The organism is Amycolatopsis kentuckyensis, assembly GCF_041679295.1.
Lineage (GTDB): Bacteria > Actinomycetota > Actinomycetes > Mycobacteriales > Pseudonocardiaceae > Amycolatopsis > Amycolatopsis kentuckyensis_A.
Genome location: NZ_JBGDMD010000014.1, coordinates 1 through 56,668, shown reverse-complemented (window position 1 = coordinate 56,668; position 56,668 = coordinate 1). Strand labels below are relative to the sequence as shown.

Here is a 56,668-nt window from a genome sequence, read left to right as displayed (position 1 = left end):
GACTCGTTCATGACGTCACCGGCCCCCGGACCGGCCGCACCGATCCGACTTTGCCGGGACCCTGTCCTCCGATGAGGTGAATGAGTCATTCACGACACCAGGGACTCCGCAGCGACCGTCCCCGGCAGGTTGTCCACAGCATCGCTGTGATGTGGACAAGCGCACCGCGACACGCCTTTCCGGCCGGGTTTGTCGGTGGGCGCCGATAGACTGGACCGGGGTCAGCCCCCAGGGAGCGGCGGGGTTTTGCTTGTCCGGGCGGCCCGGCTTTGCTTGTCCCGGGCGGCCCGCACTTCCCGGATGGTGGGAGCTTGACCCAGCTTGTGGACTTCTCCCGAACCCCTGTGGCATGATGCGACCATGACCAGCTTCGCGATCATTATCGACGAGCGCGCCGGACGATAGCTCCACAAGAGCCCCCGGCGCGCAACCTCTCGCACCCATGCGGGAGGTTTTTTTGTTGCCACGAAACGATTGGGAGAAGACCGTGACCCGCCAGGAGCCCGCCGATACGCCGCTCGGCGATGCCTTCCACCTCTACGACACGACCCTGCGCGACGGTGCGCAGCGGGAGGGCATCTCCTACTCCGTCCAGGACAAGCTCGCCGTCGCGCGGCTGCTGGACGAGCTCGGCGTCGGGTTCATCGAAGGCGGCTGGCCCGGGGCTCTTCCCAAGGACACGGAGTTCTTCGCCCGCGCCGCGAAAGGCGAACTGAAGCTCGACCACGCCGCCCTCGTCGCCTTCGGGGCCACGCGCAAGGCCGGCACCACCGCGGACGCCGATCCGCAGGTCCGGGCCCTGCTCGCCAGCGAAGCCCCCGTCGTCACGCTCGTCGCGAAGTCCGATCTCCGCCACATCGAACGCGCCCTCCGCGTCGACGTCGACGAAGCGTGTGCCATGGTCAGGGACACCGTCGAATTCCTCGTCAAGGAAGGCCGGCGCGTTTTCCTCGACGCCGAGCACTTCTTCGACGGCTACGCGTTTTCCCCCGAGACCTCGCTCAAGGTCCTCGACGCCGCCGCCCACGCGGGTGCCGACGTGCTCGTGCTGTGCGACACCAACGGCGGCCAGCTCCCGCTGGGCCTCGCCGAGACCGTGCGGGCCATCAAGGAAAAAACCGGATTCCGCCTCGGGATCCACTGTCAGGACGACACTTCCTGCGCCGTGGCGAACTCCGTCGCCGCGGTGCAGGCCGGCGTGACGCACGTCCAGTGCACCGCCAACGGTTACGGGGAACGGGCCGGCAACGCCGACCTCTTCGCCGTGACAGGGAACCTCGTGACCAAGCTCGGCATGGACGTCCTCCCGACCGGAGGAGCGGCCGAGCTGACCCGGGTCTCCCATGCCCTTGCCGAAATCGCCAACCTCGCCCCCTACACCCACCAGGCATACGTAGGGGCGTCGGCCTTCGCCCACAAGGCGGGACTGCACGCGAGCGCGATCAAGGTGGATCCGTTGCTGTACAACCACATCGATCCGTCTTCCGTCGGCAACGACATGCGGGTACTGGTCACGGAGATGGCCGGCAGGGCCAGCCTCGAGCTCAAGGGACGTGAGCTCGGGGTCGACCTTGCCGGCCGGCCCGAAGCGCTGACGAGCGCCATCACCAAGGTCAAGCGCCTCGAATCCGAAGGCTGGTCCTTCGAAGCCGCCGACGCCTCCCTCGAGCTCCTGCTGCGCCAGGAGGCCGACGTGCCCGCCGAGGCGCCGTTCGAGCTCGAGTCCTACCGCGTGGTCCTCGACCACCGCGCCGACGCCGAGGTCGTGTCCGAAGCCACGGTCAAGGTGCACGTCGGCGGGCAGCGCGTCATCGCCACCGCCGAGGGCATCGGCCCGGTGCACGCCCTCGACGCCGCGCTCCGGAAAGCGCTGAGCCCGCACCTGTCCTGGTTGGACAGTGTGGAGCTCGCCGACTACAAGGTCCGCATCCTCCAGGGGCACCCGGGCACCGACGCGGTGACGCGCGTGCTGGTCGAGAGCACCGACGGCGAACGCGAGTGGACCACCGTCGGCGTGCACGGCAACATCGTCGAGGCCAGCTGGCTCGCCCTCTGCGACGCGCTCGTCCACAAGAGCACCACCGTGGCCCCGGTCACGGAAACAACGGACGTAGACTGACGCCGTGCGCCTAGCCCGTATTGCTCATCCCGGTGGTGTCGCGTTCGCTTCGGTCGAAGGGGACGGTGACGACGCCCAGGTCCTGGAAATCGCCGAGCACCCGTTCGGCAACCCCAACTTCACCGGCAAACGCTGGCCGCTGGCCGACGTCCGGCTGCTCGCGCCGATCCTGCCGTCCAAGGTGATCGCCGTCGGCCGCAACTACGCCAAGCACGCCGCCGAGTTCGGCAACGAGGTGCCCAGCGCCCCGATGCTGTTCCTCAAGCCGTCCACCACGGTCGTCGGCCCGAACGCCCCGATCCGGCGTCCGTCGGGCGTCGGCCGGGTCGACTTCGAGGGCGAGCTGGCCATCGTCATCGGCCAGCCGGTGAAGAACGTGCCCGCCGCGCGCGCCGCGAGCGCGATCCTCGGCTACACGATCGCCAACGACGTCAGCGCGCGCGACCTGCAGAAGTCCGACGGCCAGTGGGGCCGCGCCAAGGGCTTCGACACGTTCTGCCCGCTCGGCCCGTGGATCGAGACGTCGCTCGACGCGTCCGACCTCTCGCTCAAGGCCGAGGTCGACGGCGAGCTGAAGCAGGACGGCCGCACGTCGGACCTCGTCCACAAGATCCCCGAGCTGGTCGAGTTCGTCTCCGGCGTGATGACGCTGCTGCCCGGCGACGTCATCCTCACCGGCACCCCCGAGGGCGTCGGCCCGATCGAGGGCGGCCAGAGCGTCTCGATCACCATCGAAGGCATCGGCACCCTGACCAACCCCGTCGAGAACGTCTAGCCTCGCGAGACCGGCTCCATCGGCCGCCGGGCGAACGCCGGAGCGTGCTCCGGCCGCAGCCCGAGGCCGAGGAGCCGGGCCGGGAAGTACGACAGCCGCGGGAAGCGCGCGAACGCCTTGATCATCGGCAGCGGCGGGCCGTTGCGCTTGCCGCTCATCACGCCGCGCACGACGGTCCGGTGCATCAGGCGCTGCAGCCCCTGCACCAGCAGCGTCGGCGCCAGCCGCCGCGAGCGCACCTTCGCCAGCTCGGCCTGCGTGGGCCGGCCCCGGCGCAGCGGCTCGGCCAGCAGCGTCGCCGCCGCGACCGCGTCCTGCACCGCCAGGTTGATGCCGACGCCGCCGATCGGCGACATCGCGTGCGCCGCGTCGCCGATGCACAGCAGCCCCTCGACGTGCCACTTGCGCAGCAGGTTGAGCCGCACGTCGAGGAACTTGACGTCGTCCATCGTCTCGAGCTCGTGCACGCGGTCGTGGAACTCGGGGCAGATCTGCGTGACGTTCTCGCGGAACGCCTCGATGCCGTGGGCGCGCAGGTCTTCGCCCTTCGGCGCGAGGTAGGCGACCTGGTAGAAGTCCGGCCGGGGGAGCGGCACCGCGAACCGGCGGTCCCGCATCTTCGGCAGCAGCATGCCGCCTTCCTCGCCCTCGCCGCGCGAGAGCCGGAACCACCAGACGTCGAACGGGCAGTCGTACTCGCGCGGCACCAGGCCGGCTTCACGACGCGCGAGCGACCAGCGCCCGTCGGCCGCGATCACCAGGTCAGCGCGGATTTCGCCGGTCTCGCCCGACACGGTGCGGTAGGTGACGCCGGCGACCCGGCCGTGCTCGCGGACCAGGCCCGTGCACTCGGTCTCCATCCGCTGGACGAACGTCGGCTCCTTGCGGGCGCTTTCGGCGAGCAGGTCGAGGAAGTCCCACTGCGGCACCATCGCGATGTACGGGTGGGGGACCTTCAGCCGGGTGAAGTCGGCCAGCTTCATCAGCTCGCCGTCCTCCTGCGGGAACCCCGCCGAGCGCAGCTCGCTGTGCGGCAGCGCGTGGAACCTCTCGCCGAGACCCAGCTCGTCGAGCAGCGTGAGCGTCGACGGGTGGACCGTGTCCCCGCGGAAGTCGCGCAGGAAGTCCGCGTGCTTCTCCAGCACCGTCACCTCGACACCGGCCCGCGCCAGCAGGAGTCCCGTGACCATTCCGGCGGGCCCGCCACCGATGACGACGCAGCCCGTGCGCTCGGTCATCTCCACCATCTCCCCATCTATTCATCGCTTGTTGAATAAACCGAGGATGCACCCGGCCGGTCCCCGGCGTCAAGCGATGTGGCGACGGATACGCTGATCGGGCTATGAGTGAGACATCGGTGGTTCGCGCGCGCTTCTGTCCTTCGCCGACCGGCACCCCGCACGTCGGGCTGATCCGCACGGCGCTGTTCAACTGGGCCTTCGCCCGGCACAACCGGGGTCAACTGGTGTTCCGGATCGAAGACACCGACGCCGCGCGCGACTCGCAGGAGTCCTACGAGCAGCTCCTCGACGGGCTGCGCTGGCTCGGCATCGACTGGGACGAGGGCCCGGAGGCCGGCGGCGAGTACGGGCCGTACCGCCAGAGCGAGCGGCGCGCGATCTACGCCGACGTCGCCGCGAAGCTCCTCGAGGCGGGGGAACTGTACGAGGCGTTCTCGACCAACGAGGAGGTCGAGGCGCGGCGCAAGGCGGCCGGCCTGGACCCGAAGCTGGGCTACGACAACTTCGACCGCGACCTGACCGACGAGCAGATCGCCGCGTACCGCGCCGAGGGGCGCGCGCCGGTGCTGCGCCTGCGCATGCCGGACACCGACCTCGGCTGGACGGACCTGGTGCGCGGGGACATCACCTTCCCGGCGAACACGATCCCGGACCCGGTGCTGGTGCGCGCCAACGGCGAGCCGCTCTACACGCTGACCAACCCCGTCGACGACGCGCTGATGAAGATCACGCACGTGCTGCGCGGCGAGGACCTGCTGCCGTCGACGCCTCGCCAGCTGGCGCTCTACGCGGCGCTCGAGCGCGTCGGCGTCGCGGAGTTCACGCCGCGGTTCGGCCACCTGCCGTACGTCATGGGCGAGGGCAACAAGAAACTGTCCAAACGCGACCCTTCGTCGAATCTCTTCAACTACCGCGACCGCGGTTTCATCCGCGAGGGCCTGCTCAACTACCTGGCCCTGCTCGGCTGGTCGATCGCCGACGACCGCGACGTCTTCAGCGTCGAAGAGATGATCGCCGCCTTCGACGTCACCAAGGTCAGCGCCAACCCGGCGCGCTTCGACCTCAAGAAGGCCGAAGCGATCAACGGCACCCACGTGCGCGCACTGCCGGCGGCCGAGTTCGTTTCCCGCGTCACGCCGTACCTCGTCACCGCGGGTGTCCTTCCGGAATCGCCGAGCGAGCAGCAGCTGGCCCGGCTGGACGCGATCGCGCCGCTGGTGCAGGAACGCGTCACGGTGCTTTCGGACGCGGCGCCCATGGTGCGTTTCCTGTTCACCGACGAGGACGCTTTCGCGCCGGAAGAAGACGCTGCGGCGAAGAACCTCGGCGAGGCCGCGCGGCCGGTGCTCACCGCGGCGGTCGACGCACTCGAAGCGCTGCCGTCGTGGGAGACCGAGGCCATCGAGCAGGCGCTCAAAGACGCCCTTGTGGACGGTCTGGGTCTCAAGCCCCGCAAGGCTTTCGCGCCGGTTCGCGTCGCCGTGACCGGCCGGACGGTTTCGCCCCCGCTGTACGAATCGATGGAACTGCTCGGCCGCGACGTCTCACTGGGACGTCTTCGCCGTGCGTTGGTCGGATAACCGATAGAAGACGGTTCGCCAACTGGGAGTAGAAGCGGTGCGCCGGAACAGGGGATCGGCAATCACCTCTTTGGCAGCGTCGCGAACGCGGCGGTTGCCCTAGCCTCACTGGGTGGATTTCCCTGTGGCACCCCGGACCCCGTCGCGAACCGCCCGCACCGAGGCGGCGCCCGAGCCCTGGGCGCCGCCTCGGCTGCGTCTGGTGTGCTTGGACATCGACGACACGCTGATCGACTGCACGGCCGCGATCCGCCGCAGCCTCCACATCCTGACCGGCCGGGGCGACCTGTGGCCGTTGTGGGACTTGATCACCGAAGAGCACGTGGCGCTCGTCGTCGCCGGCGAAATCGACTACGCGACAATGCACCAGCGGCGGACCGACTGCTTCCTCGCCGAGATCGGCATCCTCGCCGACGCCGAGCAGGTGAGTTCGTTCGAGCGGCGCCGAAGAGAGCTGCTGGACCACTCGTGGCAGCTGTTCGCCGACGTCCTCGACTGCCTGGAGTGGCTGCGCGCGGCCGGCCTGATGCTGGCCGCCGTGACGAACGCCTCAGGGGGCCACCAGCGCAAGAAGATCGCCGACCTGGGGCTGGCGCCGTTCTTCGACCACGTCGCCATCGCCGGCGAGCTGGGCGTGGCGAAACCCGATCCGGTGATGTTCCACACGGTCTGCCTCGGCCTGGACTGCGCACCGGCCCAGGCGGTCCACGTCGGGGACAAACTGGACACCGACGCGATCGGCGCCCGCGACGCGGGTCTCGGAGCGATCTGGCTCGACCGCGACGGCATCGGCGAGCGGGTCCCGGAGGGCGTCCACCGCGTCGCGGGGCTGGCCGAGCTGCCTGAGCTGCTGGTTTCGGAGTACGCGACGATCGGTGTCCCCGCCCAGCGCGTGAGTGGGACCCCCGCTTTCACGGTGCGGAACGGCGTGCTCTAGTATTTCTCCTCGTGCGGTGCTGAACCGGCCAAGCCGGAACGGTACCTCACTGGGGTATGGTGTAATTGGCAGCACGACTGGTTCTGGTCCAGTTAGTCTAGGTTCGAGTCCTGGTACCCCAGCTGCGGAGAGTGACCCCCCTGCGGAGCGAGAAATCGCCTCTGGTAAGTTCTCTCCAGCAAGAAAAACAGAAAAGCCCCTGGGAGACCAGGGAAAGATCCTAAGCCCCCGTCGTCTAGCGGCCTAGGACGCCGGCCTCTCACGCCGGTAGCGTGGGTTCGAATCCCATCGGGGGTACCTCCGGAAGCCCGTCTGACTCAGGTCAGGCGGGCTTTTCGGTGTTCCGCGAGTCATCGCGTCGGAGATCCTTTCCGCAGTTCGCGCGGTCTTGGGCAGGGCCGCAAGGCTTGTCGAGTGGGGATGCCGCAATCCTGCAAGTGACCGGCTGACTGGTCAGGAACCGCTGTGTTTCTTGCCCTTACCTTGCCCTTTGTCCTTCACTTTGTCTTTGGCGGGCTCGTTCGGCACACCGGCGGAGCGCACGGTGCCGGAGGTCGCCGCGTCCGGTTGGTTCGCGGCCGCGAACGGCGGTGAGCCCGTTCCGTCGCCGTGCGGTGCGGCGGCCATGGTGGTCGAGGCCGGCGGCCTCACGGACGCCGAGGTCGCGGGCGTGGGGCCGGGTGAGAGCGCCTGTCCGGCGGCGGGCTCCCGGCCGGGGTCCGGGATCGGGGCATCCGGGCCGGTGATCAGCACCGCGGCCGTGACCGCGGCGGCGGCCGTGAGCCCGACGGCCGCGAACAGGGGGAATCGACGTTGCCTCGAAGCTGCGTTCGTGACCGCCGCGGTGGCCGGCTGCCGCAGCAGCCGCAGGACCTCACCGGCGGTCGGGCGCTGCCGCGGCTCGCGGGCGGTCATCCGCTCGAGGGTGCGGGCCAGCGAAGCGGGCAAGCCGTCGGGAACGCGGGGTACGCGGTTGAGCCGGGCGACGGCCGACTCGGCCAGCGTGCCGGGGTACGCCCGCTCGCCGGTCAGGCACTCCAGCAGGATCAACCCGAGGGCGTAGACGTCGGCTGGCGGGCCGGCTTGCTCACCGGTGACCTGCTCGGGCGCCAGGTAGGCGGCGGTGCCGGTGACCAGGCCGGTGCCGGTGACGTGCGTGGCGTCCAGCTCGTGCGCGATGCCGAAGTCGGTGATCAGCGGACCGTCCGCGCCGAGCAGGACGTTGGCGGGCTTGAGGTCGCGGTGCACGACACGGCGGGCGTGGACGTGGTCCAGCGCCTCGGCCAGTCCGGTCGCGAGGTCGTGCACCCGCTCGGCCGGCAGCGGCCCGGCCAGCAGGTGGTGGGCGAGGTTCTCCCCGTCGACGAGCTGCATCACCAGGTAGGGCCGGTCGCCGTCGGTGCCGCTGTCGAACAGCGCCACGACACCGGGGTGGTCGATGCTGGCCTGGATGGTCCGCTCCCGCACCCGCCGCAGCTGCTCGACGGGCACCGCGCCGCGTTCGTAGACCTTGATCGCGACGTCACGGCCCAGACGCCGGTCGAAGGCCCGGTAGACCCGCGCCGTGGCGCCGCTGCCGAGCAGACCGGCCACCTCGTAGCGCCCGGCGACCACGTCCGGGTCGTCTCGCCGCCACGGCGTCGCGTCGGCCACGTCCAGCGCGACGCGGGGTGAGGTCAGCCCGCCGTCGCTGCTCGGCTCACCGGGCATCGGCCACCCCGGCTCTTCCGAGGGAAAGCCGAAAGGCGCAGCGGAAGCGGCGCGGCGGGTCGATCGTCGGTGGGAGCAACTGTTGACCGCGCATCGGGAACGACCTCCGCAGGCAGTGCACGAACACCGGCCACGCGAAGCGCGGCCCAGGACTACGGCTGCTGGGCTGAACCGTGCGATGCGCGCTCACCCTACGTGCCGCGCCGGTGGTCTTTCGCCTGTTGTGCGGATCCCGACAGATCTGTTTGGCCGCACGCCGACTGGGCATCCTTGTTCGTATCGGCTGAAGGACGGCCTCGCCCCGCTGATCGCCGGCGGGAGCCGCGAGTCGGTCAGCGGTCGACGTTCCAGCTGGCGTTCGCCCGGCTGAGGAAGGAAGTCCGGCTGCCCGCGCCCAGCGCGGCGGCACGGGTCGGGTAGCAGTCCAGCACCGCCGCGAACCCCGTTGCCCGCAGGACGTTCTCGACCGTGTGGCTGCCGCCGGTCACGACCCGCAGCCGGGTGGCTCCGGCCGCGTCGTGGGTGAGCCGGATCGAGCGCGCTCCGGCGACCGCCATGAACGACAGCCCGGACAGGTCCAGGACGAGTACTTCGCGTTCTTCGGCCAGGACGCGCACCACGGCGCTGGACAGCTTGGGCGTCGTTCCGGCGTCCAGTTCCCCCGACAGCGCCAGGGCCACGATTCCCGTGCTCGTCTCCAGGCGCACGATCTCGAGGCGCTCCGGTTCGAACGACATGCCCACCGCGCCACCTCCCCGCAACCGCGGATGAGTACCCCATCGGGTGATGCGCGAAACGGTTCGTCACGGAACCGCCGTCCGGTCAAGCAGGTGGCCGGCGGCGACCGTGCCCGGCCGACCGTGGCAGGGCGCCGAGCCACTCCACCGCGCCGATCAGCTCCCGGTGCAAGGGGAGTACCTGCGTGAGCTGCAGGACCCGCACCGGGCGGGTCACGGCGCTGTGGCCGGCGACGATCGCGACGGGGACGCCGAGCAGACGGGCTTCGCCGGTGAAGTTCAGCAGCGCCCGCAACCCGGCGGCCGCGCAGAACGTGACACCGGACAGATCGACGAGGATCGCTCTGCACCCCGGGTGGAGCGTTTTACCGAGGCATTCTTCGAATGGCGCTGTCGTGGCGGCGTCCAGTTCTCCGGCCACGGTCACCATCGCGTGTTCGGCGGCTGTCGCGGTAACGCTCACCACGAGCCGTTTCGACGCGGTGACGTGGTTGCCACTGATGTCCATCAAGGGTCTCCTGGCGCCGGAGACGAGGCGAACCAGCGTCGTCGCGCAGCTCTGGCTTCGCCTCGCAAAGTTGCGAATTCGATGCAGCGGCTTTCGGTTTCGGCCGCAGTTCTCGACGTTATCGACTGGGCCGCGGACGGCACAAACTGTGCTGCTTCAATCAGCTCATCGAGCTATGCGGCGCGGTTTTCCGGTGGCATTCGGTGAGCCACGGAGAATCGCACCCGCGATCGCGTCAGCCCGGGGGCCGCGACGATCCGGAGGACCACCCCGCCGCACGAAACCGACGACCCCGGCTACCCGGGCGCAGCCTGTTGCGTGGCGGACGTATCGGGTGCCGAGCCCGGCAGTGATCCCGTGGACCACGGAGGAGACCCGCCGCGCCGGCTCAACCGGCCGTCAGCACGTCGGCGCCGGGCAGGCCGCCGGGGACGCGCATCGTCGCCCAGACGACCTTGCCGCCGCTCCACGATCGGGAGCAGCCCCACACACGGGAAAACTGGGCGACGAGCTTGAGCCCGAGGCCGGGGTCGGTCAGCGCCAGCTGCTCGTGCAGCACGGCCGGTCGCGGGTCGTCGTCGGCGACGGCGATCGTGCAGATGCCGCGCCGCAGGTCGACGCGGATCTCGGGGCGGGAGCCGGTGTGCTGCAGCGTGTTTTCCACCAGCTCGGTGACGATCATGCGCGCGTCGTCGAGGAGCTCGGTCGTGCCCCACGCCCGGCACACCTCGGTGACGAACTCCCGCGCGAGGGCGGAGGTCGTGTCGGTCCGGGGGAGCGCGCGGACCGCCCGGCGGCGGACGGGCGCGCTGAACCCGCGTTCGGCTTCGGCGAGGCCGGGGTGCACCGGCGCGTAGCGGGCGACCGGTGCTCGCCGGAGCAGCAGCTCGTGGCTCGGTCGGCGGGTGACGAGGGCGAACGGTATGCCGGGCCAGTCGCCCAGCCGCATGGCGACGAGCGCGAAGACGCTGAGCCCGGCGTCGTCGGCGACGGTGAGACCGGTGATGTCGGCGATCAAGCCGTCCGGCGCTTCGGTGGCGGCCTTGAGCAAGCCGTCGCGCACGCTGCGATGGGTGCTCACGTCGAGGGTGCCGTCGAGCGTGAGGACCGCCGAACGGGTCCGATGGGCCAGTTCCATGAGAATTTCGGCCATGCCCTCGCCTTCATCCGACGAAAAGAACGGGTAGCCGATTTTCGCGGAGTCTATGCATCCTTTCCGGCGTTTGCCCGGCCAGGCGGCCGGGAAACCGCGCGAGGGTGGCAGCCAGGAGGGACGGCGACCAGGCGGCGTGGTCGATCAAGCCGGTGCGGGACGCCGGCGTGCTGGTCATCGCGGTGGCCGGGGAGGTCGACGCCGGTGCGCACCCGGCCTTTTCGGAACAGCTGTTCCGGCTCACGGCCGGTGTGCTCGAGCCGGTCGTCGACCTCAGCGGTGTGCGGGTGCTCGGGGCGACGGGGCTTCGCGGCCTGCTCGTGCTCGCGGAGACGCTCGCCGCGACCGGTGGCCGCCTGCGCGTGGTGACCGGCGTCGGCGTCGTGCGCCGGGCGCTGCAGGCGACGGGGGCGGCGGACGTCCTCGAAACCTACGAAAGCTTGAGCGTCGCCCTCGGTGCCAAGTCCACCGGTGCTGCCGCGGATGACCACCGGGACGCGCTGATCGAGCGGCTCCGCGAGGAAATCCGCGTGTTGCGGGCGAAGCTGGCTCACCGCCCGCGGATCGCCCGCGCGCTCGGCGTGGTGCAGGAGCGGTACCGGCTGCCCGACGAGGAGGCGGCGTTCCGGCTGCTGCGGTGGGCCTCGCAGCGGCACAACGTGAAGGTCCAGCAGCTGGCCCAGCTGCTCGTCGACCTGCCGCGCCCCGGCGAAGGCGAGTGGCCGCCCGCTGGGCCGCGACCGAGAGGGCAGTCCGGCGTCCCGTGGCCGGTGCGGACCCCGGCCGAGCTGGCGCGGTGCTTGCTCGACGTCGCCCTCGAAGACACCGGGGCCCGGGCCGGGTTCGTCCAGTTCGCCGACGGGGACCGGCTCCGGCTGGCCGCGCACCGCGGGCTCAGCGGGGAGGTGTCCTGCCTGGACCTCGACGGGACGTCGAGCGCGCTCGCGTCGACCCGCTTCCTCGCGGTGATGAGCGGTGACGTCGGCGCCGATCCCTTGTTCGCCGGGACGGCGACACTCGACCTCCTGACCGGCTCGGGGGTGCGCGCCGCGCTGAGCCTGCCCTTGCCGGCGCCGGGCGAGCGGTGCGCCGGCGTGCTGACGGTGCTCCACGAGCGGCCCGGTCACCAGCCCGGCGGGCCGGGTCGCGAACGGCTGGACGGGCTCGTTCGCGGCGCCGGCTCGTGGCTGCACCGGTACCACCAGGACCGGGTCCTGGCCGCGCTGGCCGAGTTGCACCGGCAGGCCACCAGAAGCGGCCGCGCCGACCTACGGCTGCCCGACTGACCGGCGCGGCCGGAAGTCGCGTTCGCTTTCGATCTCCCCGTCGGCGCCGTGCAGCACGTGGCTCACGCGGCGCTTCTTCGCGGCCTGCCGCCCGGCCACGACGGCGTCGGCCCGGCGCGGAGAGGTGTTGGAGGCGCGGACACCGCCCTCGACGCGGTTCTTCCACTGGCCGTCTTCGTAGTAGGTGTGCACGTCGCCTTCGGCCACGATCATCCTTCCCGGACCCTCAGGAGCCGTGCCGTCGGGCGGGCACGGCTCGACCGCCGGGCCGGCGGGACCCAGCGGGCCGGGCGTCCGGATAGCTGAAGACGCACCTTCGTCATTCAGGTGTCCCCCGCGTGGCGGCGTGCCAAACACGCGGGCGGCGCCGGGAGGGGCGAGGCCGGGAGCCGAGGCGCGGACCCTGGTGGGTGCGGTACCGGATCTCGTCGATGGCCGGGTGGCGCCGACGTCCGGCTCGGCCTGCTCTCGCGGGACCAGCGTGGCTAAATGTCGCCGAGCAGCCTCGCCGCCTTGATGCCGAGGTGCAGGACCAGGCGGCGTTCCCCGTCGTCCAGGTCGAAGCCGGTCAGCTCTTCGATGCGGCGCAGCCGGTGGTAGATCGTCGCCCGGTGCACGCCGAGCCGCTCGGCGACCGCGCGGGAGTCACCCGCGCGGTCGAGAAACGTCTCCGCCGTCACGAGGAGCGCGGGGTCGGCGTCCACGAGCGCGGTGATCGCCTGCGCCACTCCCACGTCGCGGAGCTGCTCGCGCGGCTGAGCGGCCAGCAACGCGTAGATCCCCAGCGCGTCGTGGCGGGCGACCGGCCGGAACCGGGGGATGACATCGGCGACCCGGATCGCGTCGAGCGCCTGCTGGTACGACGTCGCGGCGTCGGCCAACCGCGCTGCCGGACGGCCCAGTCCGGCGACCACGGCCCGCCAGCGCTCAGGACGTCCCAGCCGCCGCGTCGCCGACGAGCACAGCTCGTCCGCGAGCCGGGGGACACGTTCCAGCGCGCGTTGCGTCACGACGAGCAGGCCGTGGCCGGGCCGGATCAGGACCATGCTTTCGCGGACCGGCACCGCGCCGGCTGCCGAGCGCAGCGCCGCTCCGAGCGCCAGGCGGTCACCCGCGTCGACCTCCTGGCCGGCCACCGGCAGCGGCGCGACGACGATGGCGACGACGCCGCCGCGCGCCGCGAAGAGGTCCGATTCGACAAGCCCGTCGGCCGCGAGGGCGCGAGCCACGTGATCGTCCGACAGCAGATCCCGGAGGAACTCCCCGACGCGGGCGTCGTGCAGCTCGCCCAGTGCCCGCTCGCGGAACAGCACCTCCGCGGCTTCACCGGCCGCGACCCCGGCGAGGGCGAGCCCGGCGTCGTCCACCGGCTCGTCGGCGTCGATCAGCCACAGGTAGCCGAACTGCACGCCCTGCAACCGGATCGGGATCGCGACCCGCGGCAGCAGGCCGAGCTCCGCGGCGGCGGGGAGGCGGACCGGCCCGTCGGCGCGGGGCAGCCGGAACCGCCGCAGCCAGGCAACCCCCTCCGGCGGAGCCTCGCGGTCCAGGATGACCCGCGCGCGCATGTCGTCGATCGGACCGGCCTGGGCGCTGTAGGCGAGGAGCCTGAAGTGGACGTCGTCGATCGCGACCGCCCGGCCCAGCTGCCGGGCCAGGGTGTCCACCACCCGCTGCAGGTCCTCGCTCACGCCCGCGAATGTAACTTCAGGGCGTGTCGCCCAGCCACGCGACGACGTCGAGCTCGACGCGAAAGGGCGTAACCAGCCGGGCGCCGATCGTCGTCCGGGCGGGCCGCCGGTCGGGGAACTCTTCGGTCCAGACCTCGTTGTAGGCGGTCCAGTCGTCGAGGTCGGCCAGGTACGCGGTGATCTTGAGGATCCGGTCCGGCCGCGCGCCCGCGTCGGCCAGCACCCGCCGGACGTTCGCGAAGGCCGCACGGGCTTCGTCCTGGAACGTCCCGATCACCGGCCGCCAGTTCTCGTCCACGCCGACCTGGCCCGACAGCAGCACGAGGTTGCCCTGCCGCCGGAACGCCGGCGCCGGCGGCGGGGTGACGCTCATGAAAGCCTCCTCGCGGGCTGTAAGGGGAGTAGCTCGGTAACAGCGGTGCCGCTCACGATCTGGCCGGCCAGCAGCTTTCCGGTGATCGGTCCGAGCGTCATGCCCCACATGCCGTGGCCACCGGCGACGTGGACGCCGGGGACCTTCGTCGCGCCGATCACCGGGAGGCCGTCGGGGGTGAGCGGCCGGGACCCGACCCAGGGTTCGCGGACGTCGTCCCAGCCGGCGTCGATCAGGGGGCGGAGCGAGCGCAGGAGGGAGTCGAGCCGGCGGCCGTCGAAAGGCGCGTCCTGGTCGGCGACCTCCATCACGCCCGTGACGCGTACCCGATCTCCGTACGGCGTGAGCGTCACGCGGGCCCCGGGCAGATAGGCCGGACCCGGAAGCGGTTCGGCGAGCCGGATGCTGCAGGAGTACCCACGGCCGGCCTGCACCGGTATCCGAACCCCCAGTCGGCGCGCCAGCTCCGGCAGCCACGCGCCCGTCGCGAGCACGACGGCGGCGGCCCGGTGCGGCCGCCCCGCCCAGGTGTCGACCTGCAGCCCACCCGGCCCGAACCCGATCGACCGCGCGTGGGCGCCCTCGACGATCTCGCCCCCTCGCTCCCGCACCGATCCGGCGAGCGCGTCGAGGAACGCGCCCGGTGCGAGGAACCGCTGCCCTTCCAGGTGCAGGACCCGCGTGATCCGGTCGGAGAACGGGACTTCGCGGCCGGCCGAGATCCGGTAGGGCGCGCCGGTGACGGCGAGTTCGTGTTCGAGCCCCGCGGTGTCCTGGCCGGCGGTGAACCCGATCCGGACGGTCCGCTCGTGGACCTCCGCCGCGACCCCGCCCTTCACCAGTTCGTCGAAAGCGTCGTGGCACTCGGCCGCCAGCGGCGCGAGCGCCGCCATCCCGCGCCGCCACCGGGACGCGGTCGCGTGCCGGGCGAACCCGGCCAGGAACGCCGCGGGCGGTCGCCCGCGCACCGAGACCGGCGAACCCGGGGCGAGCAGGCTACGCAGGCCCTCCCGCAGCAGGGCCGGCTCCGCCAGCGGCGCCACCATGCCGGGCACGAGGTAGCCGGCGTTGCCCCACGACGCTCCCGCCGCCACTCCCGACCGATCCAGGACGGTGACCTCCGCGCCGTGCTCCTGCAGGAACCACGCACACGAAAGGCCGACGACGCCGGCGCCCACGACCACGACGCGGGTCATCGCCACACCTTCTCCGCCACGCGCAGGAAGTTCCCGCCCAAGATCCCTTCGACGGCCTCCGGCGGGTAACCGCGGTCCCGCAGGGCCTCGGTGATGGCGGGCAGCCGTTCCGGCTCGATGAACTCCAGCCGATCCCGCTGCGCATAGCTCGCGGGGAACAGCTCGGGGTTCGCGGCCAGCTCGTCGCCGACCTGGTCGAAGCAGTAGTCCAACCCGAGACCCACGTGCTCCCAGCCGGTCACTTCCACGGCGTGGTCGATGTGGCGGACGAGCGCTTCGGTGCTCGCGTCGTTGTCGCCCAGGAACATCCCGACGCCGTTGATCCCGACGACGCCACCGGTCGCCGCACACGCGCGCATCTGGTCGTCCCGGATGTTGCGCGGGTCGTCGTGCACCGCCCGCGCCGCCGTGTGGGACACCACCACCGGCGCCGTCGACGCCGCGAAGACGTCCATCGACGTCCGGTACGAGCAGTGCGCGGTGTCGACCACCATCCCCACCCGGTTCATCTCCGCCACCACGTCCCGGCCGAACTCCGTCAAGCCGCCGTCGGTTTCGTCGTGGCAGCCCGAGCCGGCGGCGTTGCGCTGGTTGTAGGTCGGCAACATCGTGCGCACACCCAGGTCGTAGTAGGTCTGCACCAGGGCGGTCCGCCCGCCCAGCGGGTTGGTGTCTTCCAGGTCGAACGCGACGGCCAGCCGCCCGGTGGCTTCGGCCGCGCGCACGTCTTCGGTCGTGCGGACCAGGACGTACCGCTCGGGACGGTCGAGCAGCTGGTCCCGGAACCCGGACAGCACGCGGATCGTGTCCGCGATGCCGTGGGGCGCGTAGCCGACGTTCACCGACACGAACGACGCCCCCGCCTCGGCGTAGCGCCAAAGCATTTCGACGTCGGTGTCCGGGTCGAGCGGAAGGCAGCAGTGCTGCTCCCACACCAGCATCAGGGGTGTCCGTTCACGCAGGAGGGGCACCCCGGCAGGCGCGCGCCGTGGTGGAGGGCTTTCCGGTAGCGGGCCTCTTCGTCGAGGGCAGGCGGGAGGTCCGCGGTCAGCAGCGGCCGCTCCGGCAGCGCGTCCCGGTCCACGACGGCGCCGTCCTTGATGACGGCGTGGATGCTCTGGTAGTTCTTGGCGCCCCGCAACGGATCCGCGTCGAGGACGACGAGGTCGGCGATCTTGCCGGCTTCCAGGGTCCCGAGGTCGGCGTCGACCTGGTAAGCCCGGGCGATGTTGCGGGTGGCCGCGTGCAGCAACGCCATCGGCGACATGCCTTTCTCCTCCATGGCGCGAAGCCAGACGAAATGGCCCGTCGCCAGGCGGTTCAGGCCCTCGTCTTCGGGCAGGCCGTTCCAGGTGCCCTTGATCATCGGCTCGTCCATGACTTCCGGGGCGAAGATGCCGCCGTCGTTGGCGAGCAGGATCGACGCTCCCGACTCGACGAGGTTGCGGGCGTTGACGTCCGAGGCCTTCCAGATAGTCCATTCGGGATCCGAAATGGACTCCTTGAGGATCTTGAACCCGTTGTCGGTCAACGGGAAGACGACGGCACCGCAGTTCTTCTCGGCGAAGAGCTCGAGCGTCTCGCGCGGGATTCCGGTGGGTCCGGTGGTGTTGGCGTGCTGTACGAGGTCGCACCCCGCCTCGATCGCCATCCGCAGGCCCTCGACGCTCGAGGTGTGGGCTTGTGCGGTCAACCCCGCGCGATGGGCTTCCTCGACGATGACGCGCTGCGTGCGCTCCGAGAACGCGATGAAGGCCCCGGCCGAGGCCCCGCCGTGCTCGTTCGACGCGTACTTGACGAAGTCGACCCCGCGCTCGATGTACGCGCGGACCTCCTTGCCGACCTCCTCGGGCGTCAGCCACATCAGGTGCCGCCCGACGTTCTCGACCCACGTCGCGTTCACCCGGTCGACGAAGTGGGAGCTGCCGACGCCGGGGATCCGCTTGTCGAAGTCGTCGGAGAACGGGCCGTCGAACCCGATGATGTTGCCGGCGCAGCGGATCCGGCTGCCGGGCGTCTCGCCCCGGTCGATCCGGTCGCGGGCCGCCATCAGCGCGCGTCGTGGCCCCCAGGTGTCGAAGACCGTCGTCAGCCCGTTCTTCAGCGCGACCTGCGCGGCCTCGACGATCAGGTCCTGGTAGCGCCCGTCGTACCGGACGAGCGTCTCGAACATGACGTTGACGAGGAGGTGCACGTTGGCGTTCATCAGGCCGGGGATGACGAACTTCCCGCTGAAGTCGACGGTCTCGGTGTCATCCGGGACGGCCAGCCGGTCCGGGCGGTCGATCGCCGTGATGCGGCCGTTTTCGATCAGGATCGCGCGACCGTCGATGCCTTTGTCGGCGACGCCGTCGATGACGGTCGCGCCGGTCAGCAGGAGTGACATCGTCGTCTTCCTTCCGTTCTCCAGGACGTGACACCACGTTAAGCCCGGGGGCGCCACCCAGGAATGGACAGGAGTCGCACGATCGCAGGCTTCCGTGCGACAGCTGTCGCATCCAGTACGGCCCTTCGCGTGACAGGATCACCTCATGCTCACCTCGAACGAACTGGCCGACCGGCTCTCGCGGCTGGCGGAGAAGTTCGCTGTGACCGGCGCGTCGGCCGCGCTGTGGCACGACGGCACGCTCGTGCGGGCGGAGACCGGGACGGTCAACGTGCTGACCGGCGCCCCGGTGCGGCCGGACACGCTCTTCGCGGCCGGATCCGTCACGAAGGTGCTCACCGCGTCCCTGGCGATGACCCTGGTGGACGAGGGGCGGCTCGACCTCGACGCGCCGGTGCCGGAGTACCTGCCCGGCTTCACCACGGCGGACCCGGACCGCTCGGCGGCGATCACCGTGCGGATGCTGCTCGATCACTCGTCCGGGTTGCCCGGCAACTACCTGCCGGACCTGGCGCCGGGCGACGACGTGCTCGAGCGGTTGATGCGAGAGCTCGCGGTGCTGGAGGTCACGGGTGTTCCCGGCCGGCGGTTTTCCTACAGCAACATGGGGATGAGCACGCTCGGCCGGGTGGTGGAGGTGATCACCGGAGATCGTTTCGACGTCGCACTCCGGTCCCGTGTCCTGCAGCCCCTCGGTATGAACGCGACCGCGGACGCCGAGGAGATGCTCCTCCACTCGACCGCCGTGGGGCACGTCGTCGACCCGGCGAGCGGGGTCGTCTCCCGGGTGCCCCGGCTGCGGGTCTGGCCCGAGTACGGCCCGGCCGGTTCCCGCTTGTGGCTCGACGTCGAAGCCCTGATCCACTTCGGACGGATGCACCTCGACGGGCATCCGCTCCTGTCGCCGGCGGCGGTGGAACAGATGCGCACGCCCCGGTACGACGAGTTCTGGGGGTGCCTGCGCGGGTGCGTGAACTTCGGGCTCGGCTGGGGCATCTTCCGGGAGGGTGACGACCCGGTCCTGACGCACTCGGGTGCCAACCTCGGCATGCATTCGACCCTCTACGTCATTCCCGGGCAGAAGGTCGTGCTCGCGGTGCTCACCAACAGCACCACCGGGGCGATGCTGCATTCCACGCTGTGCACGGAGCTCCTCGACGAGTTCTTCGACGCCCGCGGCCCGGCCGCGATCGCGCCACCCTCGTCGACCGCGAAGGTCGAGAACGAGCGGTTCACCGGGCGCTACCGGGCGCCCGACGGCGAGGTGTCGGTCGAGGTGCATGGCGGGCGGCTCCACGTTCGCTCGACCCCGGACGCCGGACTGGCGGAATGGGACCGGCTGATGGGCAGCCCGGTGGGAGGAGGGCGGCCTATGCCGATCACTTGTGTCGACAGCGAGCGGAGCCGTTTCGTGCTGGACGCCGGCAGCCCGGGCGGTTTCCTGCCGGTGCAGTTCGCCGGGCCGGCCGCGGACGGCCGCCCCACCCTGATCCGGCTGGGAACGCTGTACGAGCGGAGGTTGTGAGGGCGGACCTGTTCTGCCGCAAGGAGACTTACCGGCGCCGGATGCCCGCTATCAGGTTTTCCCAGTTCTCGTAGGCGATCCGCGCCCGGTCGGCGTCGCTGATCGGCGCGGTCTCCACGAAACGGCGGGCGGAACCGCCGTGCTCGCGGTTGAACGGGTGGTCCGAGGCGTACATGATCCGGTCCGCGCCCACGGTTTCCAAGCTCCACCGCAGGTACCGGTGGCTGGCGACGCCGCCCGGGGTGATGAAGACGTTCGTGCGGAAGTACTCGGCGATCGGGCGCTCCAGCGCGATCACCGCGTCGAGGGCCGCTACGCGGTCGAGGTAGAACAGCACGACCTCGCCCCAGTGTCCCAGGATCAGCTGCAGTCCCGGGAACCGGTCGAAGACCCCGGCGACGATCAGCCGGAGCGCGGTCAGCCCGGCGTCGTAGTGCCAGCCGAACGTCCCGGTGGCCAGCAGCTCGTCCACCGGACCGCCGAAGCGCCGGTAGTAGGCCTCGGTGACCGCCGGGACCGGCGCGCTCGGGTGCAGGTACACCGGGGCGCGCAGGTCCTCGGCGGCCTCGAAGATGTCCCAGAAGCGGGCTTCGTCGAGGGCCTGGCCGCGGGAGTTCGCGTTCACCAGGGCCCCGTCGAACCCGAGGCCCGTGACGGCCCGCCGCAGCTCGTCGGCCGCCGCCGCGGGTGTGGACGTCGCGAGAGCCGCGAACCCTCGGAACCGCTCGGGAAACCGGCCGACGGCGTCGGCGAGGACGTCGTTGGCGGGACGTTGCAGGGCGACGGCTTCGGCGGGGTCGAGGTCCTGCAAGCCGGGCGTCGTCAGCGACAGTACAGCGGTGTCGATCCCGGCGTCGTCCATCGCGGCGACGCGGCCTTCGCCGAGGTCGAGCAACGCGGCACTGGCGGCGGCCCGGCGCATCATCGGCGCGGCGAGCGCGGGGTCGTGCCGCCGCCACGCCGCGACCACGTCGGCGGTGGCGAAGTGCTCCTCGAGCCCGTAGAGCCTCATCGGATGCTCTTGAGCGCGCTGGCCCGGGGTTCGAGCTGGTTCGGGTGGGTGCTGCCGAGGGTGATCGCGGTCTTCACAGAGCGTCCTCTCACTTGAACATTCAAGTCGGACGCTAGCACTCTGACGTGAATTTTCAAGTCAGCTAGACTGGGCGGATGGCGGACCCCGGGCAGCGTCGGCTCACCACCGACGAGCTGTCGGCGTGGCGCGCGTTCATGCGGCTCGCCCAGCGTCTGCCGGCGTCCCTGGAAGCGCAGCTGCAGCGGGACGCGCGACTGAGCTTCCTCGAGTACTACGTGCTCGCGCACCTGTCGGAGCAGCCGGGCCGCCGGGCGCGGATGAGCGACCTGGCGGCCTTGGCGAACACGGAGCTGTCGCGGCTGTCCCACCTGATCGGCCGCCTGGAGAAACGCGGCTTCGCCTGCCGGGGAACGGATCCGGACAACGGCCGGTACACGCAGGCGATCCTGACGGACGCGGGCTTCGCGTACCTGGAGTCGGTCGCGCCCGGGCACGTGGAGCGGGTGCGGGACCTGTTCGCCGACGTCTTGACGCCGGCGGAGCTGCGCACACTGCGCCGGATCGCGGGCAAGGTACTGGCCCGCGTCGACGACCAAGCCGGATAGCGGCTGGGCGAATCGGGAAAACCGTTGTGCGGCAACCACCGGTTGTGTCCGCCGGTCAGGCGTGCGCGCAGGCGAACCGGGCCAGGCCGAGGTCGGCCTGGCCCGGTTCGCGCTCGGCCCGGGGGCTGCTCAGTCGCCGACCCCGGCCGGCTCGGCCGGTCCGAACACCGCCTTGATGAGCCCGCCCAACGCCGCGGGGAACACTCCCGCCGGGTCGGTGTCCCCGGTGGTCAGCGTGGCGGTCAAGGTCCTGCTGCCGTCGGGCGTGCTGATCATCAGCGCTCCGTAGCCTCCCGGAGCGCTGCCGTTGTGGTGGACGATGGTGCCGGCATCGGGGCCCAGGTCCTGCACCCAGAGTCCCAGGCCGAGCCCGAACTTCCCGTGCGGCGTGCGCATTTCGGTCAGCAGCGCGGCGGGCAGGAGCCGGCCGCCCAGCAGCGCGGAGATGAAGGTGCCGAGATCCTCGGCGGTCGAGATGAGGTCGCCGGCGCCGGCCAGCAGCGAGGGGTTCTGGCGGCTGACGTCGGCCACCTTCCACTCGCCGGCGTCCTGGTAGCGGTAGTAGCCGTGGGCGTGCGGCCCGGGCAGCTGCGGCGAGGTGGCCGACACCACGGTGTCCGACAGCCCCAGCGGCCCCAGGATCCGCCGCTGCGCCTGCTCGGCGTAGGAGAGGCCGGTGACCTTCTCGATCAGCAGCATGGCCAGCGTGTAGTTGGTGTTGGCGTAACTCTGGTCGGTCCCCGGTTCGAACCGCGCCGGCCGGGACAGCGCGAACCGCACGAGCTCCTCGGGGCGGTAGGTGTGGAACCGGTTGTCCACCCACGCTTTGCCCTGGGAGGGCAGACCCATCTCGAAATTGCCGTCGGCGTCGAGTTCGCCGGTGTAGTTGTACAGCCCGCTGGTGTGCTGCAACAGCATCCGCACCGTGATCCGCTGGTCCAGCCCGAGCTCGGGCAGGTGCCCGGCCACCGGGTCGTCCAGCCCGATCCGGCCCTCGGCCACCAGCTGCAGCACCAGGGTCGCGGTGAAGGTCTTGGTGACGCTGCCCGCCCAGGCCTGCCCGTTGGCCGGCGGCTCGGCGGTGCCGCCCAGCTCGCTGACCCCGGCGCGCCCGGCCCAGTCGCCGTGCTCGTCGTGCACGCACACCTGCGCACCGGCGAACCCGGCGTCGACGAACGCCCGGACGGCCTCCTGCAGCTCGGGCCGGGCCTCGACGGTGGCGGTGGTGTCGAACTTCTGCATCGTGCTCTCCGAAGAGTCAGGCGTCCCCGTCGGTGGTGACGCATCCGGTGGCTGCGATCGATGACCTGATCACGAGAACCACGATCGCGTCCGGCCCTGACACCGGACGGCCACTGCGCTGACACAGCCTCTGACAGCGATTCCGGCCCCCAGGCGGGTGTACGGTTGGCCCACCCGACGGGACCGGAGGGTGACGTCATGCCACTCCTTTCCGTAGAACGCGCGTGGCTCCGCCCCGACCTGCTGATCATCAGCGTGGCCGGGGAGATCGATGCTGTTTCGGTGCGGGGGTTGCAGCACGCGACCTGGAACGAGCCGGCGCCGGTGACCGTTTTCGACCTCGCGAAGGTGACGCTGCTCGGTGCGGCCGGACTCCGGGTCCTGGCGCAGGTCGCCCGGCGCGCACACGCCGAAGACCGGGTCGTCGCGTTGACAAGCCCGCCGCACCCGGTGTCGGTGGTGCTGCTGACGTTCTGGAACGACCGGCGGGTGCTGCTGTATTCGACGTTGCCCGAGGCGTTGCGCGCCCACCCGGCGGCGACCGGGCCGTGAGGAAGCCCGCGCACCCGGGCGAAGGATGTTCCTTCGCGATCGCCGTCGCCGCTTCCGGGGGAGGGTGCTGGTCCGGGACCACCCGGTCCGCCGGGACCCGATCCACGCGGTCGCCGAACCCCGTTGATCCGCTGTCAGCCGGAGTGGCGGTCCGAGGTCAGGATGGCCCGGACGGCCTTGCCGCCGGACCACCGCGGGCCGCAGCCCCAGTGCGTGGCCGGCTGCGCCACGATGTGCAGGCCGAGCCCGGACGCACCGGGCGTCGGCCGCGGCAGCAGCACGGCCGCGTGCGGATCGTCGTCGAGAACGGCCACGGTGAGCCGGCCCCGGCGCAGGTCCAGCCGCAGGGTGGGGGTCGAGGTGGTGTGCCGGATGGTGTTCTCCGTCAGTACCTGGCGCGACACCGGTGTCACGGTCAACGCCGTGCACCCCGGCATCGTGAGCACGGGCATCATCGACGACCTCGTGCCGGGCGCCCTCGCCCCTTCCGGACGCTGATCCACCGCCGCCTGCTCACCCCCGGGCAAGGCGCATCGGCCGCACTGCGGCTGGCGACGGACCCCGATCTCGCCGAGACGACCGGCCGCTACTTCATCCGCGACCGGGAAGCGGCTGGGCAACCGGCACGGCGTGAGGCGCGGTCCGATCCCCGGGTGCGCGGTGACCTCTTCAGCGTCTCGATGGCGACTGATCTGGTCTGCGGCTCGCGGAGCACGACCGTGATGGCCGAACTCGCTCGCGTTGGTCCCTGAACCGGCCGGGTGGTCGCGACCGTCCGATCCGGTCTGGTCAAGCGGGTTCGGCCAGCAGGTCGGTGAGGCCGGGTCCGGCGAGTCGCCGGTAGGTCCCGGCCAGCCATTCGGCGTCGTGTGGAAAGCCGTTGTCGATGGCCCAGCCGAGCAGGCCGAGCGTCGCGCTCGTGCAGAACTCGGCAACCACGTCGGCCGGAACGGGTGGGTCCACGGCGTCCAGCCGCAGGTGCGCGGTGAGCAGCTCGGTGAGCAGCCGGTGCAGGTGGCGCTGGACGACTTCGCCTCCTCGCTTGCCGCACAACGCCCGGAACGCCGGCTGGCGGCGGTAGGCGAACCGGAACACAGCCTCGGCGAGCAGTCCGGGACGGCCACCCGGCAGCGGGGGATCGAGTTCCTGCCGCAAGTCCGCGCTCAGGTCGTCGAACGCGGCGAGGAGCAACGCCTCCTTGTCCCGGTAGTGGGTGTAGAACGTCGACCGGCCGACATCGGCGCGATCCAGTACGTCCTGGACGGTGAGCCGGTCATAGCCCTTCTCGAAGATGAGCTCGAACAACGCGTCGCGGAGCACGCGACGAGTCCTGCGCACCCTCCGGTCCTGATCGGCCATGGTCCTCCTCGACCGTTCCCGGACAGTTCGCGGCACCTGTCCGGTAGTGAACAGCAGCTCTGGTTTTGGTTGTTGAACCACGACCACACAACCGAACAGAGTGTTCATCAACGGACTTTGTGTTCACAAGAGAGGTACTCCGAATGCCGATCTACATCTGGGTTTTCACGCTCCTGGCAGCACTGGGCATTCCCGCGGTGACTTGCGTGGCGCTCTACCGGGGCGCGCGGACCATCGGCCGGTCGAGACGGTCGGCGGCGCGCACAGCCATGGTTGCCGGCGCTGGGTGGGCAGCGTGGACCGCGGTGATCTGGGCACTGGCCGCGGCCGGGCTGTTCCACCTGCCGCCGGCGCGGCAACAACCGTGGATTCCGCTCGCGTTCACCCTCGGGACCGCCCTCGCCTTCGCAGCGAGCAAGCTTCCCGGCGTCCAAGCGATCCTCGCCGCGCCCGGTGCGCTGCGCCTGCTGGCGTGGCCGCAGGTGCTGCGCGTCGCTGGTGTCGTGTTCCTCGCGGCGATGGTCATCGGCAAGCTCCCTGCCGCGTTCGCGTTGCCTGCAGGCCTCGGCGACATCGCGGTCGGCCTGGCCGCGCCGTTTGCGATCCGCAGCGGCCGCGTGCTCTGGCTCAACATCACGGGCTTGCTCGACCTGGTCGTCGCCTTGACGCTCGGTATTCTGACCGGGGTCGGCCAGCGGATGGTTCTCGACGTGACGCCGTCCGCCGAGCAGGCAGGGACGTTGCCGCTGGTGCTGGTTCCGTTGGCCGCCGTGCCGTTGGCCGTCGCACTGCACCTGGTGAGCTTCGTCGTGCTCGCACGGGAGAGCCGGAAGCGCTCAGTCGTTCCAGCGTGATTCGACGGGTGTCGTGGACGCATGCATAGGCGCGCACGGGTTCGGGTCGGCGCGGCGGAGAAGCCGCTCCCGCGTCGGCGAAACCCGGGGCGTTTCGCTCAACGGATCGCGCAGCAGCCGCGAGAACCCGAGCTCGCCGGCGCCGATGAGGGTGGCGTCGTCCCCGAGAGCCGACACGCTCAGACGCACTTTTTCCTTCGCCACCGGCAGCACATTGCGTGCGACGCGACTGCGTACCCGCGGCAATACACCGGCGTACACATCCCGCAACATCCCACCGAAGACGACCACGGCCGGATTGAAGAGATTGATGAGATTCGCCACGCCGATGCCCAGCCAATCCCCGACGTAATCGAGCGCGTCGCGAGCGGCGGCATCGCCCGCGGCCGCGTCGTCGGCCACCGCCCGCACGGCGTCACGACCGAAGACCTCCGCCGGTCGGCCTGCCGCGTCCAGCAAGGCCCGTTCACCGGCTTCGGCCTCCAGGCACCCGCTGGAGCCACAGCCGCAAGGTCGCCCGCCGTGCGGGTTGACGACCATGTGGCCCAGCTCGCAGCCGTAGCCCGCGTCGCCGTCCAGTACCGTGCCACCCACGATGATCCCGCCACCGACGCCGACGTCGCCGTGCAGGTAGACCAGGTTCTGCTCCCCCATCCCGGCCCCACGAAGGTGCTCCGCGAGCGCTCCGAGATGCGCCTCGTTTCCCACCGGCACCCGCAGTCCCAGCCCCAGCCTGCGTGCCAGTTCAGCGCCGAACGCCTGGTCGACCCAGCCGAGGTCGGGGCCGAAACGGACGGTCCCGTCGCCGGGACGGATCATTCCGCAGTACGAGGCCCCGAGCCCCACGCAAGTCGACGTCGGCGGCGCCGCCTCGGTCAGCTGGTGGCCGAGCTCCGCAAGCGTCGTGACCACGTAGTCGAGATCGACTCCGGACCGGCGGCGGACAGCGACCTTGCGGTCCAGGATGACCCCGCCGAGGCCGATCCGGGCGGCGACCAACCGGTCCACCGCGACATCGAACGCCAATACGTGGAAACGCCGGGTTTCCGGCCACACGATGAGCGACGGGCGCCCCTGGTGACGATTGTCCGTCTGCGACACTTCGCGGACCAGGCCCGCCGCGCTCAGTTCCGCCGTCAACGCCTTGATGGTGCTTCGGTTGAGGTTCATCCGTCGCGCGAGTTCGGCTCGCGAGATTCCGTCGCTCAGGTGCACAAGGCGAAGAAAAGCCCCGCGATTGTGTCGACGCATCTCCTCCTGGTCCAACCCGACCCTCGAGCCGTCCCAGGGCGTCAGCAATTCCATGTCGTGTCCGATGCGTAGACTTGTTGCGGCCAGACTCGCACCAACGCGCCCTTCGCGCAATCCCGCGATGCGGCTGCTCAGCCGGCCGCCGTAGTTCAACCCGGATGCGGGACGACCGCAGTCGAACCGCGCGGGATGAGGGTGGGCGATGCCACGACCGTGCGTGGCATCCTCGGCGGACCACGCGTCGAGATCAAGTCAGCGGCACGAGCGGAAGAACGCGCGGACGTCCTCGACGAACAGCCGCGGTTGCTCCATCGCGGCGAAGTGGCCGCCGCGGTCGAATTCCGTCCAGTGGGTGATCGTCGGGATCGCCCGCTCGGCCAGCGAGCGCACCGGCCGGACGAAGTCGCGCGGGAAGACGGCCACCCCGACCGGTGCCCGCCACGGCGGCTCCGCGGCCGGGGCGTGGCGGAACTGCGCGGCCACCTCGAAGTAGAGCTGTGCGGACGATGCGCCGCTCGCCGTCAGCCAGTAGAGCGACACGTTGGTGAGGAGCTGGTCGCGGTCGACGGCCTCTTCGGGGAGCTCCGCCGAGTCCGTCCACTCCTGGAACTTCTCGACGATCCAGGCGAGCAGCCCGACCGGCGAATCGGTCAGCCCGTAGGAGATCGTCTGCGGCCGCGTCGCCTGGACCCGGATGTACGCGGGGGGATCGGTGTCGAAGCGCACCGCGTCCCGCAGCCGGTCCCGGTCGGATTCACCGAGCTCGCCCGGCTCCGGGTGCGGGCGGGTGATCAGGAAGTTCACGTGGGCGCCCAGCACGTGGGCCGGTTCCGTCCGGCACAGGTCGAGCGAGATCAGCGCGCCGAAGTCGCCGCCCTGGACCGCGTAGCGGTCGTAGCCGAGCCGTCGCATGAGCTCGGCCCACGCCCGGGCGGTCCGGGCGAGGTGCCAGCCCGGTTCGGCGGGCCGGCCGGAGAACCCGAACCCCGGAATCGACGGGACGACCACGTGGAAGGCGTCCCGTGGGTCCGCCGGGCCGGTCAGTGAATCGATGATTTCGACGAATTCCACGAAGGAGCCCGGCCAGCCGTGGGTCAGGATGAGCGGAACCGCGCCCGGGTGTTTCGAGCGCACGTGGAGGAAGTGTATTGAGGTTCCGTCGATCTCGGTGGTGAACTGCGGAAAAGAGTTCAGTCGCCGCTCCGCGCTGCGCCAATCGAAGCTCGTCCGCCAATACTCGGCGAGATCCTTGAGGTAGGCCAGCGGGACGCCGCGACTCCAGCCACAGCCCGGAATCTCGGCTGGCCACCGGGTGGCGGCGAGCCTGCGGTGCAGATCGTCCAGGGCTTCCTGGGGAATGTCGACGTGGAACCACTCCATGGAAAGTCAGCGTACCGTCGACGCGGTTTCCGCCTGCCGAGAGCGCAATCTCGGAGTTGAACCGGTGGAGCAACCTCGAAGAAGAGAATTGCGGGCGGACTGCATAAAGTGAATGGCAGGCCTGCCATTGCCGAAAAACGCCGGAGGTGTCCGATGGATGAGCAGCAGTGCCCGATCGTGCTCGACAGAGCCGGCACGGACGTTCACGCGGAGAGCGCCCGGATTCGCGCGAGGGGGCCGGTCACCCGGGTGGAACTGCCCGGCGGTGTCCTCGCCTGGTCCGTCACGAGCCTCGAACTGGCGAAGCGGGTGCTCGGCGACGAGGAGCGGTTCGCCAAGGACGCCCACCGGCACTGGCCCGCCCTGATCAACGGCGAGATCCCGCAGGCGTGGCCGCTGATCGGCTGGGTCGCGATGGACAACATGACCACCCACGACGGTGCCGACCACGTCCGGCTGCGCGGGCTCATCTCCCGCGGGTTCACCGCGCGCCGGATCGAGTCGATCCGGCCGTCGATCGAGAAGATCGCCAACGAGCTGCTGGACGAACTGGCCTGCGTGGACCACGGCGAGGTCGTCGACCTCAAGGCCCGCTACGCCTACCGGCTGCCGGCGAGGGTGATCTGCGACCTCTTCGGCGTGCCGGACGAGCTCCGGGCCGACGTGCTGCGCGGCGGCGAGGTCAACATCGACACGAGGATCACCCCCGAGGAAGCGGTGGCCAACGTCGAGCAGTGGCACGAGGCGATGCACGAACTGGTCGCCGCCAAGCGCCGGAAGCCGGGCGACGACCTGACCAGCGCGCTGATCGCGGCTCGGGACGAGGACGGCTCGCAGCTGACCGACAAGGAGCTGGTCGGAACCCTGCACCTGATGCTGGGCGCCGGTTCCGAAACGTTGATGAACCTCCTGAGCAAGGCCGTGCTCTCCCTGCTCACCCACCCCGCTCAGCTCGAGCTCGTCACCAGCGGCGGGATCGGCTGGAGCGAGGTCGTCGAGGAAGCGCTGCGCGTCGAGTCGCCGGTGGCGCAGCTGCCGTTCCGGTTCGCCCGGGCGGACACCGAACTGGGCGGGGTGACGATCGCCAAGGGCGATCCCGTGCTGATCGGGTTCGCCGCCATCGGCCGTGACCGGGCCGTCCACGGCGAGACCGCGGACCGGTTCGACATCACCCGGCCGGTCAAGACGCACCTGTCGTTCGGGCACGGCGTGCACTTCTGCCTCGGGGCGCCGCTCGCGCGGATGGAGGCGTCGATCGCGCTGCCGGCCCTGTTCGACCGCTTCCCCCGCCTGCAACTCGCGGTCGCTCCCGACGAGCTGGAACCGCAGGGCACCTTCATCATGAACGGCAACCGGACCCTGCCCGTCCGGCTGACGGCGTGAGCCGGATTTTCCCCGAGTACCAAGGAGAACACTGATGACCCGCCCGCACGTCGTATCCGCGGCCGAGTGGCTGAACGCGCGCAAGGAGCTGCTCGCCAAGGAGGAGGAGTTCGCCGCGGCACGCGAGGCCGTCAGCGCGGCCCGGCGCGACCTGCCCATGGTCGAGGTGGAAAAGGACTACGTGTACGACGGGCCGGACGGCAAGGTGCGCCTGCTCGACCTCTTCGAGGGCAGGCGGCAGCTGATCGTCTACCACTTCATGTTCGACCCCGCCTGGGACGAGGGCTGCAAGCACTGCTCGTTCATGATCGACAACGTCGGTCACCTCTCGCACCTGCACGCCTTGAACACGACCTTCGCGGTGATCTCCCGGGCGCCACTGGCGAAGATCCAGGCGTTCAAGGACCGCATGGGCTGGCCGGTGCCGTGGTACTCGTCGTTCGGCACCGAGTTCAACTACGACTTCCACACCACTTTGGACGAAGCCGTCACGCCGGTCGAGTACAACTTCAAGGACAAGGCGGCCCTCGAAGCGGCCGGCGAGTTCTGGTTCACCGAGGGCGAGCAGGGTGGCGTGAGCGTGTTCTTCCGCGACGGCGACACGGTGTTCCACACCTATTCCGTCTACGGGGACGGCACCGACCTGCTGCACGGCACCTACAACTACCTCGATCTCACCCCGCTGGGCCGGCAGGACGGTCCGGGGCGGCCGTGGCTGCGCCACCACGACAAGTACTCGAACTAGGACGTCGCTTCACCCCGGAGGTGGACAACCCGTGGCCACGCCCAAGGTGTCGGTGATCATCCCGACCTACAACCGCAGGGAGCTGTTGCGCCGCTCGCTGTTCCACCTCACGAGGCAGCGGCTGCCGGCCGGCGAGTTCGAGGTGGTCGTCGCCGACGACGGCTCGTCGGACGACACCAAGGAGATGGTGGAGTCCTACCGCGACCGGCTGCCGGTCAAGTACTGCTACCAGGCGGATCTGGGCTACCGCGTGTCGGCGGCCCGCAACGCCGGCGCGCGGCTGGCCGAGGCTCCGATCCTGGCGTTCCTCGACTCGGGCGTGCAGGTCGGGCCCGACTGGCTGACCCGCCACCTGGCGGCGCACCGCGCCCGGACCGAACCGATCGCCGTCACCGGCTACGCCTTCGGCTACAACCCGCCGAACCCGATGCCCGGCATCGGCGAGGCCCTCGCCGAAATGCTGCCGGAAGAGGTCGTCGAGCGGTACCGGGACGACCCGGCCTTCCTGGACATCCGGCACGAGCAGATGGCGCGGTGCGGCTTCGAAATGGACCGCAGGCTGTTGCCGTGGACGTTGTTCTGGCCGATCAACTGCTCGCTGCGCGCGGCGGACTTCCACGCGGTCGGCGGGTTCGACGAGGACTACGTCGTGTGGGGCCTCGAAGACATGGAGTTCGGCCTGCGCCTCTGGCAGCGGGGCGTCTCGTTCGAGATCTCGCGCGACGCCTGGGCCGTCGAGTCACCGCACGAGCGCGACGAAGCGCGCAACTGGGAATGGATGCGGCGCAACATCCGGATCTTCCTGGCCCGGCACCCGGAACCCGTCGTGGAGATCGGCTGGGCGCTGCTCGACTCCGGGCTGATCTGGGAGTGGGAAGACGAATACCGGCGGCTGCTGGACTGGACCGGGCGGATCGCCGACCGCGATGTCACCGCCGAGGTCGTCGCCGCGGTCTCGGACGTCCCGGCCGGCCACCGGATCGCGGTCGTCGGCTGCGGCGGCCTCCGGCCGGAGGCGGTACCGGGCTCGGTGCTGATCGACTTCGACCGGACGCTGCTGCCCGAGGGCGGACTGCACGCCATCGGGCTGCGGACGGCGTTGCCCGGCGAGTCGGTCGACACGGTGGTGCTCACCTCGCGGCTGGCCGGGCTGTGGGAGCGCTGGTCGCCGCAGCTGCTCGCGGAAGCCCGGCGGCTCGGCCACGACGTGCGCGTCTGCGACGGGCTCGGGGAGGCGGCATGAGCGACGTGGCCGTGCGGGCCCGGTGGGCCGTGACCGCGGTGTTCCTGTGCAACGGCCTGACCATCGCCAGCCTGCAGATCCGCGTTCCCTCGCTGAAGATCGGGCACGCGCTGACCGAGGCGCAGCTGGGCCTGGTGCTCGCCGCGTTCGGCGTCGCCGCGATGGTGGCCATGCAGCTCATCGGCTCCCTCGCGACGCGGCTCGGCAGCGCGCCGGTCATCCGGCTGGCCACGGTGCTGCTCCCGGTGACGCTGCTCGGCGTCGGGCTGGCGGGCACGGTCACCGAGCTGGTGGCCGCCGTCGTGCTGCTGGGCGGGGTGCACGGCATGCTGGACGTCGCCATGAACTCGCACGCGGTCGCCGTGGAGCGCGAGCGCGGCCGGCCGATCATGAACGGGTGCCACGCGGCCTGGGCCATCGGCGCGCTCAGCGGTTCGGTGCTCGGCGGCGGGCTGACCCAGGCCGGGGTTTCCGTGGCCACGCACTACCTGTGGCTGGCCGGTGTCCTCGTGGCGCTCGCCGTGGTGATCGGTCTGCACCTGCTGCCCGCGTCGGTCGACCGCTCGCCGCGTCCGGAGCGCGGCCGGCGGGCGCGGGGTGCCCTGCGCGCCGGCTGGAGCCGCCGCGTCCTGCTGTTCGGCGCGATGGGCGCGACGGTGCTCACCTGCGAAGGCGCGGTCTTCAACTGGGCCGGTGTCTTCCTGCACGACCACCTCGGTGCCGCGCTGGGCGTGGCGTCCTTCGGCTACATCGCGTTCACGACGTGCGAGACCGCGGGCCGGCTGGTCGGCGATCGGCTCCGGCAGCGGTTCGGCGTCCCGGCGCTCATCCGGACGGGCGGCGTCATCGCCGTGGCCGGGCTGGCCGTCGTGGTGCTGAGCCCGGATCCCTGGGTGGCGGTCGCCGGGTTCGCGGTGATGGGTATCGGCATGTCGACGCCGTTGCCGCTGATCTTCAGCACGGTCGGGCACATCGGGGCGAGCGGGGCCGGCGCGGCCGTGTTCGTCGCCCGGTTCACGACCTTGACGTACTCGGGCACGCTGATCGGCCCGGTGTTCATCGGCTGGCTGGCCCAGGGCTTCGGGCTGACGCTGACGCTGGGTCTCCTGATCCCGCTGCTGCTCGCCGTGGCCTGGAGCGCGAAGGCGACCGCGGTCGCCGACCGGCCGCTCGCGGCGCCCGCGGAGCTCAGCCATCAGTAGGAGGGGAAGCGCACCATGAAGGTTCTGGTCATCGGCGCCACCGGCTTCACCGGTTCGGTCGTCGCCGCGGCGTTCGCCCGCGCGGGCCACGACGTCGGCGCGCTGCAACGGCCGGGTGGCCGCCCGGTCCCCGCCGCCTACCGCGCGGTTCCCGGCGACCTGGCCGATCCGGCGTCGCTGCTCGCCGCGGCCGCCGGGTTCGACCTGGTGCTGCACGTCGGTGCGATCCTCAGCGAAGAGATCGACGTGCCCGCGGTGGACGCTTTGCTGGCCAGTGGCGTACCGCTCGTCTACACCTCGAGCGTGGACACCCTCGGGCCCGGTTTCGTCACCGAGGACAGCCTGCCCGACCCGCACCCGGTCGTCGGCTGGCGAGACGTCGTCGAACGCCGGGTACTCGCGGCGGGCGGCCGGATGATCCGGCCCGGGCTCATCTACGGCGAGGGTGGCGGCGTCGTCGACGACATGCTGAAGCCGCTGGCCGCGCGGGTCGGCGCCGGGGTGTACATCGGCGAGCCCGGCGTCCGCTGGGCGGCGGTGCACGTGGAAGATCTCGCCGAGCTGTTCCTCCTCGTCGCCGAGCTGGCCCCGCCCGCGTCGGTGTGGCACGCGGTCACCGAAACCGTCACGGTCGACGCGATCGCCACGGCGGTGGGCGACGGCACCGCGGTTTCGTGGCCGGAGGACGACGAGCCGCCGTCCGAGATCGCCGTGATCGCCGGGCTGTTCCGATACGACCAGGACGTGTCGTCGGAGAAGACGCGCCAGAAGCTGGGCTGGCGGCCCGTGCACACGTCACTCATCGAGTTCCTCGCCCGCTGAGCGCTCGTCAGGCGGCACGGGGGTTCTCGGTCGCGCCGGCGATCTCCCGGGACATGTAGACCGCGTCCGGGCCGTACCCGGCGGGTACCGCGACCTCCGGGTGGGCGCGATATCCCTGTGCCGCCCAGAAACCGGTGGTTCCGCCGACGGCGATCAGCGAGATCCGCTCGTACCGGAACGACCGGGCGGTCTCGGTGAGGTGCCGCAGCAGGCGCTTCGCCCAGCCGCGGCCGCGCAGCTCGTCGCCGACGACGATGTCGTGCAGGTGCAGGTTCGGCGAACGGAAGACGGTGTCCTCGGCGCGGGCCGGATCGGGGAACCGGAACCGCGGGTAAGGCAGGGCGAGCAGGTAACCGCCGACGCGGTCGCCGGCGTCCAGCACGAACGACGTCACCGGCGAGCTGCGGCCCCGCGACTCGAGCACCGGGCGGCTCTCGGAAAGCCCGCGGCCGCCGTACGCACGTGCCTCGAGCGCCGCGATGCCGGTCCAGTCCTCGGCGCTGATCGGCCGGACCCGCTCGGCGCGGACCGTCACGCAGGGCAGTGGCGCGTAGCCGTTGAAGCCTTGCGTCGTGTAGCTCGTGGAGTACGCCCCGGCGGAGTGGATCCACACCGGGTCCCCCGAGACGAGGTCGGCGGGCACGGACACCGGTCCGCCGCCGAACCGGTCGTCGCTGTCGCAGGTCGGTCCGGCGACGACAGCCGGTACGGCGCGGCCGCCGGTACGCGTGGGAAAGGTCAGGCGGTAGCGGAGCTGGTCGGTCTCGTACAGCCCGTTGAACTTGCCGCAGCTCAAGTACAGCCACCGCTCGTGGCGCACGGTCAGCCGGGCGACGTGGGCGCGGATCGTGCCGTGGTCGGCGACGAGGTGGCGGCCCGGTTCCGCGACGAACGCCAGATCGTGGCCCGACGCGTCCCGCAGCCGCTGCATCCCGGCCCGGATGGCGGCGAAGATCTCGGCGGACGGCGGAGCCAGCCGGCTGCCTTTGCGGGCGAAGTAGCCGCGGGCGGGCAAGCCGCCACCGAGGTTGACGTGGTCGAGCCGGATGCCCCGGGACTCCAGCCGCGGCAGGACCGTGGTGAGGCCGTCCAGGGCCTGCTGCCACGCGCGCACCGTCATCTGCTGCGAGCCGACGTGGAACGCCAGCCCGGCCGGGACGAGCCCGCGTCGCCGGGCCTCGGCCAGGACGCTCACCGGGTCGTGGCTGCCGTGCTTGTCGACGAGTCCCCACAGCGCGCCCTCGCCGGTGGTGGCCACGCGGCAGAACACCCGGGCTCCCGGCGCGTGGCAGGCGATCGCCCGCACGTCCTCGACGCAGTCGGTGGCGAACGTCGTGACACCGAGGCGGTGGGCGGCGGCGATCTCGGCGTCGGACTTCACGGTGTTGCCGTAGTGGACGTCCCGCGGGGACACCCCGGTCCGCAGTGCCTGCCGGATCTCGCCGGGGCTGGCCGCGTCGAAGCCGGCCCCCCGCTCGGCGAGGCACGCGAGCACCTCGTCCACCGGGCAGGCCTTCATCGCGAACCGCACCACGACGCCCGGCAGTTCACGGCGCAAGGCGTCGTACTGGCTTTCGATGCCGGTCAGGTCGAAGACGATCCGGTCGTCCTCGGCCCGGGTGAGGGCGGCACGCACGTGCCGCCGCTCAGCCATGGCGCACGCTCGTGGTCCGGGCGGCCTCGACCAGCCGTGCCCACGCGTCGATCAGCGTCGCGTGGTCCTCGACGTCTTGGCGGGCTTCGGTGAGCAGCCGGTCCCGGCCGTCCCGGATCTCGTCCGCGACGAGCGTGAACCGGCCGCCGAGCTCGCGGTACGCACGCTCCAGCCGGAAGCTCTTGGCTTCATTGGGTTTCCGGTCCTGGCAAGCGCTTTCCCGGACGATCGCCGCGATCGTGGCCGGATCGTCGTCGGTCATCCGCCGGTAGACGAAGTGGAGGTGGTACATGGACAGGATGAACTTCGCGAACCGCAGCTGGTAGGCGAGGAACCCGGCGTCGGTCTTGCGTTCGGGGGTGTGGAAGTTGACGATGTGCCGGTTGTGCCGGACGCCCGGCAGCCGGGCCTTGTCCGCCACGTGGATGAGGAAGTAGTCGCTGCCGATGGTGTCCGTGGCGGGCGGCAGCGGAATCCGCTCGTGCAGCCCGTGGAAGCTGATGTTGTGCATGTCCACCTCCATCGGATCGACGACGGCGAGCTCCGACCAGTCGCCGGTGAAGGGTGCCGAGCCGGTGAACGACTCCTCGACCAGTGCGCGCTTTTCCGCTTCGGGGACGTCGTCGGCGGCCCACAGCCCGACCAGGTCGTAGTACGCCGCGTGGTCGCGGACCTCGCCGAGGTCCACGGACATCTCGCCGACGAACGACGCGCCGACCATCGCGACGGTGCCGTCGCGCAGCGACGGATCCAGCCGGTTCTTGGTGGTCCGGACCAGGCGCGCGCGTTTGCCGAGGTAGCGCAGCTCCGCTTGGATCGGGAAGATCTTCTTCCCGTTCCACACCTGGAAGGAACTGTCCGAGTCGCGGCGGTGCACCGACTCGCACCCCAGCGCGGCCGCGATCAGGAAAGCCCGGTTGGTGCAGGCGCCGTACGAAAGGCGTTGTGGGAGCATCAACTCGGCCAGCAGGCCGGGTTCGGCGACGGCGGAGCGCTTGATCACCCGCGACAGGAACTCGCGCTGGGCGGCTTCGTCCAGATGCCAGACGTTGTCCGCTTCGCTCAGCACGCGGGCGTGCGCCGCGTACTCCGCCGACGAGTCGAGGACGAGCAGGTGCACCTCGACCGCGAAGTTCTTCGCGGCGTAGGCGGCTTCCTCGACGACCTCCGCGAGCGTCGCCGCGCACTCCCGGTTGGTCGGCACGGTCAGGCAGACGCGTCGCGTCTGCGCGGCTCGGGCGCTCACCGCTTGCCCCGGCCGAGTACGCGGGCGGCGATGTCCGGCCGCAGCAGTGCCTGGGGCGGGTCGACGAGTCCCGCCGCGCGCAGGAACGCGCGGCTGAGCCGGCCGTCGGTGACCGCGGCGGCCTGCAACCGGGGGATGTAAGCGTTTGCCAACCGCACCTTGAGGGTCCGGCGGCCGCCGACACCGGGGAAGCCGAGATCGGCGCCGGCGGACATGTCCCAGGGCGCGTCGATCGCCCGGGCGAGGTCCCGGAGGTAACGCCGTGGCTCCGGGGCGCCCTGCGCGAGGTGCCGGCCGAGCACGGTGGCTTCGATCGCCGCCACCGTCATTCCCTGTCCGTAGACCGGGTTGAACACGCAGGCCGCGTCGCCGAGCACGAGCAGGCCGTCCGGGAACCGGCGCAGCCGCTCGTAGTGGCGGCGGATGGACGCCGGGAACCGGAACGAGACCGGATCGCCGAGCGGTTCCGCGTCGCGGATCGCTTTGTGGATCTCAGGGACCGGCAGGGAGCGGGCGTAGGACCGGAAGCCGTCCAGATCGGCCGGCGGCCGGTCGCCGAGGATGCCGGTCAGCGACACGGCATAGCGGTCGGGCAGCCGGGCGAAGACGGCGCCCCGCGGCATTTCCGGTGTCGCGACCGGGATGATCGCGATGTTCCGGCCGATCGGGTCGAACGGCAGGGGCGCGGCGAAATCGCACGTCGTGTAGGTGAGGTCCATCGAGACCAGTTCTTCTTCGACCGCCGGGTAGCCCAGTTCCACCAGCCACCTCGGCGTCCTCGTGCCGCGGCCGGTGGCGTCGACGACCAGATCGCCGTCGATCACCTCTTCGGCACTTCCCTCGAATTGCGCGCGCACGCGCGCGCCGGTAATCCGGATTCCTCGCGGCGAAGCGGCCAATCCCACGATATCCGTCCGGTCCCGGAAGGTGACATTGGGCAGCGCCCGTACGCGCGCGCGAATCCGGTCTTCCAGCAGCGGCCGTCCGGAAGCCGCGCAGATCAAACCGGTTTCGGTTTGCTCGAGCATGCGTCCGTTGAAGTACCAGCTCAGGGTGGTGCCGAAATCGCCGGTCGGTGCGCCGAGGGCGGCGAGCTCGTCGGTCAGCCCGGGGAACAGATCGTCGAGGATCTGCTGCCCCTTGGCCAAAAGCGCGTGGATGTGCCGCCCCTGGGGAACCGCGCGCCGGGGCGCGGCGCCCGCCGGGAAATGGTCTCGATCCAGGACTGTCACTTTTCGAAAGGTTTCGGACAGCACGCGGGCGGCCAGTGTTCCCGCGATGCTTCCGCCGAGCACGATGGCATGGTTGCGAGCCGGATTTCGCACGAGCTGTCCCCCTTGGATCGTCAGAATGAGAGTTCAACGTTACTAATGGGTGCTCGTGCCTGTTCTCCAGTAGTGCGAGAAAATCCTGGAGCGTCCCACGGCGGTGCTAGCCTGGCTTGCGGAAGACGTGCGCTTTCAGTTGTCGAAGGAGCTGTTGATGAAGCCATTCCGCATCGCAATTCCCGATGCAGATCTGATTGACCTGGATCGCCGGCTGGCCGAGACGCGCTGGCCCGGCGAGATCCCGGACAGCGGGTGGACCAGGGGTGTCCCGCTGGGCTACCTGAAGGAACTCGTGGAGTACTGGCGGACGAGCTTCGACTGGCGGGCGGCCGAGGAAAAGATCAACTCGTTCCCCCAGTTCACCACCACGATTGACGGTGCGAATATCCACTTCGTGCACGTGAAGTCGCCCGAGCCGGACGCGACACCGCTCATTCTGACCCACGGCTGGCCCGGTTCGTTCGTCGAATTCATCGATATCATCGAACCGCTGACCAATCCGCGAGCGCACGGCGGGAAACCGGAGGACGCCTTCCACGTCGTCATTCCGAGCATCCCGGGCTTCGCCTTTTCCGGGCCGACGGGCGAGCCCGGCTGGGACCTCGCCCGGATCGCCAAGGCGTGGGCGGAACTCATGAGCGGGCTCGGCTACGACCGCTACGTCGCCCAAGGCGGGGACCTGGGGTCCTGGATCAGCGTCGGGCTCGCCGGCGTGGACTTCGAGCACGTGGCCGGGGTGCACCTGAACTTCCTGCCGACGCCACCGCCGCCGGATCCGGCCGCGCTCGCCGGGCTGACGGAGCAGGAGTTCGGGCGGCTGGGCAAGCTGGCCCAGTTCGTCGAGGACCAGTCCGCGTACATGAAGCTCCAGTCGACCCGGCCGCAGACGATCGCCTACGGGCTGACCGACTCGCCGGTCCTGCAGCTGGCGTGGATCATCGAGAAGTTCCGGGAGTGGAGCGACTCGGAGAAGGTGCCCGAGGACGCGATCAGCCGGGACACGCTGCTGACGAACGTCGCGATCTACTGGTTCACCGCGACCGCGGGGTCGGCCGCCCAGTTCTACTTCGAGAACGCGGCCATGCTGCCGACCGCGCCGACGCAGCCCGCGCCGCCGCCGCCGCTGCCGGTGCCCCTCGGTGTCGCGGTGTTCCCGCACGACCCGGGGCAGGCCATCCGGCGCTTCGCGGAACCGTTCTTCCCGAACATCGTCCACTGGAGCGAGTTCGACCGGGGCGGGCACTTCGCGGCCCTCGAGCAACCGGAACTGTTCGTCGGTGACCTGCGCGCCTTCAAGCGCGCGCTCGGCTGAACGACAACGTCGTGGAGCCGGCCCCCTTCCCGGGGGCCGGCTCCACGACGTCGGGTGCGGTGGCGGGGTCGGGTCAGACGTACGGCGAGTTGGGTTCGAGCCCGCAGAGGACCCGGCCGTAGAGCTCCAGGTTGACCTGGGGGTTGTTGAGCGCGTGCACCCCGATGGCGTGCAGGTCGCGCTGGATCCGCTGGATCGGCACGGCCCGGTGGATGGACGAACCGCCGCTGGCCAGGCTGAGCGTGTCGACGGCATCGGTCGCGAGCTGGCACACCCGGCCCATGGTGACGCGGACCCGGGCTCGTTCCTCGAGCTTCCACGGCGCGTTCAGCAGTCCCTTTTCGTCCACTGTGGACGCCAGGCGGCGGGCGTGGAACTCCGCTTCGTCGATGCGCAGGGCCGATTCGGCGACCTGCAGGTGCGTCAGCGGCGCTTCCCGTTGGCTGGTGTAGTCGGTGTAGGTGATGCCGCGCTCCGACGACCGCCGGCAGAAGTCCTCGTGGGCGGCTTTCGCCAGGCCGACCACCTTGCCGACCGAGGAAGCCGTGACCGCGGCGATCAACGGCACCCGGAACATCGGCAGGTCCCGGTTGTGCACGGACGCGTACTGCTGCTGGAGAACAGGGCCCATCGCCAGCACCCGCTCGTGCGGCACGAAGACGTCCTCGGCGACCGCGGTGACGCTGCCGGTGCCCTGCAGCGCCGACGTGTGCCAGTCGTCGAGCAGCTCGACCTGGTCGATCGGCACGAGGGCCATGATCGGCGCCGGGCCTTCGGCGGTCATCGAGATCGCGGCGAGCAGCTTCCACCGGCTGTGCGCGGCACCGCTGTTGAACGCCCATCGCCCCGACACGAGCACGCCGCCGTCGCACGGTTGCGCGGTGCCGGTCGGGCCGAGCGTGCCGCACACGCGCACGTCGGGTGTGGCGAAGACTTCCTCCTGGACCGCGTCCGGGAACAGGCCCACCAGCCAGGAGGTGATCCACCACAGGGCGACGGTGAAGGACGTGGCCCCGTCGCCGGAGCCGAGGTGCATGCCGACGTCGACCAAGGTGGACGTGTCGCACTCGTAGCCGCCGTAGCGCGCGGGCACCCGCATCCGGAAGATCCCGGCCTCGGCCAGCGCGTCGACGGTCCGGTCGTGCAGGCGCCCGTTCTGTTCGTGGCCGAGGGCGTTCGCGCGCAGCAATGGCACCAATTCCGCGGCCCGCCCGGCTAGTTCCGCTCCGGATGGCTGGACAGCTCCCATTTTTCTCCCCGTTCGACCGGTTCTTGTGCGGTTTCCGCAGGATTGGCGTGAATTTCTCGGTGAGATCTGCTATTCACGCGCTTTCGACTGTCGCAGCGATCGGCGGAGGCCCACATCTTCCGCATTGCTCGGTTTTCGCGTTGTTCAGCCGGTGGCTGCTTTACTGAAAGTAAGCGCTTGCACTGCGGTCACAAGGGAGAAGATTGCTGATGTCGGCCACCGATTTCGCGCCGTCGAGCCGCATCGCGGACTCGCGCGCCAACGCCAGGGGAGTCCGTGCGCTGCTGCCGGTAGCGGTCGTGGCGGTGGTCGCGGCGGCGCTCACCGTATTCGCTGTGCTTTCGACGAGTTCGACGATCTACTGGCAGGTCGATTACCTGGTGTACCGGGCGGGCGGTGACGCCGTCGTGCACGGCGTGCCGCTCTACGACATGGTCGTGCACACGCCGGCGTTTCCCACCATGCAGTTCACATACACCCCGTTCGCCGCGTTGTTGTTCGTTCCGTTGTCATTGTTCGGCACGGGTGCTTCCGGGACGCTGTGGCTGTTCCTGAATTTCCTGGCGCTCGGTGCGGTGATCTGGCTGGCGCTGCGCAGTGTGGATTCGCTGACGCGCCGTCAAATGCTGCTGCTGACCGTGGTCGGGATGGCGGTCGCGAGCCGGCTGGACCCGGTCTGGTCCAACAACCAGAACGGGCAGATCAACGTCCTGGTGCTGCTGCTGGTGCTTTTGGACTTCTCGCCGGTGCTGCCGAAGCGGTGGCGCGGCGTGGCGATCGGGCTGGCGGCGGGGCTCAAGCTGACCCCGCTGATCTTCGTCGTGTACCTGCTCTTCACCAAGCGCGGCCGTGAAGCGGGACGGGCCTGCCTGGCGTTCGCCGGTTCGGTGGCCCTCGGGTTCGTCGTCCTGCCCGGGGACGCCGCCTCCTACTGGTTCGGCGGGCTGTTCATGGACTCGCAGCGGATCGTCTCGGTGAGCGACGTGGTGATCAACCACTCGGTGTCCGGGCTGTTCGCTCGCCTGTCCCACTCGCCGCTCGCGCCGACGTGGGTACTGGCGATCAGTGCGGCCGTCGCGATACTGGGGCTCGCCGGGGCGGTGTGGGCGCACCGACGCGGGCAGGACCGGATCGGCCTGCTGGTCGCGGCCTTCACCGCGCTGCTGGTGTCACCGGTGTCCTGGCCGCACCACTTCGTCTGGATCGTCCCGGCGCTGGTTTGGCTGGGGTTCGCGGCCTGGCGGGCCAAGAGGATGCTGCCGGCGGTCGTCGTCGCCACCGCGGGCGCGTTCTTCCTCAACCCGATCTACCCGCCGCTCCAGCAGGCCGGCGCCGACGGCGAACCGGTCCAGTGGACGACGGCCGGCGAGATCATCGCCACCCTGGGCGGCTACCTGACGATCACCGTGGTGGCGCTGGCTCTGCTGCCGGTGTGGCTGCCCCGGCTGAGCCGTGCCCCCGAGCCCGCCGAGCAGATCGCCGACCCCGGACGGTGACCGACTGGGCCCGCATCGGCTTCGGTGTCAGCGGGTTCGCGCCGATCATGCGCGCGAACCCGCTGGTCCGCCCGCGGACCTGCATACTTCGGCCAGGCCGAGGTCTCGGGCGCCGGTCTGCCGCGCGGTTGCCGGTCTGACCTTCACCTTGGGCGGGGCGCACTGTGGGCCCGAACCGCAGGCGGCACCCGCCGGAGCCGGGAGGCAGCAGACCGTCCCATCGTCGCGGGCCCAGGCGTGTTGTGGACGGCCGCCGCGGCACCGACCGCCGGTAGGGTGCGGTCGGGAGACGGCGCCGTGTTCGGATTCGCCGCCGGGGTCCGCCGTCCGGAGCGCCGGGCCGGGCGGCTGTGGCTGCTCGGCGTGCCGACGACGCTCGCGTGGGCCGCCGCGGGCTGGTCCGGCGCGCTCGGGCTGCTGGACGGCTTCCGGCTGATGTCGCTGAACCGCGTCGACGTGTGGGGGGCCGACGCGGGCCCGGCGGTTTCGCTGGTGCTCTTCTTCGCCGCCGCGATCACGGTGGCGTCGTCGCTCGGCTTCGCGATGCTGTGGGCCGCCGGCCTTTCGCTGCACCGGGTGGGTATCGGCTTCCGGGCGGGCTCGCTGACCACGGCCCTGGGCGTGGCGCTGGGCAGCGGGCTGGCGATCCCCTCGTGGACACCGCCGGAGTCGGTGGGGCGGCGGCTGCCCTTCCTCGACGGGAAGGCCGAGCCGTGGTCCGACGTGGACTGGGTCGTCTACTACGAGCCGTACCTGGTGCCGGCGGTGTCCGCGCTCGTGGCGCTGGTCCTGATCGTGCTGCTGCTGCAGGCGTTCCTCAGCGAGGCGGAGGCGGACGACCGCGAGCAGGCGCTGCGCCACCGCGGCCGTCAGGTGACCGGCTCGGTGACGCACGTGGAGTTCACCGACGTGTGGGTCATGGGGCACCCGAAGTTCGTCGTCCACGTCCGGTTTCCGACGGAGACCGGGGAACGCGAAGTCGTGACGACGATGGTCACCCCGTTGTTCCAAGCCCCGTGCCGCGGTGCGGCGGTGCGGGTCCGCTACGACCCCCGAGACCCGGAGGCCGTGCTGGTCGAACCGGATCCGGCGGGGTCGCTCTTCTAGCACCGGGAGTGCTGCCGATGTCCGTTGTGCCCAGCCCCGTCCGTCCGGCCGCCCTCGTGCTCGAGAAGGTTCCGCTGATCCTCTTCAGCCTGGGACTTCCCGTCGGCTGCATCGGTCGTTCCGCGGGTCGCGCTCGCCAGGATCGAAAGCCTGCGCGCCGGCGGCACCGAAACGGGCGACGTCCCGCTCGGCTTGGTCCTCACGATCGCGCCCGGGGACGTGCCGTGGTTCCGCACCGGGATCACCCACCACGTCAACCTGGTCGACCTCCCGCGCTACCGCCCGGGTGACGTCCTCGTGGTCGAGTATCCGCCGGACCGGCCGTGGCGGGCCGAAGTCGTCCCGCACCCGACCGCGGAGTGGGAGGAACGCGTCGCCGGCGCGGTCGTCCAGCCGGCGCCCGAGTCCATTTTGGTCCGGGAGCCACCGGAGGGATGGGGGTTCGCGTCCGCCGCCCTCGCCGGCCTGTTGCTCGGCGCGGCCCTCGTGCTCGGCCTGTTCCGCGTCGAGCTGTTCGGCCCGGAGCCGTCGTCGTCCTCGAGTTCCGGCACGGTCACCGTCGGCCCGCACGAGTCGGCCCCGGACGCGGAGGAGCTGCGCGCGATCGTCGAGTCCTTGCCCGGGGGCAGTGCGTCCCCGGTCGTGCCGCCGCGCTGACCGGCACTCGTTGCGCCGGTTGGGTTTCCCGGCAACCGGGTCGAACAACTGATCGATCATCGACCTCGTCCTATATGGACTCGATTCGCCCGCGGGTCGTCAAACCGCAGGTCAGGGGCCGCTTCCTGGATTTGGATCACCGCACCGGTGGCGGAGTCGCCGGGGGCGCGGGAAGACTTTCTCGGCGACACAACAGAGTTCGGGGTCACCCTGTTTGGATTTTGTGCCGTCCTGGTAATACTCTGTGTGATGTCGGCCGATGGGCCTGACGGCTAGTTCCACTATGGAGGACTGGAATGACGAACAAGGCCCAGCTGATCGAGGCGCTGTCGGAGCGTCTGGGCGACGACAAGAAGGTGGCTGCGCAGGCCGTTGACGGTCTCGTGGACATCATCATCCGGACGGTCAACAAGGGCGAGAAGGTCAACATCACCGGCTTCGGCGTGTTCGAGAAGCGCGCCCGCGCCGCTCGGACCGCGCGCAACCCGCGTACCGGTGAGGCCGTGAAGGTCAAGAAGACCAACGTTCCCGCCTTCCGCGCCGGCACGACGTTCAAGGACGTCATCTCCGGTTCGAAGAAGCTCCCGAAGGCCACCCCGGTCAAGCGCGCCACGGCGACCGCGACCCGGGCGACGGCCACGAAGACCGCGGCCGCGGCTTCGGCCAAGGCGACGACGGCCCGCACCACGCGTGCCGCCGCGGCGAAGCCGGCCACGACGACGCGGGCGGCGACCACGCGGACCCGCGCCACCGCGGCGAAGCCGGCCGCGAAGGCCACCGCCACCAAGGCCACCGCCGCCAAGGCGGCCCCGAAGACCGCGGCGGCGAAGACCACCGCGGCCAAGGCCACCACGGCGAAGGCGACCACCACGCGGGCGAAGGCCGCCGCCAAGCCGGCCGCCGCGAAGAAGCCGGCCGCTGCCAAGGCCCCGGCCAAGCGCACGTCGGCCGCTGCCAGGAAGAAGTAACACCCGCTTCACCTGGAAGGGCCCCGCACCGGCTGGTGTGGGGCCCTTCTTCGTGCCGGCGGGAGGGGCCGCGGTGCGGCGCGCGTCTCCTGCGGAACCAGTGCGCGCGACGCGGGGGCCGGGCAGCTGTTCCAGTGCACCAACACCGACGCTCGGAAGTGGCTGGTCGGGTTCGCGTGATTGCGGGGCGTGCGCCCGCGTGATCGGGCGGGAATGGCCTCCGTTGGCGGCGAGGACGGGTGGTCCTTGCCGCCAACGGGCCGCGCGGCTCGATCTCTCCCCAGTGATCTTCCGGCCACCGCCGTTACTTCTTGGCGGCGGCGACCTTCTTGCGCGGGGCGCGCTTGCGCGGCGCCGCCGGGGCCTCGGCCTCGGCCACCTGGGCCTGCTCATAGGCCGCGATCACCTCGGACGAGAGGCGGCCGCGCTCGGAGACCTCGTAGCCGTTCGCGTTCGCCCAGGCGCGGATCTGCTGGTTGCGCTCGCGGTCGGTGGTGCTCGTCGTGGTCGACTGCCCGGTGGCGACGCGCACCTTGCGGCCGCCGATGCGCCGGCCGGCCGCGATGTAGCGGGCGAGCTCGTCGCGGAGGGAGGCGGCGTTGTCGTCCGAAAGGTCGATTTCGTAGGTGACGCCGTCGAGGCCGAACTGAACGGTCTGGGCAGCGGTGCTGCCGTCGATGTCGTCCAGGATCTCGACGAGGACTTTCTGGGCCACGGGAATGCTCCTCAAGCTGGATGTGCGTCCGGGGAACGTGACGTGTGACAAGTTGCACAATGACCGACGTTCTCCGGTGGAGTGTATCCACCCGAGGATCGGTACGGCAATTTCCCGGGGACTTCCCGCGATTCGGTGGTCCTGATTGGACGGGTGCTAGGTCCCGGACGGCGTCGAACCCTGCTCGCCGTGGTGATAGGGCGGATCCGTCTCGAGGGCCTCGTCGGCCTTCTCTTCGACGGGATCGGCGACCTCGGCTTCCTGAGCCGCTTCTTTGGCTTCTTCGATGTGCTGCCGCGAGCGGGCGAGGTCCGCTGGGGTGTCGTCGTGCTTGTCGTTCGCCGCCATCACAACTCCTTGCCGGGGGCAATTCCGTGGTGGGTGGTTACCCGCCTGGCGAGACGGCAACCGTCGGGGCGGGGGCGATTCTTTCCGGGGCATTGCGGAAACGGGGTGGGGAATCGCGGCCCGGGTGGGCTTTGGGGCGGGCGGGGTTCGGCCGGACGGGCCATTCGGGCGGCCTGGGGGCCGCTGTGGTGGCGCTGGGGCGGTTGGGACAGCCCAATCGGCGTTGTGGTCCACCTGGGCGGCGGGAGCGGCTGTGGGGTCGTTGCGGGGGAGTTCCGGTGGAGTGGGGCCGGACCGCAGGAGCGAAGTGGGGAGGGCTGCGCCGGGAAGTCCGACTTGGCCCGGCCTTGGCCGGAGTCCGGCTTGGCTCAGCTTTGCTGGCGTCCTGCTCGGCTCAGCTGCGCCGAGTCCGGCTTGGCTCGGCCTTGGCGGAGTCCGGCTTGGTCGCCTCGCGTTCCCTGCGGCGGAGTCCGGCCGTGAATTCTTCCGCTCTGCACCTGCCGTCTGGTGAGCGGATGGCCGGGACCGGTTCCGCCTTCCCCGATCGCCCAACGCGGTGAACGCTGTTCCCCTGAAACGCCGAAGGGCCCCGCACCAGCTGGTGCAGGGCCCTTCCGGGGTGAAACGGGAGTTACTTCTTCTTGGCAGCCGACGTGCGCTTGGCCGGGGCCTTGGCGGCCGTGGTCTTCTTCGCGGCGGCGGTCTTGGTCGCGGCCGGCTTGGCGGCGGCCTTCGCCCGCGTGGTGGTCGCCTTCGCCGTGGTGGCCTTGGCCGCGGTGGTCTTCGCCGCCGCGGTCTTCGGGGCCGCCTTGGTGGCGGTGGCCTTGGCGGCCGGCTTCGCCGCGGTGGCGCGGGTCCGCGTGGTCGTCGAACGCGTGGTGGCCGGCTTGGCGGCAGCGGCGCGCGTGGTGCGGGTCGTGGTGGCCTTCGCCGGAGCGGCGGCGGCCTTGGTGGCGGTCGCCCGGGTCGTCGTCGCCGCGGTGGCGCGCTTGACCGGGGTCGCCTTGGGCAGCTTCTTGCTGCCGGAGATGACGTCCTTGAAGGTGGTGCCGGCGCGGAAGGCGGGCACGTTGGTCTTCTTGACGCGCACGGCCTCACCGGTACGCGGGTTCCGGGCGGTGCGGGCCGCGCGGGCACGCTTCTCGAACACCCCGAAGCCGGTGATGTTGACCTTTTCGCCCTTGTTGACCGTCCGGATGATGATGTCCACCAGACCGTCAACGGCCTGCGAAGCCACCTTCTTGTCGCCCAGACGCTCCGACAGCGCCTCGATCAGCTGGGCCTTGTTCGTCATTCCAGTCCTCCATAGTGGAACTACTAGTCACGGCCCATCTCGGCCGACACTGCACACGGTATTACCAATACCGCACAAAATCCAACCGGGGGTCGAAATATTTCCTTGCGAGGGCGCTGGTTCCGCCTCCCGAGGGACGTTCGTGAGACAGGACCCGGAATGGAACCCGGACATCGACCATGACCCTGAGCAGGCAAAACACGGTAGCGGCGCCGTCCACTGTGGTCGTCCATATAGGACCCAGGGCCGTTCGGGCGACTTTTTGCGCGACACGCCGACAAGGGGTCTCCGGGCCTGTGTCCGGGACCACGCGGACCCCGATCCCGCGCAGCGGCGGGGGTTCCCGTGCCCGCCGGCGGCCCCCGGATCAGGCTTGCCGGGGCGCCGCCTGGGATCCCGCCGCGGCGCCCGGGAGCGTCACCCAGCCGATCGCGTAGGTCTCCTTCACCGCAACTTCGACGGGGCGGAAGGCGGCCGCGTCGATCGACGGTGTCTGTCGGACGACTTCCTCGTGGAACCAAGCGGAAGTGATCAAGGCGAGCGGAGTCGGTGAAGACAGTAAAGCGGCTTTCACCTGCGCGGCTTCCAGCAGCCGGAAGGCGTGGTTGATCGACGGGGCCGTAACGCCGTACTCGTCGTGGACGACCTCTCCGGCGTGCAGGGCCATTCGCAGCCGCAGCTGTTCCTCGGTCCGGTGCCCGGCATTGTGGCGTTCCAGCCTGCGCACCAGTGCGTGCGGCAGGGAAGCTGCGATGGCTCCTTTGGGGATTCCGGGCGGCACCAGGACCAGCACGCCGTCACCGCAGTCGACGTGCCGGCAGTCCTTCCAGGGCACGCCCGAGTCGGTGAAAGCCCGCCGCAGGGCCTGGTACAGCACCTGCCTCAGGACCAGCCGGTGCCCGCTGGTCCGGCGAGCGTCCCCGTACCCGGAGACGTCGACCACCACGATCGTCCGGTGAACCGCCTGGCAGGGCCCGGTTTCGCGCCTGCCCACTCAGATCACCTCCTGCGCGGTCAGGACCTTCCTCAGCCGCGTGAGGCCGCGGTGCTGGGCGACGCGGACGGCGCCGGGAGTGGACCCCACGGCATCGGCAACCTCCTCGGCGGACAAGCCGACGACCACGCGCAGCACCACGATCTCCCGCTGCTTGTCCGGCAACACTTCGAGCAACCGCGCCATTCGCTCGTGCAGCTCCCGCCGAAGTTCGTGCTGTTCGGGGCCGATATCGCTGTCGACCTCGTCGGGGAGCTCGGCCGTCGGTTCGGCTCGGTCGCGCGCCGCGGCACGGTGCGCATCGGCCACCTTGTGCTGGGCGATCCCGTAGACGAACGCCAGGAACGGGCGGCCTTGGTCGCGGTACGAAGGCAATGCCGTCAGCACGGCCAGGCACACCTCCTGCGCGACGTCGTCCGCGGATGCGAACGAATGTTCCCGCCTGCCGATCCGGGCGCGGCAGTACCGCACCACCAACGGCCGGATGGCCGCGAGCAGCCGTTCCACTGCCCGGGGATCTCCCTCGACCGCGGCGGCGACCGGCTCGTCCAGCCCGTCGATGACGGCCGTCGAGCCGGCTCGACGGTCCGCGGAAGCCGTGGCGGCAACAGGCACCGCGACGGTGCGCAGGGCGGCGACCTGCCGCAGGACATTCCGCCGGAAGGCTTCCGTGCGCACCTCGTTGTCCAGGTCGAGGGTGAAGAGACTGTCGAGGTAGCCGTCCGCGATGGTCATGCGCCGGGTGAGTTCGTCGTCGTGTCGTCGGCTGATCATCGGTCCCTCCCTTCGAGCTTCGCCAGCAACCGTCTGCGGCCCCGGGAGACCCTCTGCTTGGCCGCGGAAAGCGAGATGCCCAGGATCTCGGCGATGGCTTCCCGCGAGTGGCCGGCCAGCGCGAGCGCCACGGCGTGGGCTTGGTCTTCGGGCAGCGCGCGGATCGCGTGCAGCGTCTCCACCACCTCGAGGTGCAGGTCGGGCGAAGCCCAGGTCGTCTGGCACAAGCGGTCGCCGAGCTGGTCGATGTCCGCGTTGTCGAACCGCCGCTGATGCCGCCGTGCGCTCATCACCATGTGCCGCACCGTGCGGTACAGCCAGGCGCTCTCGTTCCGGACCGGATCCCGACCGGGCCGCTTCAGCGGGCGCATGACCAGTTCGGTAACCGCGTCCTCCGCGAACGTCTGCGCGTCCGAGGTGGAGCTGCCCAGCCTCACGGCGAACTTGGCGAGGTCGACGTAGTAAAGCTTGCGGAGGCTCATCGCGCGCTCGGCCAACGCGCGGTCTGCTTCACCTGGACCGTCCCTCACGCCGGATCCGGATGTTCGGGCACCGGTGGGGCTCCGTGGGAACACTCGGTGCACCATGCGGTGTCGGACATCTGTTCGGCCGGTCTGCTCACCGTGGACTCCTTCGTCACTCCCATGTCGGTAAGTGACGGAAAAGGCCTGCGGTGACCGAAGATCTTCCCGTGGGGTGAACTCACTCGTTCGGCCCAGCGTGACCACTCCGGTACGCAACAGCCGCAACGCCGTGTTGGGCGCGGGACTGTCGGTGCGGCGGGCTAGTCTGCCGCGGGAGGAAGACCCGGGTGCGACAGGGAGAACCGTGGACCAGGAGACGCTCACCACCGTGGTCGGCCGGGTGGCCGGGACCGAGGACTCGACGCCGCTGCAGTTCCACGTGGCCATCGATCCCGAGGCGTACCTGCAGCTCGACGACGTCGTCGTCACCCGCAGGCAACTGCCCGGCCTCGGCGAAGTCACCTCCTACGGTGTCGTCACGCAGGTGAGCGCGCGGCACGAAGGTGCCAGCTTCGGCAGCGACGTCTTCCTGATCTCCGACGGTGTCCTGCCCGCGCAGGTGCAGGAGATCGCCGAGATCGCGACCACCCGCGTCGAGCCCGAGTGCTACGTCCCGCCCAAGCCGGGCAGCCAGGTGTCCAGGGCCGTGGGGGAGGATCGCGCGCAGGCGCTGTACTTCGACAACATGACCCGCCAGGTGGCGGTCGGCCTCGGCCGGGACGGCGAACCCGTCTACCTCAACATGGACTTCCTCGACGGCACCCGCGGCGCGCACGTCAGCATCTCCGGCGTCTCGGGCGTCGCCACCAAGACGTCGTTCGCGTTGTTCCTGCTGCACTCGATCTTCCGCGGCGGGGCCCTGCCGAACGCCCACAACGCCAAGGCCCTCGTCTTCTCCGTCAAGGGCGAGGACCTGCTGTTCCTCGACACCCCGAACCGCGCCCTAGACGAGAAGCTCCGGGACGAGTACCTCAAGCTGGGCCTGCCCGCGGAGCCCTTCGCCTCCGTCGGCTTCTACGCGCCGCCCACGCCGTCGGACACCACCGGGAAGCCTTACGTGACCGGGCGCACCTCCGGCGTCGGCGCCTTCTGGTGGACCATCGCGGAGTTCTGCGCGAACGACCTCCTGCCCTACGTCTTCGCCGACGCCGAGGACGAGCGCAACCAGTACACGATGGTCATCCACCAGGTCGCGAACCGCCTGCGGCTGGACAGCACGCCCGCGGGCAAGGACGGCGCCGCCACCGTCGACGGCGTCCTGTGCCGCACCTACGCCGAACTCGTCGACGTCGTCTGCGAACGCGTCACCGACGAGGAAACCCGCGCGAGCTGGGCAGGTGCGGTCACCGGCGCCGGCACGGTCAACGCCTTCATCCGCCGCCTGCGCTCCAGCCAGCGCGCGCTGTCCGGCCTCATCCGCGGCGACCTCACCGACCACGCCGCGCGCAAGCTGTCCACGGAGAACCAGCAGGTGACCGTCGTGGACATCCACAACCTCGTCGAGCGCGCGCAGCGGTTCGTCGTCGGTGTGACGCTCGCGACCGAGACCGCGCGCAAGGAAGCGGCCGGCCCGGGCGGCTTGCTGTTCACCATGCTGGACGAGCTCAACAAGTACGCGCCGCGCGAAGGCAGCAGCCCGATCAAGGAAGTGCTGCTGGACATCGCCGAACGCGGCCGCTCCCTCGGCGTCATCCTGATCGGCGCGCAGCAGACCGCCTCCGAGGTCGAACGCCGGATCGTCAGCAACAGCTCGGTGCGGATCGTCGGCCGCCTCGACGCCGCCGAGGCCTCGCGCCCCGAGTACGGCTTCCTCCCGGCCAGCCAGCGGGTCCGCGCGACGCTCGCCACGCCCGGCACGATGTTCGTGAGCCAGCCGGAGATCCCGGTGCCGATCGCCGTCGGCTTCCCGTTCCCGGCCTGGGCCACGCGGCTTTCCGAGGCCGGGAAGATCCCCGAGACGACCACCGGGCTGTCCACGTCGAAGAAGTCCGATCCCTTCGCCGGCCTGCCGACGCGCGGCAGCGACCCGTTCGGCGACGACCCGCCGCCGTTCTGAGCCCGCCGACACCCCCAGGGAAGGACGAAGCGTGAAGTTCCTGCACACCTCCGACTGGCACGTCGGCAAGACGCTCAAGGGCCGCAACCGCCTGGACGAGCAGCGTGCGGTGCTCGGCGAAATCGTCCGGATCGCGCGGGACGAGCAGTTCGACGCGATCCTCGTCGCGGGCGACCTCTACGAGACGTCGGCGCCGTCCGCGGCCGCGCAGGAGCTCGTGGTGCGGGCCCTGATGGCGCTGCGCGAAACCGGTGCCGAGGTCGTCGCCATCGCCGGGAACCACGACCACGCCGCGACCTTCGAGGCCTACCGTCCGCTGCTGCAGGCGGCGGGCATCCAGCTCACCGGCGACCCGCGCCCGGTCCACGACGGCGGCGTTCACTCGTTCGACGCACGGTCGACGGGCGAACGCGTCAACGTCGCCGTGCTGCCCTTCCTTTCCCAGCGCTACGCGGTCCGCGCGGCCGAGCTGCTCACCGGGACCCCGGCGGACAACGTCGGCCAGTACGACCAGCGCGTGCGCGACATCCTGGAGCACCTCAAGACCGGGTTCACGCCCGGCGCGGTGAACCTCGTCATGGCGCACCTGACGGTGACCGGCGGCACGATGGGCGGCGGCGAGCGCGCGGCGCAGTCCATCTTCGAGTACCACGTGCCGGCCACGGCGTTCGGCGCCGACCCGCACTACGTGGCGCTGGGCCACCTGCACCGGCGCCAGTCGCTGCCCGCCGCATGCCCGGTGCACTACAGCGGTTCGCCGTTCGCCGTCGACTTCGGCGAGCAGGACAACAAGAGCGTCGTCCTGGCCGTCGAGGTGACGCCGACGACGCCCGCGAAGATCACCGAAATCCCGATGACCAAGGGCCGCCGGCTGCGGACCGTCCACGGCACGGTGGCGGAACTCGTCGGCCGCAAGGAGGAGTTCGGCGAGGACTACCTCCGCGTCTACGTCCGCGAAGCGACCAGGGCCGGGCTGCGCGAGGAGATCCAGGAAGCCCTGCCCCAGGCTCTGGAAATCCGCATCGACCCGGAGTTCGCCGCCCCGGTGACGACTTCGGGCGGCGAGCGCGCGGTCGCGGACCGTTCGCCGGGGGAGCTGTTCGCGAGCTACTGCGAAGAACGGACAGTCGAGGACAAGCGCGTCCAGTCGCTCTTCGCGCGGCTGCACGACGAAGAGACGAGCGGGGTGTGACATGCGGCCTGTACTGCTGGAGATGACCGGCTTCGCGTCGTTCCGCGACAGGACCGAAGTCAGCTTCGAGGACACGGACTACTTCGCGCTCGTCGGGCCGACCGGTGCCGGCAAGAGCACGGTCATCGACGCGCTCACCTTCGCCCTCTACGGTTCCGTCGCCCGCTGGGACCACGAAGGCCTCGTCGCGCCCGCGCTGGCCCCGACGGCGAACCGCGCGACCGTGCGGCTGGTGTTCGACGCGGGCGGCGCGCGCTACCACGTCGTGCGCGAAGTCCGGCGCAGCGGCGGGAAGAAACCCACGGTCAGCGTCAAGAACGTGCGCCTGGAACGGCTCGTCGACCCCACCGCGCCCGGCGGCCCGGAGGACGACGCCGACCCGGTCGCCGCGGACTCCGAGGTCACCCCCGCCGTCGAGCGGCTGCTCGGGTTGACGTTCAAGCACTTCTGCACCTGCGTCGCGCTGCCCCAGGGCGACTTCGCCGAGTTCCTGCACGCCAAGGCCGCCGACCGGCAGAAGATCCTCATCAAGCTGCTGGGCCTCGAGGTCTACGAGCGGATCGGCCGCCGCGCCGGCGTCACCGCGGAGCAGCAGAAGCAGCGCGCCGCCGTCCTCACCGAGCAGCTCGGCAGCTACGCCGACGCGACCGAGGAAGCCGTCGAGGAGCTGGCCGCGCGGATGACGGCCCTCGCCGACTTGGACGCGCGCGTGACCGCGGCGCTGCCGGGGCTCACCGAAGCGACCCGCGCGCACGACGAAGCCCGGCAAAGCGTCGCGACGCTGACCAAAGAGCTGAGCGTCCTCGACGCGCTGGAACGCCCCGAAGGCGTCGAAGACCTCGAGACCCGGCGTCGCGCCGCGGCGGACGCGGCGACCACGGCCCGAACCGGACTGGAGACGGCCGAAGCGGCGGACGAGACGGCCCGGGCCGCGCTCGCGGCCGCTCCCGCGCGCGGCGAACTGGAACGGATCCGCGCCGCCCGCACGGAGCTGGCCGAGGCCGAGAAGGCCCTCCCGGGCCTGGAAGAGGCGGCAAAAGCGGCGTCGGAGGCGAAGACGGCTGCCGTCGCGGCGGTGACCGAAGCCGTGGCCGCGGTGGACGTCGCTCGCCGGACGCGGGACACCACCGCGCGGGCGGCCGAGGACGCGGCCGCCGAAGCGGCGCGCGCCCGTCAGGACCGCGATCGGCTGGCCGGGCTGAAGCCGCCGGCGGATCTCGGGGACCTGGCGAAGGAAGCGGCGCGAGTGGCGAAGCGCACAGCGGACGCCGACGCCCGTCTGCGTACCGCCGAAACCGCCGACGCCGAAGCGCGCGCGGCGCTGGCCGCCCAGCCGGACGTCGCGCCGCTCGCCGCCGCCCGTTCCGACGCCCGGACGCTCTACACGGTGTGCGACACCCAACGGAAAGCCGCGCCCGAGCAGGCCGCGCGTCGGACGGAACTCGAAGCGGCGCGAAGTGTCTTCGCCCGCGCTGACGCCGAAGTCGCCGCGGCGAAGACGGCGGTGACCGACGCCGAACGGGCCGGGCAGGCGCTGACGCTGCGGGCCGGGCTCGCCGTCGGGCACCCGTGCCCCGTCTGCGAGCAGGAAGTCGCGACGCTGCCCGACGCCGGCGGCCACGCCCACCTGGCCGAAGCGGGGGAACGCCTCGAGCGCGCAGAACGAGACCGCGCCGCCGCCGAGTCCGTGCTGCGCAAGCTGGAGCGGGCCGTGGACCGCGACGCCGACTCGGCCGCGTCGGCGGCCGCGCAGGCGGAAGAACTGCGTGCGGTGCTCGCCGACGTCGACGGCCCGCCGGAGTCGCCGGTGCTGCGCCGGCCGGTCGAGGCGGGTTTTTCCGAGCAGGACTACGCCGATCTCGTCACGGCCGTGCGTGAGCGGGGCGAGTGGCTGTCGGCGACGATCGACGGCCGCACCCGCGTCGCTGAGGCCGCGCACGCCGCCGACAAGGAGCTGGCGGCGGCCCGCGCCGACCGCGCGTCGGCGCAGCACGAGGCCGGCGTCGTCGAGAAGTCGTTCGCGGCGGCCAGGGAGGCGCTGCGGGCGGCGCGCGATCCCCTGGTTGAGCTGGGCGCGCCCGCGGTCGACGACGGCGACGTCCCGGCGGGCTGGCAGCGGCTCACGGCCTGGGCGGCGGCCAGCCTGGAAGACCGGCGGACGGCACTGGCGGCGCGGGAAACGGCCGCCGAAGCCGCGGGCAAGGAAGCCGTCGTCGCGGCGGACGACCTCGCCTCGGCCGAGCGGACCGCCGAGCAGCGGCGGAAACGGGCGGGAGAGGCGGCGCTGGCCGAGCAGTCGGCGAGCACCACGCTCACGACCACCCGCCGCCGGCACGGCGAACTGGGCGAGAGCCTGGCGGACGCGCCCGCCGCCGAGGTCGTCGCCGAGCAGCTGGCGAAGGTCGCTTCGCTCGAAGAAGCCGCGAAGCGGGCGGACGCGGAGCTGCGGACCGCCCGCGGCGCCGCGAAACAGGCCGCCGAAGCCCAGGCGCGCATCGCTTCGCAGGTCGACGCCGAACGGCAGCGGCTGTCGCGCGCCCGCGACCCCTTGGTGAGCCTCGGCGCCCCGCCGATCGACGGAGACAGCCTGCTCGGGGCGTGGACCGCGTTGACGGATTGGGCGGCCGGGCAGGCGAACGAGCACCGCGACCGCCTGGCCGTCGCGACGACGGCCGAGGGCGAAACGGCCGAAGCGTTGCGGGCGGCCGAACGCGCGGTCGTCGACGACGTCACCGCGCTGGGCGTCGCCCTGCCCGAGGGGCCGGTGCGCGACCGGGTGCCGGTCGCGCTGGCCACCGCGCGGGCGCGCGCGGAAGCCGACCACACCGAGATGAAACGGCGCGTGGCGCGCGTGGCGGGCCTGCACGGCGACATCGCGGCCGCGGAGTCCGAAGCCCAGGTCGCGCGGCTGCTCGCGGATCTGCTGCGCTCGGACAAGTTCCCGCGCTGGCTGATCGCCGGGGCGCTGGACACGCTCGTCGCGGAGGCGTCGGCGTCGCTGCTGGAGCTGTCCGGCGGCCAGTTCGAGCTGACCCACGACAAGGGCGACTTCCTGGTGGTGGACCACAACGAGGCCGACGCCCGCCGGCCGGTCAAGACGCTGTCGGGCGGCGAGACGTTCCAGGCGTCGCTCTCGCTGGCCCTCGCGCTGTCTTCGCAGCTGGGTGCGATGGCCGCAGAAGGGGCGACCAAGCTGGAGTCGATCTTCCTCGACGAGGGCTTCGGCACCCTGGACGAGGCGACCCTCGACGTCGTGGCGTCCACATTGGAGAACCTGTCCGCGACCGGGTCGCGGATGGTCGGGGTGATCACGCACGTGCCGGCGCTGGCCGAGCGCGTGCCGGTGCGGTTCCTGGTCACCCGCGACGGCTCCGGCTCGCACATCAGCAGGGAGGGCGCATGACGGCGGTGGCCGGGATGCACTTCAGCGTCGACTCGTGGGACCCGGGCTACGGCAGCTCGATGGAGGCCGAGGAGCTGGCGCGCTCGGGCGCCGAGGTCGAGCTCGAAGTCGAGGTGCCGACGGAGGAATGGGCCCCGATCGACCCATCGCCGGTCTCGCCGCCCGACGCGGTGTTGTTCGTCGACGGCGTCCGCCGCATCGACGCCCGCGTCTGGATCGACGACCCGGCCGGGACGAACTCGGCATCGATCGGGCTGTGCGCGTCCTACGCGGCGGGGGTGGTGTGCTGCTGCGACGGGCGGGCGCACGTGGTCGGGACGGACGTCCGGCGCGGGGTGTTCACGGTGGCGTCCGAAGCCGCCGGCATCCCGACGTCGGCAGGGGTGTACGAGGCCTTCTCCACGACGGCCAAGGACGACAAGCCGCTGGCGGTGGTGCTGTCGTCGTTGCTGCAGGAGCGCCTGGCCGAGACCGAGCTGAAGACGGCGATGGACGCCCGCGAGGCGATCGCGGGCCACGTCGGGAGCGACTTGCTGGTGGTGGACGGGCCGTTGAGCGGCCGCACGCACCTGCCCCGGGCGGTGGGGTTCATCAAGAGCCACCAGACGACGTACTTGCCGGGCGAGCTCAACGCGATGGTCGGCCGCCTGGCGCCTCACCAGCGGACACCGGTGTTCCTGATGGGGACGACGTGGGTCCGGCATTCGTGGTACTTGAGGCTGCCGTCGGTGGGCGGACCGCCGTGGTCGGGGGTGGTCCGCGTGGAGGCGGCGCCGCATCTGGGGCGCGCGGAGGTGGCGGCGTTGGCGAACTTGACGCAGTCGGTGCTGGGGCGGTTCGCGTCGGTGGAGTACAAGGACTCGCGGGCGCCGCAGAATCTGTATCCGATCGCGGGGTTGGAGCGGGATCTGCGGCATCGGCTGGGGGATCAGCAGTTCGTTTATCGGGCGTTGCGGGTGGCCGCTTCGCGGTGAGACCCGGCTCGGCTTGCCGATGTCTTGGATGACTCATTCAGGGCTTGGGAGGTCTTGAATGGGTCATTCAGGGCTTGGGAGGTCCTGTATGGGTCATTCAGGACGCTCGGGGCTTCTCGGCGGTATCGGCTGGGGACACGTAGCTGGTCCCACCCGGCGCCGCGGGTGGCCGTGGCCCGCTGAGCCAGGACCGGGCCTCCGGGGCCCCCGCCCTTCCCTGGCAGGGCTCCGGCAAAGTCGGGTGGGGCGATGCTCCACCTGACACCACCGCCCGCGGAAGGCTGGGCCGAAGAGGCGCTTCAGCGGGACGCCGAGCTTCGATGGTCATCGACGACTCGTTCATGCCATCCGCCAACCGCCGCCTGAACGACTGCCCGCCGCCTCACCACGAAGGCCGACGCCAAAGGCGAGAGGCCCCCGAGAACGGGCACCGACGAGGACCCAGACTCCCCCGCACCCCGATCCGAAGCCAGAACACGGCCGGCAGCG

At 70.9% G+C, this 56,668-nt stretch carries 50 protein-coding genes and 2 tRNA genes; 25 read left to right on the top strand and 27 right to left on the bottom strand.

Going from position 1 to position 56,668, the window contains the following annotated elements; all coding sequences use genetic code 11:
- Positions 1–487: 487 nt before the first annotated feature.
- Together cimA and ACERZO_RS43390 are read left to right on the top strand one after the other, a co-directional pair.
- A complete protein-coding gene (gene cimA / locus ACERZO_RS43395; RefSeq protein ID WP_372671817.1) occupies positions 488–2,119 on the top strand; it encodes a citramalate synthase in 1,632 nt (543 codons plus the stop codon).
- 4 nt (positions 2,120–2,123) lie between these two features.
- Positions 2,124–2,894, top strand: a complete 771-nt coding sequence (locus tag ACERZO_RS43390; protein WP_372671816.1) for a fumarylacetoacetate hydrolase family protein — start codon at positions 2,124–2,126, stop codon at positions 2,892–2,894.
- Here the strand turns inward: ACERZO_RS43390 and ACERZO_RS43385 are convergent.
- On the bottom strand, positions 2,891–4,141 hold the full coding sequence (locus ACERZO_RS43385) for an FAD-dependent oxidoreductase (protein WP_372671815.1): 1,251 nt from the start codon (positions 4,139–4,141) through the stop codon (positions 2,891–2,893). The genes ACERZO_RS43390 and ACERZO_RS43385 overlap by 4 nt on opposite strands.
- 95 nt (positions 4,142–4,236) lie before the next feature.
- On the opposite strand from ACERZO_RS43385, the gene gltX reads away from it, so the two are divergent.
- The 4 genes from gltX to ACERZO_RS43365 all read left to right on the top strand — a co-directional run bounded on the left by gltX (position 4,237) and on the right by ACERZO_RS43365 (position 6,949).
- Entirely contained in the window at positions 4,237–5,715 is a 1,479-nt protein-coding gene (gene gltX / locus ACERZO_RS43380; protein WP_372671814.1) for a glutamate--tRNA ligase, read from the top strand.
- A gap of 202 nt (positions 5,716–5,917) precedes the next feature.
- Positions 5,918–6,652 carry an HAD family hydrolase gene (locus ACERZO_RS43375; RefSeq protein WP_372671967.1) on the top strand — a complete coding sequence of 245 codons (735 nt, stop codon included), beginning with the start codon at positions 5,918–5,920 and terminating at the stop codon, positions 6,650–6,652.
- A gap of 50 nt (positions 6,653–6,702) precedes the next feature.
- Positions 6,703–6,774, top strand: a tRNA-Gln gene (locus ACERZO_RS43370).
- A gap of 102 nt (positions 6,775–6,876) precedes the next feature.
- Positions 6,877–6,949: transfer RNA gene (locus ACERZO_RS43365), tRNA-Glu, on the top strand.
- 156 nt (positions 6,950–7,105) lie between these two features.
- Here the strand turns inward: ACERZO_RS43365 and ACERZO_RS43360 are convergent.
- The 4 genes from ACERZO_RS43360 to ACERZO_RS43345 all read right to left on the bottom strand — a co-directional run bounded on the left by ACERZO_RS43360 (position 7,106) and on the right by ACERZO_RS43345 (position 10,760).
- Positions 7,106–8,362: a serine/threonine-protein kinase gene (locus ACERZO_RS43360; protein ID WP_372671813.1), complete on the bottom strand. Its 1,257-nt coding sequence runs from the start codon at positions 8,360–8,362 to the stop codon at positions 7,106–7,108.
- 332 nt (positions 8,363–8,694) lie between these two features.
- Positions 8,695–9,099 (bottom strand): STAS domain-containing protein, encoded by a 405-nt coding sequence (locus ACERZO_RS43355; RefSeq protein ID WP_372671812.1) that lies wholly within the window; start codon positions 9,097–9,099, stop codon positions 8,695–8,697.
- A gap of 85 nt (positions 9,100–9,184) precedes the next feature.
- A complete protein-coding gene (locus tag ACERZO_RS43350) occupies positions 9,185–9,607 on the bottom strand; it encodes an STAS domain-containing protein (RefSeq protein WP_372671811.1) in 423 nt (140 codons plus the stop codon).
- 388 nt (positions 9,608–9,995) lie between these two features.
- Positions 9,996–10,760, bottom strand: coding sequence for an ATP-binding protein (locus ACERZO_RS43345; RefSeq protein ID WP_372671810.1), 765 nt, complete (start codon positions 10,758–10,760; stop codon positions 9,996–9,998).
- A 104-nt stretch (positions 10,761–10,864) separates the two neighbouring features.
- On the opposite strand from ACERZO_RS43345, the gene ACERZO_RS43340 reads away from it, so the two are divergent.
- Positions 10,865–12,046, top strand: coding sequence for an ANTAR domain-containing protein (locus tag ACERZO_RS43340; RefSeq protein WP_372671809.1), 1,182 nt, complete (start codon positions 10,865–10,867; stop codon positions 12,044–12,046).
- Here the strand turns inward: ACERZO_RS43340 and ACERZO_RS43335 are convergent.
- The 6 genes from ACERZO_RS43335 to ACERZO_RS43310 all read right to left on the bottom strand — a co-directional run bounded on the left by ACERZO_RS43335 (position 12,029) and on the right by ACERZO_RS43310 (position 17,692).
- Positions 12,029–12,253 carry a DUF2188 domain-containing protein gene (locus ACERZO_RS43335; protein ID WP_372671808.1) on the bottom strand — a complete coding sequence of 75 codons (225 nt, stop codon included), beginning with the start codon at positions 12,251–12,253 and terminating at the stop codon, positions 12,029–12,031. The two genes, ACERZO_RS43340 and ACERZO_RS43335, sit on opposite strands and share 18 nt — an antisense overlap.
- 278 nt (positions 12,254–12,531) lie before the next feature.
- Positions 12,532–13,737, bottom strand: coding sequence for a PucR family transcriptional regulator (locus tag ACERZO_RS43330; protein WP_372671807.1), 1,206 nt, complete (start codon positions 13,735–13,737; stop codon positions 12,532–12,534).
- Positions 13,738–13,753: 16 nt separating this feature from the next.
- A complete protein-coding gene (locus ACERZO_RS43325) occupies positions 13,754–14,110 on the bottom strand; it encodes a RidA family protein (RefSeq protein ID WP_372671806.1) in 357 nt (118 codons plus the stop codon).
- Positions 14,107–15,306: an NAD(P)/FAD-dependent oxidoreductase gene (locus ACERZO_RS43320; RefSeq protein WP_372671805.1), complete on the bottom strand. Its 1,200-nt coding sequence runs from the start codon at positions 15,304–15,306 to the stop codon at positions 14,107–14,109. The genes ACERZO_RS43325 and ACERZO_RS43320 overlap by 4 nt, the downstream gene beginning before the upstream one ends.
- Entirely contained in the window at positions 15,303–16,247 is a 945-nt protein-coding gene (locus tag ACERZO_RS43315) for a dipeptidase (protein WP_372671804.1), read from the bottom strand. Before ACERZO_RS43315 ends, ACERZO_RS43320 begins: the two co-directional genes overlap by 4 nt.
- On the bottom strand, positions 16,247–17,692 hold the full coding sequence (locus ACERZO_RS43310; RefSeq protein WP_372671803.1) for an amidohydrolase family protein: 1,446 nt from the start codon (positions 17,690–17,692) through the stop codon (positions 16,247–16,249). The genes ACERZO_RS43315 and ACERZO_RS43310 overlap by 1 nt, the downstream gene beginning before the upstream one ends.
- A 145-nt stretch (positions 17,693–17,837) precedes the next feature.
- Here ACERZO_RS43310 and ACERZO_RS43305 point away from each other — a divergent pair, with 145 nt between their 5' ends.
- On the top strand, positions 17,838–19,217 hold the full coding sequence (locus tag ACERZO_RS43305) for a serine hydrolase domain-containing protein (RefSeq protein ID WP_372671802.1): 1,380 nt from the start codon (positions 17,838–17,840) through the stop codon (positions 19,215–19,217).
- 28 nt (positions 19,218–19,245) lie between these two features.
- On the opposite strand, the gene ACERZO_RS43300 is transcribed toward ACERZO_RS43305, so the two are convergent.
- Positions 19,246–20,229: an amidohydrolase family protein gene (locus ACERZO_RS43300; RefSeq protein ID WP_372671801.1), complete on the bottom strand. Its 984-nt coding sequence runs from the start codon at positions 20,227–20,229 to the stop codon at positions 19,246–19,248.
- A gap of 155 nt (positions 20,230–20,384) precedes the next feature.
- Here ACERZO_RS43300 and ACERZO_RS43295 point away from each other — a divergent pair, with 155 nt between their 5' ends.
- The gene (locus ACERZO_RS43295; protein ID WP_372671800.1) at positions 20,385–20,855 is read left to right on the top strand and encodes a MarR family winged helix-turn-helix transcriptional regulator; all 471 of its coding nucleotides are present in this window, start codon (positions 20,385–20,387) and stop codon (positions 20,853–20,855) included.
- Positions 20,856–20,984: 129 nt separating this feature from the next.
- Here the strand turns inward: ACERZO_RS43295 and ACERZO_RS43290 are convergent, their stop codons facing one another.
- Positions 20,985–22,097, bottom strand: coding sequence for a serine hydrolase domain-containing protein (locus ACERZO_RS43290; RefSeq protein WP_372671799.1), 1,113 nt, complete (start codon positions 22,095–22,097; stop codon positions 20,985–20,987).
- A 198-nt stretch (positions 22,098–22,295) separates the two neighbouring features.
- On the opposite strand from ACERZO_RS43290, the gene ACERZO_RS43285 reads away from it, so the two are divergent.
- Entirely contained in the window at positions 22,296–22,649 is a 354-nt protein-coding gene (locus tag ACERZO_RS43285; protein WP_372671798.1) for an STAS domain-containing protein, read from the top strand.
- Between the two features lie 134 nt (positions 22,650–22,783).
- Here ACERZO_RS43285 and ACERZO_RS43280 read toward each other — a convergent pair whose 3' ends face one another.
- Positions 22,784–23,104, bottom strand: a complete 321-nt coding sequence (locus ACERZO_RS43280; protein ID WP_372671797.1) for a hypothetical protein — start codon at positions 23,102–23,104, stop codon at positions 22,784–22,786.
- Positions 23,105–23,438: 334 nt separating this feature from the next.
- Positions 23,439–23,987 (bottom strand): TetR/AcrR family transcriptional regulator, encoded by a 549-nt coding sequence (locus tag ACERZO_RS43275; protein WP_372671796.1) that lies wholly within the window; start codon positions 23,985–23,987, stop codon positions 23,439–23,441.
- 164 nt (positions 23,988–24,151) lie between these two features.
- On the opposite strand from ACERZO_RS43275, the gene ACERZO_RS43270 reads away from it, so the two are divergent.
- Positions 24,152–24,862 (top strand): hypothetical protein, encoded by a 711-nt coding sequence (locus tag ACERZO_RS43270; protein ID WP_372671795.1) that lies wholly within the window; start codon positions 24,152–24,154, stop codon positions 24,860–24,862.
- Here the strand turns inward: ACERZO_RS43270 and ACERZO_RS43265 are convergent.
- The gene (locus ACERZO_RS43265; RefSeq protein WP_372671794.1) at positions 24,845–26,167 is read right to left on the bottom strand and encodes an ROK family protein; all 1,323 of its coding nucleotides are present in this window, start codon (positions 26,165–26,167) and stop codon (positions 24,845–24,847) included. The two genes, ACERZO_RS43270 and ACERZO_RS43265, sit on opposite strands and share 18 nt — an antisense overlap.
- 198 nt (positions 26,168–26,365) lie before the next feature.
- Positions 26,366–27,493, bottom strand: coding sequence for an epoxide hydrolase family protein (locus tag ACERZO_RS43260; RefSeq protein WP_372671793.1), 1,128 nt, complete (start codon positions 27,491–27,493; stop codon positions 26,366–26,368).
- A gap of 153 nt (positions 27,494–27,646) precedes the next feature.
- Here ACERZO_RS43260 and ACERZO_RS43255 point away from each other — a divergent pair, with 153 nt between their 5' ends.
- Genes ACERZO_RS43255 through ACERZO_RS43235 form a run of 5 tightly spaced genes read left to right on the top strand, consistent with a single transcriptional unit; the run spans position 27,647 to position 32,888 of the window.
- Positions 27,647–28,876: a cytochrome P450 family protein gene (locus ACERZO_RS43255; protein ID WP_372671792.1), complete on the top strand. Its 1,230-nt coding sequence runs from the start codon at positions 27,647–27,649 to the stop codon at positions 28,874–28,876.
- 34 nt (positions 28,877–28,910) lie between these two features.
- Positions 28,911–29,621: a DUF899 domain-containing protein gene (locus tag ACERZO_RS43250; RefSeq protein WP_372671791.1), complete on the top strand. Its 711-nt coding sequence runs from the start codon at positions 28,911–28,913 to the stop codon at positions 29,619–29,621.
- 31 nt (positions 29,622–29,652) lie between these two features.
- A complete protein-coding gene (locus ACERZO_RS43245) occupies positions 29,653–30,864 on the top strand; it encodes a glycosyltransferase family 2 protein (protein ID WP_372671790.1) in 1,212 nt (403 codons plus the stop codon).
- The gene (locus ACERZO_RS43240; RefSeq protein ID WP_372671789.1) at positions 30,861–32,066 is read left to right on the top strand and encodes an MFS transporter; all 1,206 of its coding nucleotides are present in this window, start codon (positions 30,861–30,863) and stop codon (positions 32,064–32,066) included. The genes ACERZO_RS43245 and ACERZO_RS43240 overlap by 4 nt, the downstream gene beginning before the upstream one ends.
- Positions 32,067–32,081: 15 nt before the next feature.
- Positions 32,082–32,888, top strand: a complete 807-nt coding sequence (locus tag ACERZO_RS43235; RefSeq protein WP_372671788.1) for an NAD-dependent epimerase/dehydratase family protein — start codon at positions 32,082–32,084, stop codon at positions 32,886–32,888.
- 7 nt (positions 32,889–32,895) lie between these two features.
- Here ACERZO_RS43235 and ACERZO_RS43230 read toward each other — a convergent pair whose 3' ends face one another.
- From ACERZO_RS43230 to ACERZO_RS43220, 3 genes are read right to left on the bottom strand one after another with little or no spacing between them, the layout of a single operon-like run.
- Positions 32,896–34,542 carry a GNAT family N-acetyltransferase gene (locus tag ACERZO_RS43230; protein ID WP_372671787.1) on the bottom strand — a complete coding sequence of 549 codons (1,647 nt, stop codon included), beginning with the start codon at positions 34,540–34,542 and terminating at the stop codon, positions 32,896–32,898.
- Entirely contained in the window at positions 34,535–35,788 is a 1,254-nt protein-coding gene (locus ACERZO_RS43225) for a DUF6271 family protein (RefSeq protein ID WP_372671786.1), read from the bottom strand. The genes ACERZO_RS43230 and ACERZO_RS43225 overlap by 8 nt, the downstream gene beginning before the upstream one ends.
- Positions 35,785–37,083, bottom strand: coding sequence for an FAD-dependent oxidoreductase (locus tag ACERZO_RS43220; protein ID WP_372671785.1), 1,299 nt, complete (start codon positions 37,081–37,083; stop codon positions 35,785–35,787). Before ACERZO_RS43220 ends, ACERZO_RS43225 begins: the two co-directional genes overlap by 4 nt.
- 187 nt (positions 37,084–37,270) lie before the next feature.
- Between ACERZO_RS43220 and ACERZO_RS43215 the strand changes: the two genes are divergently transcribed.
- Positions 37,271–38,428, top strand: coding sequence for an epoxide hydrolase family protein (locus tag ACERZO_RS43215; RefSeq protein WP_372671784.1), 1,158 nt, complete (start codon positions 37,271–37,273; stop codon positions 38,426–38,428).
- A gap of 73 nt (positions 38,429–38,501) precedes the next feature.
- Here ACERZO_RS43215 and ACERZO_RS43210 read toward each other — a convergent pair whose 3' ends face one another.
- Positions 38,502–39,677, bottom strand: coding sequence for an acyl-CoA dehydrogenase family protein (locus tag ACERZO_RS43210; RefSeq protein ID WP_372671783.1), 1,176 nt, complete (start codon positions 39,675–39,677; stop codon positions 38,502–38,504).
- A gap of 209 nt (positions 39,678–39,886) precedes the next feature.
- Between ACERZO_RS43210 and ACERZO_RS43205 the strand changes: the two genes are divergently transcribed.
- From ACERZO_RS43205 to ACERZO_RS43190, 4 genes are all read left to right on the top strand, one after another.
- The gene (locus ACERZO_RS43205) at positions 39,887–41,173 is read left to right on the top strand and encodes a glycosyltransferase 87 family protein (RefSeq protein WP_372671782.1); all 1,287 of its coding nucleotides are present in this window, start codon (positions 39,887–39,889) and stop codon (positions 41,171–41,173) included.
- A 297-nt stretch (positions 41,174–41,470) separates the two neighbouring features.
- On the top strand, positions 41,471–42,280 hold the full coding sequence (locus ACERZO_RS43200; RefSeq protein WP_372671781.1) for a DUF3592 domain-containing protein: 810 nt from the start codon (positions 41,471–41,473) through the stop codon (positions 42,278–42,280).
- A 192-nt stretch (positions 42,281–42,472) separates the two neighbouring features.
- On the top strand, positions 42,473–42,937 hold the full coding sequence (locus ACERZO_RS43195; protein WP_372671780.1) for a hypothetical protein: 465 nt from the start codon (positions 42,473–42,475) through the stop codon (positions 42,935–42,937).
- 296 nt (positions 42,938–43,233) lie between these two features.
- Positions 43,234–43,905 carry an HU family DNA-binding protein gene (locus tag ACERZO_RS43190; protein WP_372671779.1) on the top strand — a complete coding sequence of 224 codons (672 nt, stop codon included), beginning with the start codon at positions 43,234–43,236 and terminating at the stop codon, positions 43,903–43,905.
- 304 nt (positions 43,906–44,209) lie between these two features.
- On the opposite strand, the gene ACERZO_RS43185 is transcribed toward ACERZO_RS43190, so the two are convergent.
- The 6 genes from ACERZO_RS43185 to ACERZO_RS43160 form a co-directional block, all read right to left on the bottom strand.
- Positions 44,210–44,620, bottom strand: coding sequence for a histone-like nucleoid-structuring protein Lsr2 (locus ACERZO_RS43185; RefSeq protein WP_372671778.1), 411 nt, complete (start codon positions 44,618–44,620; stop codon positions 44,210–44,212).
- A gap of 156 nt (positions 44,621–44,776) precedes the next feature.
- Positions 44,777–44,968 (bottom strand): hypothetical protein, encoded by a 192-nt coding sequence (locus ACERZO_RS43180; RefSeq protein WP_372671777.1) that lies wholly within the window; start codon positions 44,966–44,968, stop codon positions 44,777–44,779.
- A gap of 631 nt (positions 44,969–45,599) precedes the next feature.
- The gene (locus tag ACERZO_RS43175) at positions 45,600–46,262 is read right to left on the bottom strand and encodes an HU family DNA-binding protein (RefSeq protein WP_372671776.1); all 663 of its coding nucleotides are present in this window, start codon (positions 46,260–46,262) and stop codon (positions 45,600–45,602) included.
- 367 nt (positions 46,263–46,629) lie between these two features.
- Positions 46,630–47,256, bottom strand: a complete 627-nt coding sequence (locus tag ACERZO_RS43170; RefSeq protein ID WP_372671775.1) for a hypothetical protein — start codon at positions 47,254–47,256, stop codon at positions 46,630–46,632.
- Positions 47,257–47,817: a sigma-70 family RNA polymerase sigma factor gene (locus ACERZO_RS43165; RefSeq protein ID WP_372671966.1), complete on the bottom strand. Its 561-nt coding sequence runs from the start codon at positions 47,815–47,817 to the stop codon at positions 47,257–47,259.
- A 209-nt stretch (positions 47,818–48,026) separates the two neighbouring features.
- Positions 48,027–48,512, bottom strand: coding sequence for an RNA polymerase sigma factor (locus tag ACERZO_RS43160; RefSeq protein ID WP_372671774.1), 486 nt, complete (start codon positions 48,510–48,512; stop codon positions 48,027–48,029).
- A gap of 346 nt (positions 48,513–48,858) precedes the next feature.
- Between ACERZO_RS43160 and ACERZO_RS43155 the strand changes: the two genes are divergently transcribed.
- From ACERZO_RS43155 to ACERZO_RS43140, 4 genes are read left to right on the top strand one after another with little or no spacing between them, the layout of a single operon-like run.
- Positions 48,859–50,610, top strand: a complete 1,752-nt coding sequence (locus tag ACERZO_RS43155) for an ATP-binding protein (RefSeq protein WP_372671773.1) — start codon at positions 48,859–48,861, stop codon at positions 50,608–50,610.
- Positions 50,611–50,641: 31 nt separating this feature from the next.
- A complete protein-coding gene (locus ACERZO_RS43150) occupies positions 50,642–51,802 on the top strand; it encodes an exonuclease SbcCD subunit D (RefSeq protein WP_372671772.1) in 1,161 nt (386 codons plus the stop codon).
- A gap of 1 nt (position 51,803) precedes the next feature.
- On the top strand, positions 51,804–55,205 hold the full coding sequence (locus ACERZO_RS43145; RefSeq protein ID WP_372671771.1) for an AAA family ATPase: 3,402 nt from the start codon (positions 51,804–51,806) through the stop codon (positions 55,203–55,205).
- Positions 55,202–56,179 (top strand): hypothetical protein, encoded by a 978-nt coding sequence (locus ACERZO_RS43140; RefSeq protein WP_372671770.1) that lies wholly within the window; start codon positions 55,202–55,204, stop codon positions 56,177–56,179. Before ACERZO_RS43145 ends, ACERZO_RS43140 begins: the two co-directional genes overlap by 4 nt.
- The last annotated feature ends 489 nt before the right edge of the window (positions 56,180–56,668 follow it).

Bases quoted from the DNA above. Each gene is read 5' to 3' on its own strand.
- ACERZO_RS43385 (WP_372671815.1), bottom strand. From the start codon at position 4,141: ATGGTGGAGATGACCGAGCGCACGGGCTGCGTCGTCATCGGTGGCGGG.
- gltX (WP_372671814.1), top strand. From the start codon at position 4,237: ATGAGTGAGACATCGGTGGTTCGCGCGCGCTTCTGTCCTTCGCCGACC.
- ACERZO_RS43360 (WP_372671813.1), bottom strand. From the start codon at position 8,362: ATGCCCGGTGAGCCGAGCAGCGACGGCGGGCTGACCTCACCCCGCGTC.
- ACERZO_RS43355 (WP_372671812.1), bottom strand. From the start codon at position 9,099: ATGTCGTTCGAACCGGAGCGCCTCGAGATCGTGCGCCTGGAGACGAGC.
- ACERZO_RS43350 (WP_372671811.1), bottom strand. From the start codon at position 9,607: ATGGACATCAGTGGCAACCACGTCACCGCGTCGAAACGGCTCGTGGTG.
- ACERZO_RS43345 (WP_372671810.1), bottom strand. From the start codon at position 10,760: ATGGCCGAAATTCTCATGGAACTGGCCCATCGGACCCGTTCGGCGGTC.
- ACERZO_RS43325 (WP_372671806.1), bottom strand. From the start codon at position 14,110: ATGAGCGTCACCCCGCCGCCGGCGCCGGCGTTCCGGCGGCAGGGCAAC.
- ACERZO_RS43320 (WP_372671805.1), bottom strand. From the start codon at position 15,306: ATGACCCGCGTCGTGGTCGTGGGCGCCGGCGTCGTCGGCCTTTCGTGT.
- ACERZO_RS43315 (WP_372671804.1), bottom strand. From the start codon at position 16,247: ATGCTGGTGTGGGAGCAGCACTGCTGCCTTCCGCTCGACCCGGACACC.
- ACERZO_RS43310 (WP_372671803.1), bottom strand. From the start codon at position 17,692: ATGTCACTCCTGCTGACCGGCGCGACCGTCATCGACGGCGTCGCCGAC.
- ACERZO_RS43305 (WP_372671802.1), top strand. From the start codon at position 17,838: ATGCTCACCTCGAACGAACTGGCCGACCGGCTCTCGCGGCTGGCGGAG.
- ACERZO_RS43300 (WP_372671801.1), bottom strand. From the start codon at position 20,229: ATGAGGCTCTACGGGCTCGAGGAGCACTTCGCCACCGCCGACGTGGTC.
- ACERZO_RS43295 (WP_372671800.1), top strand. From the start codon at position 20,385: ATGGCGGACCCCGGGCAGCGTCGGCTCACCACCGACGAGCTGTCGGCG.
- ACERZO_RS43290 (WP_372671799.1), bottom strand. From the start codon at position 22,097: ATGCAGAAGTTCGACACCACCGCCACCGTCGAGGCCCGGCCCGAGCTG.
- ACERZO_RS43285 (WP_372671798.1), top strand. From the start codon at position 22,296: ATGCCACTCCTTTCCGTAGAACGCGCGTGGCTCCGCCCCGACCTGCTG.
- ACERZO_RS43280 (WP_372671797.1), bottom strand. From the start codon at position 23,104: ATGATGCCCGTGCTCACGATGCCGGGGTGCACGGCGTTGACCGTGACA.
- ACERZO_RS43270 (WP_372671795.1), top strand. From the start codon at position 24,152: ATGCCGATCTACATCTGGGTTTTCACGCTCCTGGCAGCACTGGGCATT.
- ACERZO_RS43265 (WP_372671794.1), bottom strand. From the start codon at position 26,167: ATGGAATTGCTGACGCCCTGGGACGGCTCGAGGGTCGGGTTGGACCAG.
- ACERZO_RS43260 (WP_372671793.1), bottom strand. From the start codon at position 27,493: ATGGAGTGGTTCCACGTCGACATTCCCCAGGAAGCCCTGGACGATCTG.
- ACERZO_RS43255 (WP_372671792.1), top strand. From the start codon at position 27,647: ATGGATGAGCAGCAGTGCCCGATCGTGCTCGACAGAGCCGGCACGGAC.
- ACERZO_RS43250 (WP_372671791.1), top strand. From the start codon at position 28,911: ATGACCCGCCCGCACGTCGTATCCGCGGCCGAGTGGCTGAACGCGCGC.
- ACERZO_RS43240 (WP_372671789.1), top strand. From the start codon at position 30,861: ATGAGCGACGTGGCCGTGCGGGCCCGGTGGGCCGTGACCGCGGTGTTC.
- ACERZO_RS43235 (WP_372671788.1), top strand. From the start codon at position 32,082: ATGAAGGTTCTGGTCATCGGCGCCACCGGCTTCACCGGTTCGGTCGTC.
- ACERZO_RS43230 (WP_372671787.1), bottom strand. From the start codon at position 34,542: ATGGCTGAGCGGCGGCACGTGCGTGCCGCCCTCACCCGGGCCGAGGAC.
- ACERZO_RS43215 (WP_372671784.1), top strand. From the start codon at position 37,271: ATGAAGCCATTCCGCATCGCAATTCCCGATGCAGATCTGATTGACCTG.
- ACERZO_RS43210 (WP_372671783.1), bottom strand. From the start codon at position 39,677: ATGGGAGCTGTCCAGCCATCCGGAGCGGAACTAGCCGGGCGGGCCGCG.
- ACERZO_RS43205 (WP_372671782.1), top strand. From the start codon at position 39,887: ATGTCGGCCACCGATTTCGCGCCGTCGAGCCGCATCGCGGACTCGCGC.
- ACERZO_RS43190 (WP_372671779.1), top strand. From the start codon at position 43,234: ATGACGAACAAGGCCCAGCTGATCGAGGCGCTGTCGGAGCGTCTGGGC.
- ACERZO_RS43180 (WP_372671777.1), bottom strand. From the start codon at position 44,968: ATGGCGGCGAACGACAAGCACGACGACACCCCAGCGGACCTCGCCCGC.
- ACERZO_RS43175 (WP_372671776.1), bottom strand. From the start codon at position 46,262: ATGACGAACAAGGCCCAGCTGATCGAGGCGCTGTCGGAGCGTCTGGGC.
- ACERZO_RS43160 (WP_372671774.1), bottom strand. From the start codon at position 48,512: ATGAGCCTCCGCAAGCTTTACTACGTCGACCTCGCCAAGTTCGCCGTG.
- ACERZO_RS43145 (WP_372671771.1), top strand. From the start codon at position 51,804: ATGCGGCCTGTACTGCTGGAGATGACCGGCTTCGCGTCGTTCCGCGAC.
- ACERZO_RS43140 (WP_372671770.1), top strand. From the start codon at position 55,202: ATGACGGCGGTGGCCGGGATGCACTTCAGCGTCGACTCGTGGGACCCG.